Source organism: Allobosea sp. (assembly GCF_036675845.1).
Classification (GTDB): Bacteria; Pseudomonadota; Alphaproteobacteria; order Rhizobiales; family Beijerinckiaceae; genus Allobosea.
This window is the reverse complement of record NZ_JAKFED010000196.1, coordinates 1-49882: the sequence shown is the minus strand read 5'-3', so window position 1 is coordinate 49882 and position 49882 is coordinate 1. Positions and strand designations below refer to the sequence as shown.

Annotated in this window: 55 protein-coding genes and 2 tRNA genes; 24 read left to right on the top strand and 33 right to left on the bottom strand. The window is 68.5% G+C overall.

Features of this window, described 5'->3' with window-relative positions:
• Positions 1–71 precede the first annotated feature (71 nt).
• From V6M56_RS21030 to V6M56_RS21020, 3 genes are all read left to right on the top strand, one after another.
• Positions 72–148 (top strand) — tRNA-Arg (locus V6M56_RS21030).
• Positions 149–398: 250 nt separating this feature from the next.
• A complete protein-coding gene (locus tag V6M56_RS21025; protein ID WP_332686665.1) occupies positions 399–689 on the top strand; it encodes a hypothetical protein in 291 nt (96 codons plus the stop codon).
• Positions 690–1089: 400 nt separating this feature from the next.
• A complete protein-coding gene (locus V6M56_RS21020) occupies positions 1090–1380 on the top strand; it encodes a peptidoglycan L,D-endopeptidase MepK (RefSeq protein WP_332686663.1) in 291 nt (96 codons plus the stop codon).
• A gap of 28 nt (positions 1381–1408) precedes the next feature.
• Here V6M56_RS21020 and V6M56_RS21015 read toward each other — a convergent pair whose 3' ends face one another.
• Both V6M56_RS21015 and V6M56_RS21010 read right to left on the bottom strand, forming a co-directional pair.
• Complete coding sequence (locus V6M56_RS21015) at positions 1409–2662, bottom strand: MFS transporter (protein WP_332686661.1); 1254 nt, start codon at positions 2660–2662, stop codon at positions 1409–1411.
• Positions 2663–3068: 406 nt separating this feature from the next.
• Entirely contained in the window at positions 3069–3944 is an 876-nt protein-coding gene (locus tag V6M56_RS21010; RefSeq protein ID WP_332686659.1) for a hypothetical protein, read from the bottom strand.
• Positions 3945–4296: 352 nt separating this feature from the next.
• Between V6M56_RS21010 and V6M56_RS21005 the strand changes: the two genes are divergently transcribed.
• Complete coding sequence (locus tag V6M56_RS21005) at positions 4297–5481, top strand: MFS transporter (protein ID WP_332686657.1); 1185 nt, start codon at positions 4297–4299, stop codon at positions 5479–5481.
• Between the two features lie 17 nt (positions 5482–5498).
• On the opposite strand, the gene V6M56_RS21000 is transcribed toward V6M56_RS21005, so the two are convergent.
• Positions 5499–5687 (bottom strand): DUF3008 family protein, encoded by a 189-nt coding sequence (locus V6M56_RS21000; protein ID WP_332686655.1) that lies wholly within the window; start codon positions 5685–5687, stop codon positions 5499–5501.
• 151 nt (positions 5688–5838) lie between these two features.
• Between V6M56_RS21000 and V6M56_RS20995 the strand changes: the two genes are divergently transcribed.
• A complete protein-coding gene (locus V6M56_RS20995; protein ID WP_332686653.1) occupies positions 5839–6582 on the top strand; it encodes an aspartate/glutamate racemase family protein in 744 nt (247 codons plus the stop codon).
• Between the two features lie 152 nt (positions 6583–6734).
• On the opposite strand, the gene V6M56_RS20990 is transcribed toward V6M56_RS20995, so the two are convergent.
• Genes V6M56_RS20990 through V6M56_RS20980 form a run of 3 tightly spaced genes read right to left on the bottom strand, consistent with a single transcriptional unit; the run spans position 6735 to position 9259 of the window.
• Entirely contained in the window at positions 6735–7484 is a 750-nt protein-coding gene (locus V6M56_RS20990; protein WP_332686651.1) for a hypothetical protein, read from the bottom strand.
• A 5-nt stretch (positions 7485–7489) separates the two neighbouring features.
• On the bottom strand, positions 7490–8725 hold the full coding sequence (locus V6M56_RS20985) for a metal-dependent hydrolase family protein (RefSeq protein WP_332686649.1): 1236 nt from the start codon (positions 8723–8725) through the stop codon (positions 7490–7492).
• 54 nt (positions 8726–8779) lie between these two features.
• Positions 8780–9259 carry a DUF2938 domain-containing protein gene (locus V6M56_RS20980; RefSeq protein WP_332686647.1) on the bottom strand — a complete coding sequence of 160 codons (480 nt, stop codon included), beginning with the start codon at positions 9257–9259 and terminating at the stop codon, positions 8780–8782.
• A gap of 208 nt (positions 9260–9467) precedes the next feature.
• Between V6M56_RS20980 and V6M56_RS20975 the strand changes: the two genes are divergently transcribed.
• Complete coding sequence (locus tag V6M56_RS20975; protein WP_332686645.1) at positions 9468–10646, top strand: ROK family protein; 1179 nt, start codon at positions 9468–9470, stop codon at positions 10644–10646.
• 151 nt (positions 10647–10797) lie between these two features.
• Here the strand turns inward: V6M56_RS20975 and V6M56_RS20970 are convergent, their stop codons facing one another.
• The 7 genes from V6M56_RS20970 to V6M56_RS20940 all read right to left on the bottom strand — a co-directional run bounded on the left by V6M56_RS20970 (position 10798) and on the right by V6M56_RS20940 (position 16832).
• Positions 10798–11733 (bottom strand): alpha/beta hydrolase, encoded by a 936-nt coding sequence (locus V6M56_RS20970; protein ID WP_332686643.1) that lies wholly within the window; start codon positions 11731–11733, stop codon positions 10798–10800.
• A gap of 201 nt (positions 11734–11934) precedes the next feature.
• On the bottom strand, positions 11935–12693 hold the full coding sequence (soxA, locus tag V6M56_RS20965) for a sulfur oxidation c-type cytochrome SoxA (protein WP_332686641.1): 759 nt from the start codon (positions 12691–12693) through the stop codon (positions 11935–11937).
• Positions 12690–13016: a thiosulfate oxidation carrier complex protein SoxZ gene (gene soxZ / locus V6M56_RS20960; protein ID WP_332686639.1), complete on the bottom strand. Its 327-nt coding sequence runs from the start codon at positions 13014–13016 to the stop codon at positions 12690–12692. The genes soxA and soxZ overlap by 4 nt, the downstream gene beginning before the upstream one ends.
• Before the next feature lie 5 nt (positions 13017–13021).
• Positions 13022–13516 carry a thiosulfate oxidation carrier protein SoxY gene (locus tag V6M56_RS20955; RefSeq protein WP_332686637.1) on the bottom strand — a complete coding sequence of 165 codons (495 nt, stop codon included), beginning with the start codon at positions 13514–13516 and terminating at the stop codon, positions 13022–13024.
• Positions 13479–13886: a sulfur oxidation c-type cytochrome SoxX gene (gene soxX / locus V6M56_RS20950; RefSeq protein WP_332686634.1), complete on the bottom strand. Its 408-nt coding sequence runs from the start codon at positions 13884–13886 to the stop codon at positions 13479–13481. Before soxX ends, V6M56_RS20955 begins: the two co-directional genes overlap by 38 nt.
• Positions 13887–14080: 194 nt before the next feature.
• On the bottom strand, positions 14081–16270 hold the full coding sequence (locus V6M56_RS20945; protein WP_332686632.1) for a xanthine dehydrogenase family protein molybdopterin-binding subunit: 2190 nt from the start codon (positions 16268–16270) through the stop codon (positions 14081–14083).
• 94 nt (positions 16271–16364) lie between these two features.
• Complete coding sequence (locus V6M56_RS20940) at positions 16365–16832, bottom strand: (2Fe-2S)-binding protein (protein WP_332686630.1); 468 nt, start codon at positions 16830–16832, stop codon at positions 16365–16367.
• 453 nt (positions 16833–17285) lie between these two features.
• Between V6M56_RS20940 and V6M56_RS20935 the strand changes: the two genes are divergently transcribed.
• A complete protein-coding gene (locus tag V6M56_RS20935; RefSeq protein ID WP_332686628.1) occupies positions 17286–19889 on the top strand; it encodes a DUF3772 domain-containing protein in 2604 nt (867 codons plus the stop codon).
• 4 nt (positions 19890–19893) lie between these two features.
• On the top strand, positions 19894–20415 hold the full coding sequence (locus V6M56_RS20930) for a CAP domain-containing protein (RefSeq protein WP_332686626.1): 522 nt from the start codon (positions 19894–19896) through the stop codon (positions 20413–20415).
• A 28-nt stretch (positions 20416–20443) separates the two neighbouring features.
• Here the strand turns inward: V6M56_RS20930 and V6M56_RS20925 are convergent, their stop codons facing one another.
• Complete coding sequence (locus tag V6M56_RS20925; protein WP_332686624.1) at positions 20444–21268, bottom strand: flagellar motor protein MotB; 825 nt, start codon at positions 21266–21268, stop codon at positions 20444–20446.
• Between the two features lie 14 nt (positions 21269–21282).
• Positions 21283–22053 (bottom strand): motility protein A, encoded by a 771-nt coding sequence (locus V6M56_RS20920; RefSeq protein WP_332686622.1) that lies wholly within the window; start codon positions 22051–22053, stop codon positions 21283–21285.
• A gap of 367 nt (positions 22054–22420) precedes the next feature.
• Between V6M56_RS20920 and V6M56_RS20915 the strand changes: the two genes are divergently transcribed.
• Entirely contained in the window at positions 22421–24238 is a 1818-nt protein-coding gene (locus tag V6M56_RS20915) for a glucan ABC transporter ATP-binding protein/ permease (protein WP_332686620.1), read from the top strand.
• 22 nt (positions 24239–24260) lie between these two features.
• Here V6M56_RS20915 and V6M56_RS20910 read toward each other — a convergent pair whose 3' ends face one another.
• On the bottom strand, positions 24261–24644 hold the full coding sequence (locus V6M56_RS20910; RefSeq protein WP_332686618.1) for a hypothetical protein: 384 nt from the start codon (positions 24642–24644) through the stop codon (positions 24261–24263).
• Positions 24645–24796: 152 nt separating this feature from the next.
• Here V6M56_RS20910 and V6M56_RS20905 point away from each other — a divergent pair, with 152 nt between their 5' ends.
• Positions 24797–25132: a DUF1330 domain-containing protein gene (locus V6M56_RS20905; RefSeq protein WP_332686616.1), complete on the top strand. Its 336-nt coding sequence runs from the start codon at positions 24797–24799 to the stop codon at positions 25130–25132.
• Positions 25133–25202: 70 nt separating this feature from the next.
• On the opposite strand, the gene V6M56_RS20900 is transcribed toward V6M56_RS20905, so the two are convergent.
• Genes V6M56_RS20900 through V6M56_RS20890 form a run of 3 tightly spaced genes read right to left on the bottom strand, consistent with a single transcriptional unit; the run spans position 25203 to position 28242 of the window.
• Complete coding sequence (locus tag V6M56_RS20900) at positions 25203–26507, bottom strand: HlyC/CorC family transporter (RefSeq protein ID WP_332686614.1); 1305 nt, start codon at positions 26505–26507, stop codon at positions 25203–25205.
• Between the two features lie 11 nt (positions 26508–26518).
• Positions 26519–27664, bottom strand: a complete 1146-nt coding sequence (aroB, locus tag V6M56_RS20895) for a 3-dehydroquinate synthase (RefSeq protein WP_332686613.1) — start codon at positions 27662–27664, stop codon at positions 26519–26521.
• A complete protein-coding gene (locus V6M56_RS20890) occupies positions 27661–28242 on the bottom strand; it encodes a shikimate kinase (protein ID WP_332686611.1) in 582 nt (193 codons plus the stop codon). The genes aroB and V6M56_RS20890 overlap by 4 nt, the downstream gene beginning before the upstream one ends.
• Before the next feature lie 145 nt (positions 28243–28387).
• Between V6M56_RS20890 and V6M56_RS20885 the strand changes: the two genes are divergently transcribed.
• From V6M56_RS20885 to xerD, 3 genes are read left to right on the top strand one after another with little or no spacing between them, the layout of a single operon-like run.
• A complete protein-coding gene (locus tag V6M56_RS20885) occupies positions 28388–30235 on the top strand; it encodes an aminodeoxychorismate synthase component I (RefSeq protein ID WP_332686609.1) in 1848 nt (615 codons plus the stop codon).
• Positions 30236–30264: 29 nt separating this feature from the next.
• The gene (locus tag V6M56_RS20880) at positions 30265–30408 is read left to right on the top strand and encodes a histidine kinase (protein WP_332686607.1); all 144 of its coding nucleotides are present in this window, start codon (positions 30265–30267) and stop codon (positions 30406–30408) included.
• A 10-nt stretch (positions 30409–30418) separates the two neighbouring features.
• Positions 30419–31354: a site-specific tyrosine recombinase XerD gene (xerD, locus tag V6M56_RS20875; protein ID WP_332686605.1), complete on the top strand. Its 936-nt coding sequence runs from the start codon at positions 30419–30421 to the stop codon at positions 31352–31354.
• Between the two features lie 6 nt (positions 31355–31360).
• On the opposite strand, the gene V6M56_RS20870 is transcribed toward xerD, so the two are convergent.
• The 3 genes from V6M56_RS20870 to V6M56_RS20860 form a co-directional block, all read right to left on the bottom strand.
• Positions 31361–31687, bottom strand: coding sequence for a polyhydroxyalkanoic acid system family protein (locus V6M56_RS20870; protein ID WP_332686603.1), 327 nt, complete (start codon positions 31685–31687; stop codon positions 31361–31363).
• Positions 31688–31848: 161 nt separating this feature from the next.
• On the bottom strand, positions 31849–32058 hold the full coding sequence (locus V6M56_RS20865; protein ID WP_332686601.1) for a hypothetical protein: 210 nt from the start codon (positions 32056–32058) through the stop codon (positions 31849–31851).
• 122 nt (positions 32059–32180) lie between these two features.
• Positions 32181–32966: an IclR family transcriptional regulator gene (locus V6M56_RS20860; RefSeq protein WP_332686599.1), complete on the bottom strand. Its 786-nt coding sequence runs from the start codon at positions 32964–32966 to the stop codon at positions 32181–32183.
• Positions 32967–33128: 162 nt separating this feature from the next.
• On the opposite strand from V6M56_RS20860, the gene V6M56_RS20855 reads away from it, so the two are divergent.
• The 6 genes from V6M56_RS20855 to V6M56_RS20830 all read left to right on the top strand — a co-directional run bounded on the left by V6M56_RS20855 (position 33129) and on the right by V6M56_RS20830 (position 38267).
• Positions 33129–33791, top strand: coding sequence for an amino acid ABC transporter permease (locus V6M56_RS20855; RefSeq protein WP_332686598.1), 663 nt, complete (start codon positions 33129–33131; stop codon positions 33789–33791).
• Positions 33788–34438 carry an amino acid ABC transporter permease gene (locus tag V6M56_RS20850; protein WP_332686596.1) on the top strand — a complete coding sequence of 217 codons (651 nt, stop codon included), beginning with the start codon at positions 33788–33790 and terminating at the stop codon, positions 34436–34438. The genes V6M56_RS20855 and V6M56_RS20850 overlap by 4 nt, the downstream gene beginning before the upstream one ends.
• Positions 34425–35156, top strand: a complete 732-nt coding sequence (locus V6M56_RS20845) for an amino acid ABC transporter ATP-binding protein (protein WP_332686594.1) — start codon at positions 34425–34427, stop codon at positions 35154–35156. Before V6M56_RS20850 ends, V6M56_RS20845 begins: the two co-directional genes overlap by 14 nt.
• A gap of 54 nt (positions 35157–35210) precedes the next feature.
• On the top strand, positions 35211–35999 hold the full coding sequence (locus V6M56_RS20840) for a transporter substrate-binding domain-containing protein (RefSeq protein WP_332686593.1): 789 nt from the start codon (positions 35211–35213) through the stop codon (positions 35997–35999).
• Positions 36000–36285: 286 nt separating this feature from the next.
• Positions 36286–37326, top strand: coding sequence for a succinylglutamate desuccinylase/aspartoacylase family protein (locus V6M56_RS20835; protein WP_332686591.1), 1041 nt, complete (start codon positions 36286–36288; stop codon positions 37324–37326).
• Positions 37323–38267: a threonine ammonia-lyase gene (locus V6M56_RS20830; RefSeq protein WP_332686589.1), complete on the top strand. Its 945-nt coding sequence runs from the start codon at positions 37323–37325 to the stop codon at positions 38265–38267. The genes V6M56_RS20835 and V6M56_RS20830 overlap by 4 nt, the downstream gene beginning before the upstream one ends.
• Positions 38268–38387: 120 nt before the next feature.
• On the opposite strand, the gene V6M56_RS20825 is transcribed toward V6M56_RS20830, so the two are convergent.
• Positions 38388–39134, bottom strand: a complete 747-nt coding sequence (locus V6M56_RS20825; RefSeq protein ID WP_332686587.1) for a transporter substrate-binding domain-containing protein — start codon at positions 39132–39134, stop codon at positions 38388–38390.
• A 249-nt stretch (positions 39135–39383) separates the two neighbouring features.
• Between V6M56_RS20825 and V6M56_RS20820 the strand changes: the two genes are divergently transcribed.
• Complete coding sequence (locus V6M56_RS20820; RefSeq protein WP_332686585.1) at positions 39384–39656, top strand: hypothetical protein; 273 nt, start codon at positions 39384–39386, stop codon at positions 39654–39656.
• A gap of 39 nt (positions 39657–39695) precedes the next feature.
• Here V6M56_RS20820 and V6M56_RS20815 read toward each other — a convergent pair whose 3' ends face one another.
• Both V6M56_RS20815 and V6M56_RS20810 read right to left on the bottom strand, forming a co-directional pair.
• Positions 39696–40343, bottom strand: coding sequence for a hypothetical protein (locus V6M56_RS20815; protein ID WP_332686583.1), 648 nt, complete (start codon positions 40341–40343; stop codon positions 39696–39698).
• 140 nt (positions 40344–40483) lie between these two features.
• Positions 40484–40693 carry a hypothetical protein gene (locus V6M56_RS20810; protein ID WP_332686580.1) on the bottom strand — a complete coding sequence of 70 codons (210 nt, stop codon included), beginning with the start codon at positions 40691–40693 and terminating at the stop codon, positions 40484–40486.
• Positions 40694–40829: 136 nt separating this feature from the next.
• Between V6M56_RS20810 and V6M56_RS20805 the strand changes: the two genes are divergently transcribed.
• Entirely contained in the window at positions 40830–41291 is a 462-nt protein-coding gene (locus tag V6M56_RS20805; protein WP_332686579.1) for a hypothetical protein, read from the top strand.
• A 282-nt stretch (positions 41292–41573) separates the two neighbouring features.
• Here V6M56_RS20805 and V6M56_RS20800 read toward each other — a convergent pair whose 3' ends face one another.
• From V6M56_RS20800 to V6M56_RS20765, 8 genes are all read right to left on the bottom strand, one after another.
• Complete coding sequence (locus tag V6M56_RS20800) at positions 41574–42479, bottom strand: TIGR01459 family HAD-type hydrolase (RefSeq protein ID WP_332686577.1); 906 nt, start codon at positions 42477–42479, stop codon at positions 41574–41576.
• A complete protein-coding gene (gene phnE / locus V6M56_RS20795) occupies positions 42457–43257 on the bottom strand; it encodes a phosphonate ABC transporter, permease protein PhnE (RefSeq protein WP_332686575.1) in 801 nt (266 codons plus the stop codon). The genes V6M56_RS20800 and phnE (V6M56_RS20795) overlap by 23 nt, the downstream gene beginning before the upstream one ends.
• A 32-nt stretch (positions 43258–43289) precedes the next feature.
• Complete coding sequence (gene phnE / locus V6M56_RS20790; RefSeq protein WP_332686573.1) at positions 43290–44096, bottom strand: phosphonate ABC transporter, permease protein PhnE; 807 nt, start codon at positions 44094–44096, stop codon at positions 43290–43292.
• The gene (gene phnC / locus V6M56_RS20785; protein ID WP_332686571.1) at positions 44093–44932 is read right to left on the bottom strand and encodes a phosphonate ABC transporter ATP-binding protein; all 840 of its coding nucleotides are present in this window, start codon (positions 44930–44932) and stop codon (positions 44093–44095) included. The genes phnE (V6M56_RS20790) and phnC overlap by 4 nt, the downstream gene beginning before the upstream one ends.
• A complete protein-coding gene (gene phnD / locus V6M56_RS20780) occupies positions 44932–45921 on the bottom strand; it encodes a phosphate/phosphite/phosphonate ABC transporter substrate-binding protein (protein WP_332686569.1) in 990 nt (329 codons plus the stop codon). Before phnD ends, phnC begins: the two co-directional genes overlap by 1 nt.
• Positions 45922–46011: 90 nt before the next feature.
• Complete coding sequence (locus V6M56_RS20775) at positions 46012–46797, bottom strand: DeoR/GlpR family DNA-binding transcription regulator (protein WP_332686567.1); 786 nt, start codon at positions 46795–46797, stop codon at positions 46012–46014.
• Between the two features lie 37 nt (positions 46798–46834).
• Entirely contained in the window at positions 46835–48217 is a 1383-nt protein-coding gene (locus V6M56_RS20770; RefSeq protein WP_332686565.1) for an amidohydrolase family protein, read from the bottom strand.
• A gap of 231 nt (positions 48218–48448) precedes the next feature.
• Positions 48449–48524 (bottom strand) — tRNA-Ala (locus V6M56_RS20765).
• Positions 48525–48633: 109 nt separating this feature from the next.
• On the opposite strand from V6M56_RS20765, the gene V6M56_RS20760 reads away from it, so the two are divergent.
• The 3 genes from V6M56_RS20760 to V6M56_RS20750 form a co-directional block, all read left to right on the top strand.
• A complete protein-coding gene (locus V6M56_RS20760) occupies positions 48634–48924 on the top strand; it encodes a YggT family protein (RefSeq protein ID WP_332686563.1) in 291 nt (96 codons plus the stop codon).
• A gap of 3 nt (positions 48925–48927) precedes the next feature.
• Positions 48928–49242: a DUF167 family protein gene (locus V6M56_RS20755; RefSeq protein ID WP_332686561.1), complete on the top strand. Its 315-nt coding sequence runs from the start codon at positions 48928–48930 to the stop codon at positions 49240–49242.
• Positions 49243–49312: 70 nt separating this feature from the next.
• Positions 49313–49882 (top strand): carbonic anhydrase (locus V6M56_RS20750; RefSeq protein WP_332686560.1); only part of this gene is annotated, 570 nt, incomplete at its 3' end.

Below are 49882 nucleotides of genomic sequence, written 5' to 3'. Positions count from 1 at the left end.
CGGCGAGCGCCAGAAACGCGATAAAGGAAGGCTTCACCCGCATGCGCTTTATGCTAAACGCAATCGCGTGCGTCCCGGTAGCTCAGCAGGATAGAGCAACGGTTTCCTAAACCGTAGGTCAGGGGTTCGAATCCCTTCCGGGACGCCATTTCTACCGCGTAATAGACGGAGATTTCCGCGTTTTTTGCGACGCTCGGTCTCGGCCCAGTTTTTCACCCCAGCGGCTCGCGCACTTGATCCGATCTGAAGCGGGCTCTTTCTCGCGCCTGCGGAAGGCTCGATACTCGGGCGATTCCGATCGCCCGGCGCATTCGGGCATCCCCCTGAATTGACATTGGGCAATCGTGGGGGAGGGGGGCATTCTCTCGCCGCTGGTGGGGCGGAAAGGGAGACCGGCCATGCACGCGGTCGTCAGAGCCTATTCCGGCAAGGGAGCGAAAGAGCTTTTCGACCTGCTCGAGAAGCGCAAGGCGGAGGTCGAGAGCCTCATTCGGGGGGTGAACGGGTTTGTGAGCTACTCACTCATCCGCACCGCGGATGGCGGCGTTTCCGTCACGGTCTGCAACACCAAGGTCGGTGCGGATGAGAGCGTCCAGAAGGCGCGAGACTGGATCAGGGAAAATGCGGCGAGCGTCGGCGTCGCGGCCCCGGCAGTCTCCGAGGGCGCAGTCCTCCTGCAGTTGAAGTAAAGCAGTCCGCCGCGTGACCGGCGAGGTCGCCTCGGCCGGCGGCCTCCTCGGTCCATGGACGGCGTTGCGACCGTCCCCATTCCAATCGCTGTCGCCAGGGCGTCCGCACGTCTTCGTCATGCCTTGAGCCGTGGACGGCAGTGCCGGCACGTCGATCTCAATCGCAATCCATTTGCATCCTTTGAGCTCCAGGCGGCCCCCCGCTTCGCTTTAGCCAGCTCAGTTCTGGCGATCTTGCCTACCCCTCATCAGAGTGGAGTAGATCATGCGTTGTGTTGTCTTGGCTGCATTTTTCGCAGCATTCGCCCCTGCCTATTCTCTCGCTGATAGCCAATTCACAAAGCTGTCATTTCAACCTCAGGTCAGAGGATTATCCTGCCTCAGGCCTGAAACGCTGGCGATGATCAAGGATCTTGTCGCCAGGATCGGCCCGATCCAGATCACCTCGACCTGCGGCGGGCGCCATGCCCGGCGCTCGCAGCACTATCGCGGCAAGGCGATCGACTTCCGGCCGCGGGCGACGTCCACCCGCGCTGCCGTCGCCGCCGCCAAGGCCCTGCGCAATACGGGAGGCGTCGGCTCCTATTCGAACGGAATCGTCCACGCCGATGTCGGCGAACACCGGTTTTCCTGGTTCGGCTACAAGCGGGCCGGCCGCCGGCTCGCCTATGCTGCCCGGCGCAGCCGCTAGAGCCGGAGAGCACGTGTCGACTGGCGCTTCAGGGCTGGTCCTGCCGTGGGCGGGGTCCCAGATCGGGCAGCGAGGTCGTAGCGGGTTCGCGCACGGCCGCGGCCTCCGCCGCGATCGGGCTCTTCAGGATCCGCATGCCGAAATAGGCTGCCACGGTCGCCGAGAGCGCGCCGGTATAGATCAGCAGCCCCTGCGGCCCGACGATCTGCATGACCGCGGTCGCGACCAGCGGGCCGATCGTGGCTCCAACGCTCCAGAGGAACAGCAGCCCGGCGGAAAGGCCGACGGCCTGCTCCCGGCCGAGCCGGAAATAGGCATGCGTCACCGCCACCGTATAGAGCGGGACGCTGCCGCCGCCGATCAAAGCGAACAGTCCGTAGAGCCACCAGCCGCGCTGCGGCGTGCCCGACAAAAAGAGCGCGCCGAGCACGGCGGAGGTGAGGGCGGTTCCCGCGGCGGCGGCGAGCAGCACGCGGCGGCTGTCGACCCGGTCGGCGAGCCAGCCCATCGGCCATTGCAGCAGCAGCGCGCCGACCTGGATCGCCGCGGTCAGCAGGATCGCCGGCTGCTGGCCGAGCCCGATCAGGATGCCGTAGGCCGGCGCGACATTGGTCAAAGGCCCGCTCATCAGGCCGACATAGAGGCAGCCGACCACCGCCGCCGGCGCCTGCAGCCAGAGCGTGTTGAGCTTGACCGAAACCAACTCGGCCGAGGCCGGACCCGAGGCTCGGGTCAGGCTGACCGGGATCAGGGCGATCGAGAAGGCGGCGCTGGCGATCAGGAAGACGTCCTGGGTCTGGATCGCGACATAGCCGATGCCGACCTGCGAGCCGATCAGCGCCAGCCGGTTCAGGATCTGGTAGAGCCCGAAGATGCGGCCGCGATGGCTGGAACTGGCCTGCCCGCTGATCCAGCTCTCGATGCAGATGCTGTGGCCGGCGGCGGCGGCTCCCATCACGAAGCGCGACAGGCTCCACCATTCCACCGGCACCAGCGGAAAGCTCAGGGTCAGGGCCGCCTGGAGCGAGGCGAAGACGGCAAAGCCGCGGATATGCCCGACGCGCCGGATCAGCCGCGGAATCGCGAAGCAGCCGAGCAGGAATCCGACCGAATAGGCCGAGCCGACCAGGCCGATCAGCAGAAGCGGCTGGCTCTCCAGCGCCATGCGCAACGGCACGACGGTATGCATGATCGTGCTGGCGACCTGCAGGACCAGCGCGCCGGTGACGATGGCGCCGAGCGCCGCGACCGAGCCCGATTCGGCCTTGGTTTTGCCGGTCATGACGGAAACGGTCGCCTCCGTGCCGGCGAAGCCGGTCCTGGAAGCGCGAAAGGTCCCGGCGGCCGCGCGGGCATCAGCCGAGCCCGCTTGCCTGGTCGCAAACGGCGGACCCGGTTCCGGTCGATTTCGTGCCTGTCCAGGCAGGGTTGCAGCGGCGGCGGCGAAGACAAGACATCCAAGAACGATATCCTCATCGACTGCGCTTTCGCGAGGCTGATGGCCGGTCGCTGCCGGGGCTCGCGAAGGAATAGCATGCCGGCCGCCATCTGCGCGCGAAATCCGGCGCGCCTTGCCGACACTGCCCGGCGGCCTTCCCGGCCGCAAGAGAGCCGCAAGAGAATAGCCGGCATCCACAGGGATGCCGGCCATGCAGATATCGCCGTCTCAAGTGCCCGGCGGTGCGATCTCAGCGGCCGAAGAATGCGCTGAGATCCATTTCCTCGTCGCGATGCGTGCCGCCGAGCTGGGCTGCGAACCACGCCGCCGCGGCGCCGACCAAGAGCACGGCGGCGGCGACGAAGGCGGCGATCACCGATGCCTTGCGCGCCCGCTCCGCTGCCTGCTTCGCGGTTTCCTTGGCCTGGTTGAGCTTGGCGAAAGCGTCGTCGAGACGCTTTTCCGCCTCGGGCTGCGGGATGTTGAGGCGCGTCGCCATCCGCGAGGCGATATAGGTGCGGTCGGCGGCATCGAGCGTGCCGGTGCTCAGGCCGGCGATCAGGATGCGCGAGGCCTCCTCGCGTTCGGCCGGGGTCGCCGGCGTCGTGCCGGCCGAGCGCATCAGCGCATCAAGGGACGAGCCGAGCGGGTCGGCCTGCTGGCCGATCAGCGCGCCGGCTCCGGCGGTGGCCGCCGCAGCGCCGGCCGCGACCGTGCGGGCGGCGCCGGTGATCGCCGAGGTCGCCAGCGCGGCGACGAGGAGCGCCCCCGCCGCCCAGACCACGAGGCCATGGGCGCCGTCGCGGACGCTGCGCTCATGGGCGCTGGCGTCGAATGCGGGCCGGCGCATCCGGCCGGCGAGATAGCCGCCCGCCGCGGACGCCGTCACGGTGACCCACAAGGCCCAGAGACCGGCCGCGATCGCCAGGGCGGTCAGACCGGAGGAGCGGGCGGTGTCCACCGACACCATCGACAGGCCGACCGCCGAGCCGAAGGCGGTCAGAAGCGTCGAGATCGCGGCGCCCAGCACGGCTCCGCCCAGGATGGCGCTCCATTCGAGATAGGAGCCGGAATGGTGCTTCTCCGGCGATGAGACGGCTAGGATTTCGGTGGTTTCCATGGACATGGCGTTGGCTCCCTACCGCAAGCCGAGAAAGGAAAGAATCGCCAGGACGACGACCACGAGACCGATGAGATAGATGATGCCGTTCATACTGCCCTCCCAAGCTGCTTCCGGAATTCGAGCCGCCGCCGAGGGAACGCGAGCTTGGCCGGGAAAGTTCCGCCTGCGGCCAGCCAGCCGCCCGGCTCCTGCCGCAAGGGTGCCCGGTCGGCAGCGCCTCTTGTCGAAACCCGCAATCGGCTGCTTCATCGCAGCGCAGGGCGAAGCGGCGAGCAAGGCACGGGAGCGGCGGGTTGTCCGAGTCGATCAGGAAGTCCGGTCCCGGAGCCGCTTTTGCCGTGCAGCGCAACCTCTGATGGCTCGCCGCCGCTCGACCACCGCGATCGTGCTGGCGCTCGGCACGGCCCAGACCGTGGCCTGGGCCTCGAGCTATTACCTGCCAGCCGTGCTGGCGACCCCGATGGCGCGCGATCTCGGGACAAGTCCGGTCGAGATCTTCGCCGCCTTCTCGGCGGCGCTGGTGGTCTCGGCGATCGTCGGGCCCTGGGCCGGTGCGGTGATCGACCGGCAGGGCGGCCGCGGCGTGCTGATCGGCTCGAACCTGATCTTCGCCGCCGGGCTCGGCTGCCTTGCCATGGCGCAGGGCCAGGTCCTGCTCTGGGCGGGCTGGCTCGCCATGGGGCTCGGCATGGGCATCGGCCTCTACGAGGCGGCCTTTGCGGCGCTCGCCGGCATCTATGGCCGGCAGGCGCGTTCGCCGATCACCGGCATCACCCTGCTCGCCGGCTTCGCCAGCACGGTCGGCTGGCCGCTCTCGGCATTGATGGACGCCGAGATCGGCTGGCGCGGCGCCTGCCTCGGTTGGGCCGCCCTCCATCTGGCGCTGGCGCTGCCGCTCAACTGGTCCCTGCCGTCGGGCAACGTCGCCGTGCCGGTCGCGGCAGTTGCGGCCGCCGATGGCATGGTCAGGCCGGAAGCCCGCAAGGCGCGGCTGACCATGGTCCTGCTCGCTTTGGTCTTCGCCATCACCTGGTTCAACAGCACTGCGATGGCGGCGCATCTGCCAAGGCTGCTGGAGGCGGCGGGCGCGACGACGGCGGTCGCGGTCGCGGCCGGGGCGCTGATCGGGCCGGCGCAGGTCGCCGCCCGCATCCTCGAATTCACGCTGATGCGGCGGATGCATCCGCTGATCTCGGCAAGGCTGGCGACCCTGACGCATCCGCTCGGAGCCGGCGTGCTGCTGGCACTCGGCGCGCCCGGCGCCTATGCCTTTGCCTTCCTGCATGGCGCCGGCAACGGCATCCTGACCATCGCCAAGGGCACCTTGCCGCTCGCCCTGTTCGGGCCGGTGGGCTACGGCCTGACGCAAGGGTTGATCGGCGGGCCGGGCCGGGCGCTGCAGGCAGCCTCGCCTTTGCTTTTCGGGCTGGCGCTCGACCGCTGGGGCGTGCAGGCGATCTGGCTGACGAGCGGGCTCGCACTGATCGCCTTCCTGCTGCTGCTCGCGGTACGGGCGCCGCGCAGCGAACAGCACGCCTGAGGCTGGCGTGCTGCGGCTCAGCTCTTGTCGGCGTGCTCGGGCTTGCCCTTGCGGCTGGTCGCGGCGAGGTCGTGCAATTCCTTCTCGGTCATCGACTTCGCCATCGATTTCGAGGCGCCCTTGAGTTCGCTCTTCGGCATGTCGCCGCGCTTGGCGGCAAGTGCGGCGCCGGCGGCCTTCTGCTGCGCCTTGGACTTTGCGGGCATGGCGAGCCTCCTGGTCTGGACTCGGGATGGCCGATCAACCGCGGGCAGGCCCGATGGTTCCGGCTTGGGCGGCGCCGTCGGGCTGGCGGAAGCGGCGTCGCCTCCGGCATAGTCATAGCCATTGCCCGCCCGTCCAGCCTGCGAGGCCCGCTTGCGCATTCTCGTCCTCAATCCGAACAGCAGCGCCGAGATGACCGCGCTGGTCATGCGAGTCCTGGCGCCACTGACGCCGCAAGGCGTGACGCTGGTGCCTGCGACCGGGCGCTTCGGGGCGCGCTACATCTCGAGTCGCAGCGCCGGCGCGATCGCCGCCCATGCGGCGCTTGACGCCTATGCCGAGCATGGCCCGGGCTGCGACGCGGTCTATCTCGCCTGTTTCGGCGATCCCGGGCTGATGGCGCTGAAGGAGATCGCCAGCGTGCCGGTCATCGGCATGGCGGAGGCTTCCTGTCTTGAAGCGTCCCGGCGCGGCGGCCGCTTCTCGATCGTCACCGGCGGCGAGCGCTGGGGGCCGATCCTGCGCGAATTCGCGGCGCTGCTGGGACTGGATGGCGCGCTCGCGGCGGTCGAAACCGTGGTGCCGACCGGCGGCGACATCGCCCGAGATCCGGATGGCGCGATCGCGCTCTTGGCCGAGGCCTGCCGGCGCACCGTCCAGCGCGACGGCGCCGGTGCGGTCGTTCTCGGCGGGGCAGGGCTCGCGGGGCTGGCGGCAAGGGTGCAGCCCCATGTCGAGGTGCCGGTGCTGTGCGCGACCGAAGTCGGCTTCGTGGCGGTGCTCGCAGCGGCCGGCGATCCGCTGCCGAAATCCGCGACCGGTGACCTCGCCTTGCCGGCGGCTGTCGAAAGCGTGGGGCTTTCCGCTCCGCTCGCCGGCTTGCTCGGCGGCGGTTAGAGCATTTTTCGATCACCCTGCACCGTCATCCCGGCTGGAGCGAAGCGGAATGCCGGGATCCATCGTAGAGCGCAGTGCCCTTCGATGGATTCCGGAGCGGCGCCGCTTTGCGGCTTGTCCGGAATGACGATCCGGTCAGATCGAAATTTGCTCTAGCGGCGGGTTTTACGGCTTCCGGCGGCGCGGCCCGGTTGTTCTCCGGTATGGCGTCGCGGTTCCGGCCGCGCCGCTTCGGCGCTCGCCAGCCAGATGACATGCCGCGCTCCGCCGCCCGAGGCGTTGGCGCGGACCTTCCTCTCCTCGACGTCGAAGCCACTCATGCGCAGGCGCTGGGTGAAGGAGCGGTCCGGCCCGGCCGACCAGATGGCGAGCACGCCGCCCTTGCGGAGCGCGGCCCTGGCCGCGGCCAGGCCGGCGAAATCGTAGAGACGGTCATTGGCCGCGACCATCAGCCCGTCCGGACCGTTGTCGACGTCGAGCAGGATCGCGTCATAGGTCGAGCGGCCGGCGCGGATCAGGCCGGTGACATCGGCCTCGCGGATCGTGACGCGCGGATCGTCGAGGCAGCCGGCGAAGATCGGCGCCAGCGGCCCGCGCGCCCAGGCGATCACAGCCGGGATCAGTTCGGCGACGGTGATCTCGGCATCGGCCGGCAGCGCGGCGAGCGCGGCGCGCAAGGTGAAGCCCATGCCGAGCCCGCCGATCAGGAAACGCGGCCGGGCGCGCTGGCCGAGACGGGCGGCAGTCAGCGTCGCCAGCGCTTCCTCGGAACCGCGCAGGCGCGAGTTCATCAGCTCGTTATGGCCGAGCGTGATCGAGAATTCGCTGTCGCCGCGTTGCAGCAGCTTCAGCGTGCCGCCGCCGGGGATCGGGCTTGAGTCGATCTGCGTCCAATGTGCCACCGCTTCTAGTCCAGCCGCGCGCGCTTGACGAAGGCGCCGGCCTTCATGATCAGCGGCATGTGCCGCCCCTGGCGAGTCAGCAGCGCGAGATCCTGGAGCGGGTCGCCGTCGACCACGATCAGGTCGGCATAAGCTCCGGGCGCCACCGTTCCGACCTTGCCTTCGAGCTTCAGCAGCTTGGCCGCGACATGGGTCGCGGCGGCGATCACCTCATGTGCCGGCAAGGCGCGGCCGCGGATGACGAACTCCTCGGACTGGTGGCGGTGCATCTCGCCGAGCAGGTCGCTGCCATAAGCCATGGCGAGCCCGGCCTTCCTCATGATCGCCAGCGATTCCATGCCGGCGGCGCGGACGTTCTCGACCTTGGCGATCGAATCCGGCGGGAAGCCGAGGCGGCCGCCCTCGCTGGCGAGCTTGTCATAGGTGACGAGCGTCGGCACCGCGACGGCGCCGTTCTTCGCCGCGAGCTTCGCCGTCTCGGCCTGGATCAGGTTGCAATGCTCGAGCGAATGGACGCCGGCCTCGACGCAGCGGCGGATCGCCTCGTCGGTATAGACATGGGCGGAGACGTAGGTTCCGGCCATGCGCGCTTCCTCGACCACCGCCGCGAGCTCGCCCTTCGAGAAGCCGAGGAAATGGATCGGGTCGGTCGGCGAGGCGCAGCCGCCATTGGCCATGATCTTGATGAAGTCCGCGCCGCCCTTGAGCTCCTCGCGGGCGGCGCGGCGGACTTCCGCCTCGCCATCGCAGATGCGCCCGAGCGCGCCGAGGCGGTGGCGGGTGCCCGGTGCCAGCCGGTCGTCATAGCGGCCGCGGAAATCGGCATGGCCGCCGGTCTGGCTCAGCGCCTTGCCCGAGATGACGAGGCGCGGGGTCGGGAAATCGCCCTCCTCAGTCGCGGTCTTCAGGCCGAAATCGGCGCCGCCGACATCGCGCACCGTGGTGAAGCCGCGCAGCAGCATCTCGCGCATGATCGTGAGCGAGCGCACCGTGACCAGCGAATCCGGCAGCGCGGCATTGCGGCCGAGATCGGCCAGGCCCGCAATGACATGGACATGGGCGTCGATCAGGCCGGGCATCAGGGTGCGGCCCTTGAGGTCGATCGCCTTGGCCTTGTCGGCGCGCAGATTCTTGCCGACTTCGCGGATCAGGCCGCCTTCGACCAGCACCGAAACCGGATCGCTGCGCTCGGGGGCGGTTCCATCGACGATGCGGGCATTCTGGAACAGGGTCGCGGCCATGGGATCGGTCCTCGGTGGGGTTGCCGGAGCGGTAACGAAGCCTGGCTTGCCGGATCAGCGCGTCAGCAGCGCGGTGAGGTAGAGGCCGAGGCCGAAGACGACGTGGTTGACGAGGCTGACCAGCCGGATCTGGCTGGGGTTGGGCCGCTTGCTGGCGGCGAGGCCGAAGCCCATGCCGGGCTGCAGGACGAACCAACCGCAGCCGACGGTGACGATGCCGACGATCAGGGCCGGCCAGAGCGTCGGCATCCGGGCCCAGCCGACACCCCAGATCATCAGCACGATGGCGGCGAAGAAGATGCCGATGAGATAGTGCATGATCCAGCCGATGGCGAGCTCGCCGGAGACCGGCTCGGAAGCCGAGATCGGGTCATGCGCGAAGCGCCCGCGCGGCAGATGGGCGAACCAGCGCCCGACCATCGCCCAGTTGCTGAGCGGAATGCCGAGGGTCCGGTTGAGCAGCACGGCCCAGAGGTCGAGGATGGCGGTGGCGCCGACGCCGATCACGATCGAGCGGCCGAGAAATTCGAGCATGCTGGTCCCCTCCGGCGCGGTCCTGCCGACCGCTGCGCCTGTGCTGCCCGTTATGGAGGGTAAAGCCGGGCGCGAGGTCAACGGCAAGCGCGTGCCTTGTGCCCATTGCCGGCGCAGGGGCGGCATGCGCCGAGGGCGGCCATGCGGCTGCGGCCGGAACCTGAAGCGATGCGGATCGTTTCCCAAGAACGGCAGGGGGAGCGAGCGAATGGCAGTGGCGACGGCGGCGAAGACCGGGACGAATGGCGGGCATGGCGCGGAGGAACTGCCTTCGGTCACCGTCACCAGCTATAATCTCGAAATCCGCGATGGCGACGGCTTCATCGGCGACAAGGCGAGCCGCGGCGCCTTCATGGACCATCTCGCCGAGTTGCGCGGCCATCTCGCCGAGGCCGGCGAAGATCCCCTCGCCGGCAGTGACGCGACGCCGAGCAAATCCGAACTCGATGAACTGATCAGCAAGGGCGAGGCGCGCGAGGCGGCCCTGGTGCTGAGCGCGGTCGAGCGCTTCGCCCAGTCGCTGTCCTTCGTGATCCGCCGCTTCCTCAGGCAGAAGGCGTGGAGCCCGGTCGAGCGCATCGTCGTCGGCGGCGGCTTCCGCCAGAGCCGGGTCGGCGAACTCGCCATCGCGCGTGCCGGCATCATCCTGCAGACCGAGGGGCACGCGATCGAGCTGCTGCCGGTGCGCCATCATCCGGACGAGGCCGGGCTGGTCGGCTGCGCCCATCTCGCGCCGAAATGGATCTTCGAGGCCTATGACAGCCTGGTGGCGATCGATATCGGCGGTTCGAACATCCGCGCCGGCATCGTCGAGCTGCGCCAGGACAAGGCGCCCGATCTGAGCAAGGCCCGCGTCTGGCAAACGGAGCTCTGGCGCCATGCCGACGAGGAACCGAGCCGCGAGGAGGCGGTGAAGCGGCTCGGCAAGATGCTGCGCGAGCAGATCAAGGAGGCGGGGAAGGCGGGCCTGCGGGTCGCGCCCTTCATCGGCGTCGGTTGCCCCGGCCTGATCGAGGCCGATGGCGCCATCGATCGCGGCGCGCAGAACCTGCCGGGCAACTGGTCGAGCAGCCGCTTCAACCTGGTCGAGAGCATCCGCGAGATGGCGCCCGAGATCGGCGAGCACGAGACGGTGGTCGCCATGCACAACGACGCCGTGGTCCAGGGGCTGAGCGATATGCCGTTCATGCAGGATGTCGAGAACTGGGCCGTGCTGACCATCGGCACCGGGCTCGGCAATGCGAGCTACCGCAACCGGGTGAAACCGAAGAACGGCGGCAAGGGTAAGGACGGCAAGGGCCAGGACGGCAAGGGCCAGGACGACAAGGGCAAGGACGACAAGGGCAAGGACGACAAGGGCAAGGATGACAAGGGCAAGAAGGACTGAGCTCGTCCATCCCTGCCTATCCCTGCCGTCATTCCGGCCGCAGCGAAGCGGAGCGCCGGAATCCATCGTAGGATTCGGCGCCCTTCGATGGATTCCGGAGCTGCGCCGCTGCGCGGCTTGTCCGGAATGACGGCGCGCTTGCGTCCAAAATTCAGCCCCGCCTTGCCGGCAGCGCCCACATCAGCCCGCGGGTGATGATGGCGGGGAAGACGGTGAGGTGGTCCTCGCCGGGGATGATCTCGCTGGTCAGCGACAGTCCGGGGTAATTGCGCGAGCGCAGCGCCTTCTCGAATTCCTGCAGGTCGGCGATCATGTCGACGTTGCGGCTGTAGCGCGGGTCGTTCGAGGCCTTGTTGATCGTCTCATAGGAGGCGATCGCCATCAGGACATCGGCCTTCAGCTCCTTGTTCGCATCGGCATAGGCCTTCTCGCGCGAAAACATCACCTTCTGGTCGAACCAGAGCGAGGGGCTGCCGAGAATGTAGTGCGAGAACATCGTCGGCTCGCTCAGCAGGATGTGGAGGCCGAGCAGCCCGCCATAGGAGTGGCCGGCATAGATGCTGCGACTGGTGTCGGTGCGATAGGTCGCGGCGACGAAGGGCATCAGCTCCTCGGCGAGGAAGCGGCGATAGCCCTCCGCCTCGCCGAAGACCGGCGGCCGGCCCGACTCGTCCCTGGTCTTCTCGCCATTGGGCGTCGGCGTGTAGTCGCGCCGGCGGCTGAATTGCGGGCTGTCGCCGACCGCATAGGAAAGGCCGACGAGGATGAATTCCTCCAGCCCCTGGGCGCGGTTGCCGACGCGCTTGGCGATGCTGCGCACCAGCGGGAAGGCGTAGTCGGCATCGGTGACGAACAGCACCGGGAAGCGCCGGCGCGGCGCGGAATGATAGGAGGCCGGCAGGCTGACATAGATCTCGTAGTCGCGCTGCAACGCCTTGGCGCGGATCGTCCGAACCTCGGTGTCCTTCAGGACGAAAGGGGCCGGGTTCGCGACGGCTGCGGCCGAGGCCGGCGGCTCGGCGGCGGGCTCGGCGAAAGCAGCGGTGGCGAGGCCGAGAGCGACGAGCAGGGCTGGCAGGCGTAGCATCCGCCGCATCTCCGTCAGGATTGTGCCGCCATCGTGACGGCTTGCGCCTTCTTCGCCAAGACCGATCGACCCGACATTCATCGGTGGTCCCGGGCGAACGCAGTTCGACCCGGGACCCATGCCGGAACGGTTCAGGCATGGGTCCCGGATCGGCGCCGCTTCGCGGCTTGTCCGGGACGACCAAAGCGGAGCGGTCATGCCTTATCGCCGCAAGCCCGGTGCCTCGATCGCAAGGCCCTTGGCGCGCGCCGCGAGATAGAGCTCGAGCGCCAGATATTCCGGCGCGCCATAGTCGAACTGCGTCGCCCGGACGCCGAGCGAGCAAGCCCGCAGGCGCCGGTGCAGCGAGCCGACGCCGTTCCATTCCAGCCGATAGGCCGGATAGCCGGTGCCGACGCCGTGGCTGATGGTGTCGCCGCGCAGCCGGGCGCCGACGAGATCGTCATGGCATTGCGCGCAGGAGAGGTTGAGTTGGCCCTGGCGGCGCTCATAGAACGCCTTGCCGGCTTCCAGATAAGGCTTCGCCGCGCCCTCCGTCGCGACCGCGAGCCGCAGGCCACGCGAAAGCGAGGCGACATAGGCGGTGAGGCCGAGGAGTTCGGGACTCTCATAGCCGAAGGCCGGCTGCTTCTGGCGCTCGCTCCGGCACTGCTCGATGCGGCCTTCGAGGTTGAGCAGCTTGCCACTGGCGGCGTCGACCATCGGATAATGCGTCGCGGCACCGCGCAGGCTCTGCTTCGGCTCGGCATGGCAGGACAGGCAGGCCGGCGCATCGCCGCTGCGGCGGCTGAACAGCTCCTCGCCCTGCAGGGTCCAGAGGAAGCCGGGATTGCGCGCCTCGTCGTCCTGCTGGCGGTGCATCTCCGGCGAGAGGAAGTCGCTGCCGGATTTGACCTGCGCGAGGGCGGCAGGCGCTGCGACCAGCAGCAGGGCGAAGATGGAGAGGCCGCTCAGCCTCATGTCACCACGAGGCGGGCGGTGCGGGTGAAGGTCGCGCCGCCATCCTCGCGCCATTCGAAGACGAGGTCGCCGGTTTCGACGGCGCGCGTGGTGAAGCTGACGAAGGGGTTGGCGGCGACGCCGGTATGCATGTCGTAGCGGAACACCGGCTCGCCGGCATAGGTCACGGTGAGGCGGTTGAGGATCTTGCGCGGCACGATCCGGCCTTCGGCATCGACCTGGCCGCCGCGGTCCATCGGATGGCGGGCGAGCACCCGGACCTCGACGATCTCGCCGGCCTTCGCCTCGGCAGGCATGGTGATGCGGGCATTGAACGTTGCCATGGCCTTCAGCCTCCGTCGATGCAGGCGCTGAGCGTCACCACGATGTCGGCATCGCTCATGGCGTAGCCGCCGCGGCTCAGGGCGGCGACGACCGCGACCTTCTGCGAGGTGGCGAAGCGCAAGGTGGCCGCGACCTCTGCGCGGCCATTGCGCGGCCAGAGATGGAAGCGCGCCACGTCGGGGAACGGGTTCTTCTCGGCGATGACATGGATCCAGCGGACATGGTCGCCCGCCGTCATCGGGCTCTCGACCCGGATCGCGACATCGACCGAGTTGCCGTTCTCGACCAGCTGGGGGATGTCGAATTCGATGCCGCCGCGGGCCGGGGTCGCGCCCTCGGTGACGCGGGCGATCAGCTCGGACAGAGGCGTCGGCGTGGCGGCGCGCAGCCCGCCCGGCAGGGTGGCGAGCGCCAGGCCGGCCGTGCCGGCCGCGATCAGCTCGCGGCGCGAGAACGCCGGTTCAGAGCGTCCGGAGGCTGGCGAGATAAGCGACGACATCCTCGATCTCCTGGGCGGTCAGCGCCGGCCGATCGCGATATTGCAGGGCAACGTCTCGCAATCCTTCGGTGCGAAAATAGGGCGGCATCACCGTTTCGGGGTTGAGCCGGCTGGCATCGACGAGGCGCAGGCGCAGCTGCCCGGCCGAGAGCCTGGCGCCGACGCCGGCCAGCGGCGGGCCGATCGTGCCCTGGAAGGGCTCGTCAGGTTCCGGCACCCGATGGCAGATCAGGCAGTTGCCGCGCGTCCGGTCGAGCACGAGGGACCGGCCGCGCGTGGCGTTTCCGATCAGACCGCCGAGCGGTGCGGGGATCGCATCGTCGGCGACCAGATAGGGTTCGAGCGCATGCGCGGGCGGGATCGCGACCATTGCGAGGAATGCCAGTTCCAAACCCGATCGCATGATCCCCGAAAAGCGACGTCGTCCCGGGCGACCGGAGGGCGACCCGGGACCCATGCCGGAACGGTTCAGGCATGGGTCCCGGCTCTCCGCTGCGCTTCGGCCGGGATGACCCGGTGTTTCCACGACGGCAACTTGCTCCAGTCGGTTCCGCGGGTCTGCGCTCACGCCTTGCGCAGATCGGCGTTCTTGATCGGCAGGGTGCGGACGCGCTTGCCGGTGGCGGCGAAGATCGCGTTCAGCACCGCCGGCGCCGCGACCGCGATGGTCGGTTCGCCGACGCCGCCCCAGAAGCCGCCCGAGGGCACGATCACCGTCTCGACCGCCGGCATGTCCTCCAGGCGCATGACCGGATAGGTGTCGAAATTCTCCTCGACGATGCGGCCGTCCTTGACCGTGCATTCGCCGAACAGCGCCGCCGAGAGCCCGTAGACGAAGGAGCCCTCGACCTGGCGCTCGATCTGCGCCGGGTTGACGGCATGGCCGGGGTCGGTCGCGGCGACGATGCGGTGGATCTTGAGCTTGCCCTCGGCGTCGACCGAGACCTCGGCGACGGCGGCGACATAGGAGCCGAAGCCCATGGTCTGGCAGATGCCGCGATAGATGCCGTCCGGCGCCTTGGTGCCCCAGCCCGCCTTCTCGGCTACGGCATTGAGCACGGCGAGATGCTTGGGATGGTTCTTCATCAAGGCGCGCCGGAATTCGAGCGGGTCCTTGCCGGCGGCATGGGCGAGCTCGTCGAGGAAGCACTCGAGATAGATCGTGTTCTGGTTCAGGTTGACGCCGCGCCAGAAGCCCGGCGGGACATGCGGGTTGCGCATGGCATGGTCGATCAAGAGGTTCGGGATGGTGTAGCCGATCGAGGCCTCCGGCCCCGGCGGGTTGAGCCCCTGGAAGACGACCGGGTCGCGGCCGTTCTGGATGTTCTGCGGGAAGATGCCGGCGACGATCGACTGGCCGGAGATTCGCATATGCAGGCCGGTCAGGTTGCCGTCCTTGTCGAGCGCGCCGGTGAGCTTGCACTGGGTGACCGGGTGGAAGCGGCCATGCAGCATGTCCTCCTCGCGCGACCAGATCAGCTTGATCGGCGTGCCGGGCACCTGCTTGGCGATGGCGACGACCTGGCGCACCCAGTCATGCACGGCGCCGCGCCGGCCGAAGCCGCCGCCGAGGTCGATCTTGTAGGCCTCGCATTTGGCGAGCGGCAGGCCCGAGGCCTCCGCCGTCGCCGCCAGCGCCGCCTCGCCGTTCTGCGTCGGCGTCCAGACCTCGCAGCGCTCCGGGGTGTAGAGCGCGGTCGCGTTCATCACCTCCATGCAGGCATGGTTCTGGAAGGGATAGGAATAGACGTTCTCGATGACGCGGGCGGCGCCCGCGATCGCCGCCTTGACGTCGCCGGCCTGGTTGCCGAGCGCCGCCTGCGGCGCATCGAGCCCTTCCTTCAGCCAGGCGGCGATGCTCTCGCTCGAGACCTTGGCATGCTCGCCCTCGTCCCAGGTGATCGGCAATGCGTCGAGCGCGGTCTTGGCCTGCCACCAGGTGTCGGCGACGACCGAGACGGCGCTGTCGCCGACCGGCAGGACATGCTTCACGCCCGGCATCGCCTTGATCTTGGCGGCGTCGAAGCTCTTCACCTTGCCGCCGAAGACCGGGCAATCCTTGATCGCGGCGTTGAGCATCCCCGGCAGCTTGAAATCCATGCCGTAGATCTTCTTGCCGGTGGTCTTGTCGGCCGTGTCGAGCCGCTTCAGCGGCTGGCCGGCGATGGTCCAGTCCTTCGGATCCTTCAGCGGCACCTCGGTCGGCGCCGAGAGCTTGGCGGCGGCCGCCGCGACCTCGCCATAGCGCAGCGAACGGCCGGAAGCCTTGTGGCTGATCACGCCCTTGGCGGCGCTGCATTCGGCGGCGGGCACCTTCCACTCCCCCGCTGCGGCCTGGACCAGCATCATCCGGGCGGCGGCGCCGCCCTTGCGGACATATTCATGCGATTCGCGGATGCCGCGGCTGCCGCCGGTCGAGAAATTGCCCCAGACCCGGTTGCGCGCGATGTTCTGCCCCGGCGTCGGATATTCGGTCGTCACCTTCGCCCAGTCGCAGTCGAGCTCCTCGGCGACGAGCTGGGCGAGGCCGGTCAGCGTGCCCTGGCCCATCTCGGAGCGGGCGATGCGGATCACCACCTTGTCGTCGGGATGGACCACGACCCAGGCATTGATCTCAGGGTTCGCGCCCTGGGCCAGGGCCTCGCCGGCGAAGGGCACGGCGAAGCCGAAGGAAAAGGCGCCGGCAGCGGCGGCCGAGCCGGCCAGCATATTGCGGCGGGAGAGCTTCATCTCGGCGAGAGAGACGGATGTCATGGCGTCCTCCGGAGTCTGGTTGGCGCGCGGGCGAGGCGAGTTTCCGTTTCGTGGATCGCGGTCGAGCCCGGCGCTGCGGAAAGGGAAGGGGCGCTCAGCCGCGGCCGAGCTCGCCGCCGGCGGCCACCTGCTTGATCGCGGCCTTGACGCGGTTATAGGTGCCGCAGCGGCAGATATTGGTCATTTCCGCCGCGATATCGGCATCGGTCGGCTTCGGATTGGCCTGGAGCATGGCGGCGGCGGCCATCAGCATGCCGCTCTGGCAGAAGCCGCATTGCGGCACGTCGTGCTCGATCCAGGCCTTCTGCAGCGGGTGGTTGCCGTCGGGGGAGAGCCCCTCGATGGTGACGATCTTCTGCTCGGCGGTCACCGCGCTGACGGGAAGCGCGCAGGAGCGGGTGGCGACGCCGTCGATATGCACCGTGCAGGCGCCGCATTGGGCAATGCCGCAGCCATATTTGGTGCCGGTCAGGCCGATCTGCTCGCGGATCACCCAGAGCAGCGGCGTCTCGCCGTCGACCTCCACCTCGATCGCTTTTCCGTTGATGTCGAGCTTAGCCATCGCGAACCTCCCGGTCTCGATTCCAGAGCAGGCGAGAGAGCCAGCGCGCCTCGCCGATCGATCCTGCCGGCCGATCTCCGGCCGAAGGTGTTCATTGGTCGAAATTGAAACTCAAAAAGGGGGGAGAGCACCAGAGGCCGCCAGCCCGGCGCCGATCACGGTTACGCTGGGTCGGAAAGCCGTCCCTCAGTGGGGCGGAGCAGCCCAAATCGCGGCAGCCGGCCACTTCCGCCATGATGCTGTCCGGTTTCTTGCCGAAGAAGCCTGCCTTCACCGTCGCCACCCGGCGCCGTTTCACAGGAATGTGATGCCCTTGCCCGCTCCCTGCCATCCGGCGCGGCCCTGCCGCGAAGCCGGCCTGCCAGCTCTTTCCGTCAGGGCGCTTGATTTCGCCGCGCGCCGGTGGCGAGGCTGCGAAAGGATGCGAATCAGCCCGGCAGGATCGCGATGCCAGTGACGTCCAGAGCCCGGCGCAGCTTCGGCCCGCTAGCGGGCCGGCTCGGCGCATTCCTGTTCGCGCTTTTCCTGCTGCTGCCGCTGTCGGCGCTGGCGCAGCCGGCCGATCCGGCGGCGGCGCGCGCCCGCGTCGATTCCATCCGGGGCGAGCTGACCCAGATCGAGACCGTGCTCGCCAATCCGGGCGCCTCGGATGCCGAGCTGGCCCGGCAGAGGGGGCGCCTGCAGCCGCTGCTGGACCAGCTTCGTATCGTGACCGAGGAGCAGGCGCCGCGCTTCGAGCAGGCGAAGCTGCGCCTCGAACAGCTCGGACCGAAGCCGGACGCCAAGGCGCCACCCGAGACGGCCGATGTCGCCCGCGAGCGCGAGGCGCGCGAAAAAGGCTTCTCGGAGGCCGACGAGACGCTGAAGCTGGCCCGGGCGACCCTGCTGCAGGCGGAGCAGCTCCAGACCTCGATCGGCGATCTGCGGCGCGAGCGCTTCGCCCGGACGCTGTTCGCGCCGGGGCCCTCGATTCTGAGCCCCGATGTCTGGGGCACGACGCTTGCGGCGCTGCCCTCCGACCTGCGCGCTTCGCAGCTGATCTTCGGCGACTGGCTTTCGGTCTTCAGCACGGCGCTGTGGAGCGGGCGCGGGCTTCTGGTGGCGCTCGGCTTCCTCGGGGCGGTCGGCCTCTACATCGCCCGGGCGCGCTATCTGCCGCGCCTGACCGGCCGCCTCGCGGCGACGGAGGATTCCAGCGGCGTCTATTGCCTGCACAGCGCGCTGCTGCGCCTGCTCGCGCGCGCCGCGCCGCCGGCCCTGGCGAGCTGGCTGATCTACGCCGCGCTGAACGCCGCCGGCCTGCTGCCGCCGCGCATCCAGCCGGTGATCCTCGCCATCGTCTTCGGGCTCGCCCTCTTCGCCTTCGTCCAGGCGCTGGCGGACGCGCTGTTCGCGCCGGGCGAGCCGCAGCACCGACTCGTCAGCGTGATGGAATCGACAGCGCGCACGGTGGTCTGGATGGCCGGCTCGCTGGCGATCGTCATGGGCATCGGCAAGGTGCTGGAGGCCTGGCTGCAGGCGATCGCCGCCGGCCTGAGCCTGTCGATCATCGTGCGCGGCGTCGTCGCGACCGTCTTCGCGCTGACGCTGGTCGCCGGGCTCTACCGGCTGCGCGACAATGACGAGATCGAGCAGGAGGCCTGCCTCGGCCCCTATGTCCCGGTGGACGGCGCCAGCCTCGGCCCGGTGCGCATCCTCGCCTGGATCGTCGGCATCGCCATCATCCTGGCGGTGCTGCTCGGCTATGTCGTGCTGGCGACCTTCCTGACCGAACAGGTGCTCTGGCTCGGCATCCTCGCCGGCGCCTTCGTCCTGATGATGCAACTGATCGAGCTCGAGATCGGCAGCCTGCTCACCGGCGAGGGCCGTTTCGCGCTGACGCTGCGGGCCGGCATCGGCCTGCGGGCGGCGACCCTGCAGAAGATCGCCGTCGTCCTGACCGGCGCGCTCAAGATCGTCCTGATCGTGGTGGCGATCATGCTGACGCTGGCGCCTTGGGGGCTCGAATCCGCCGATTTCCTGACCTCGCTGCGCGCCGCCTTCTTCGGCGTCCAGATCGGCGGCGTCACGATCTCGCTGTCCTCGATCATCGTCGCCGGCTTCCTGTTCGCGCTCGGCCTCGCCGCGACCCGCTCGCTTCAGGGCTGGCTCGACGGCAAGTTCCTGCCGACCACCACGCTCGATCCCGGGCTGCGCAACTCGATCACCACCGCGGCGGGCTATCTCGGCTATGCCGCGGCGGTCGCGCTCGCCGTCTCCTCGCTGGGCTTCAGCCTCGAGCGGCTGACGCTGGTCGCTTCGGCGCTTTCGGTCGGTATCGGTTTCGGCCTGCAATCGGTGGTGTCGAACTTCGTCTCGGGGCTGATCCTGCTCTGGGAGCGGCCGATCCGGGTCGGCGACCAGGTGCTGGTCGGCGACGCCGAGGGCATCGTCAAGCGCATCAATGTCCGCTCGACCGAGATCGAGACCTTCGACCGTTCCTCGGTGATCGTGCCGAACTCGAACCTGGTCTCCGGCGTGGTGCGCAACCGCGTCCGCTCGGACCGCACCGGGCGGGTCCTGATCTCGATCAGCGTGCCGCGCTCCTTCGATCCGAGCGCCGTGCGGGCGGCCCTGCACGATGCCGGCGAGGCGCATGGCGACGTGCTGAAGAAGCCGCCGCCGAACGTGCTGTTCCGCAAGATCGGCACCACGACGATGGATTTCGACCTGGTCTGCGTCGTCGGAGAGGTCGACATCGTCGGGCGGGTCACCAGCGACCTCAACTATGTCATCCACAAGCGCCTGGCCGAGCTCGAAGTGCCGGCCGCCGCCGCCCAGCTCACGGTCAAGGGCCTCGAGGGCATCGAGCAGTCGCTCGGCGACATTGCGGGCGCCGTCGCCCGCGAGACCAAGGCGCGCCGCGCCACCGGCAGCAAGGTCTCGGTGAAGCGCTCCCGGCCGGCCGATGGCGAGGCTGAGGCCGCGTCGGACGCGCCGGAGCCGGCGCCGGAGACCGGCAAGGACGAGAACGCCGGCAAGGGCGACAGTGCCGGCAAGGACGAGAACAAGGAATGATGCGATGGCCGACCTTTCCTCTCGTCCCGCCAGGGCGCGACCGATGAGCTGCCCTGCGGCACTGGCCGGCGCGCTTGCGCTCTTCAACATCGCCGGCTGCACCGAGCCGGTGCGGACGCAACCGGCCTTCTATCGCGATCTCGGCTCGCCCTCGGCGCGCGTCGACGCCGAAGCCGCGCGCGCGACGATCTCGGCCTATCGCCTGAACGCCGGGCTGGCGACGCTGCGGCTCGATCCGGCGCTGATGCAGGCGGCGGAGCAGGAAGCGGCCGCGATGGCCGCCGCCGACAAGCCGGCGCAGGCCGACGCGGTCAAGGCCCGGCTCGCGCGCGACGGCCAGCCCGATGCCGACGCCAATCTCTCGGCCGGCTACCGGCGGCTGGCGGAAGCCTTTTCGGGCTGGCGCGACTCGCCCCAGCACGACCGGGTCATGAGGGCGCCGAAGGCGACCCGCATGGGCATCGCCTCGGCCTATGCGCCGGGCTCGAAATACCAGGTCTACTGGGCGCTGATCATGGCGCCCTGAGCCGGCGGGGCGGCGCTTGGGGAGGGAGCTAGGGCCTGGCGCCATTCGGCAGCGGCGGCGCGTCGGCCTTCAGCACGATGCCGACACGACGGTTGAAGGGCAGATAGGGGTTGTCCTTGATCAGCGGCTCGGTGTCGGCCTTGCCGGTGACGGAGGCGAAGCGCTCGTCGGGCACGCCGGCATTGCCGAGGATCTCGCGCACCGCCGCGGCCCGGCCGACCGAGAGCGCCCAGGGGTTGCCCGGTGCCAGCGTGCCCGGCCGCAGCGCGGCGGTGTGGCCGGTGATGGCGATCTTGTTGGGCATGCGGCGCAGCGTCGGGGCGATGGCCGCGAGCAGCTTGCGCATGCGCTCGTTCGGCTGGGTCGAGGCTTCGGCGAACATGGCGCGGCCGTCCTGGTCGACGAGCTGGATGTCGATGCCGGTTTCCGAGACCTCGACGAGGATGTTGCGCGACAGTTCGGCGATCTCCGGCATCTCGCGCAGGGCCTGGCGCAGCGAGGCGGCCGCCAGCGCGAAGCCGCGGTCATGCGTCGCCGCGATCAGCCCGTCCTCCTTCTGATGGTTGTGGTTGGGCGCGGTGTTGTCGGAGGCGTCCTCGATCGGGCGGACATAGGCGTTCTTGATATGCGTCTTGGTCGGGATGCCGTCGACCTCGACGATGCCGGCGAGGCGCACGTCCTTCTGCGTGCCGAAGGCGTCGCGCATCGAGCCGGCGACGATCTGGAGCTTCTGCTTGTCCTGGCTCGAATAGGCCGCGACCATGACGAAGAACGCCATCAGCAGCGCCATCAGGTCGGCGAAGGTCACGAACCAGCCGTGACCGCCATGGCCGCCCCGCTTCTTCTTGGCCATCGTTCAGCCGCCCTTCAGCTGGCTTCCGCCATTTCTGCCCGATGATGATCGGGCAGATAGGCCAGCAGCATCTCGCGCACCAGGGTCGGGCTCTTGGCGTCGCGCATCTGCAGCACGCCGTCGATGATCAGCGTGCGCGAGATCTCCTCCTCCTCCAGCTTGATGTGCAGCTTGTCGGCGATCGGCAGGGTGAACATGTTGGCGACCATGGCGCCGTAGAGCGTCGCCAGCAGGGCGGTGGCCATGGCCGGGCCGAGCTTGGAGGGGTCGGACATGTTGGCGAACATGGTGACCATGCCGAGGATCGTGCCGATCATGCCCCAGGCCGGGGCGCAGTCGCCGATGGCGCGGTAGACCTTGGAGCCTTCGTCGAGCCGCTGCAGGAAGTTGTCGCGGTCGCGCTCCATCGTGTCGCGGATGAAGTCCTTGTCGTAGCCGTCGGCGATGTAGCGCAGGCCCTGGGCCAGGAATGGGTCCGAGACCTCGACGTTTTCCAGCGCGACCGGGCCGCTCTTGCGGTTGATCTCGGCGACGCGGGTGATCTCGTCGATCAGCTCGCGCGGATGGACCGAGCGCATGGTGAAGGCGAAGCGGATGCCCATCGGCAGGCCATGGGCGATGACCGAGAAGGGAAAGCGCAGCATGGTCGCGGCCGAGGCGCCGCCGAAGATGATGATCGCGGCGTGCTTGTCCCAATAGGCGGCAAAATTGCCGCCATCGATCATGATCAGCGCGACGATCGTCGCGATGCCACCGATGATGCCTGCGCCGGTCGCGATATCCATGAAACGAGCATCCTGATGCGCGCCGCCGCCGACGCTGCTCGCCCGGCCTCTCGCATGGTCGAAACGATAGGGTGCGCCGATTAAAGGAAGCGTTAAGGTTGAGAAATTGCTCACATCGGCCGTCGCCTTGCCGAGCCGGAGGCGGTCCTGTCGCCGCCGGCATGCCGCAGGGGTTTGGTTTCGCACCGGCCTTTCACCGGGACCGCTGTCGATTCCGCCTGCCGACGCACGAGAACCGGATGCTCTCGGACGGGCTTGCGAAGCGCTTCCGTGCAGAGGCCGAATCCGTCTCCGATCAAGGCGTTGGCGCGGGATGACCGCGAAAAACCGGTTCCCAGCGCTTTCCCTCCTGCTCTAAGGTCAGGCGATGTCCCTGTTTGCGATCTATGCCCGCGTGCTCGGCGAGCTCGGCCCGGAAAGGCGCCTGGGCCTGATCCTGGCGCTCGCCAATATCGCGCTGGCGGCGGCGGCCTTCGCCGAGCCGATGCTGTTCGGCGCGCTGATCGACAAGCTGACCAGCGTCCAGAACGCCGGTCAGCGGCCGGGCTGGAGCGACATCAACCTCCTGATCGCCGCCTGGGTCGGCTTCGGCCTGTTCAATATCGCCGCCGGCGTCTTCGTCGCCCTGTTCGCCGACCGGCTGGCGCATCGCCGGCGCCTGGCGGTGATGGCGGACTATTTCGAGCACGCGCTGACGCTGCCGCTGGCCTATCACACGCAGACCCATTCCGGCCGGGTGCTGAAGGTGATGCTGGAAGGCACCAGCGGGATGTGGGCGCTGTGGCTCTCCTTCTTCCGCGAGCATTGCGCCAGCTTCGTCGCGCTCTTCATCCTCTTGCCGTTCACGCTGTGGAAGAACTGGCAGCTCGGCCTGCTGCTGATCTTCCTGGTCGTGCTGTTCGGCTCGCTGACGGCGCTGGTGCTGCGCAAGACCGACAAGCTGCAGAGCAATGTCGAGGGCTACCACTCCAATCTCGCCGAGCGGGCCTCCGACGCCCTCGGCAACGTGCCGGTGATCCAGAGCTTCACCCGGATCGAGGCGGAGGTACGCGGCCTGCGCTCGACCATCGCCAATCTGCTCGAGGCGCAGCTGCCGGTCCTGACCTGGTGGGCGATCGCGACGGTGGCGACGCGGGCTTCGGCGACGCTGACCGTGCTCTCGATCTTCGTCGTCGGCGCCTGGCTGCTGATGCAGGGGCTGACCACGGTCGGCGAGATCGTCACCTTCATGGGCTTCGCCACCATGCTGGTCGGGCGGCTCGAGCAGATCGTCGCCTTCGTCAACTTCATCTTCATGCAGGCGCCGAAGATGCGCGAGTTCTTCGAGGTGCTCGACACCATGCCGGCGGTGCGCGACCTGCCCGGCGCGGCTGATGCCGGCCGCCTCGAAGGCGCCGTCGCCTTCGACAATGTCTCCTTCTCCTATGATGGCAAGCGCGCCGCCGTCACCGACGTCTCCTTCGAGGTCAGGCCCGGCGAGACCATCGCCATCGTCGGCTCGACCGGCTCGGGCAAGTCGACGACGCTCGGCCTGCTGCATCGCGCCTTCGACCCGCAATCGGGCCGGATCCTCGTCGACGGGCGTGACATCCGCGAGATCTCGCTGCTCTCGCTGCGCCGGAACATCGGCGTCGTCTTCCAGGAGCCGATGCTGTTCGCCCGTTCGATCCGCGAGAACCTCACCGTCGGCAAGCCGGATGCGACCGATGCCGAGATGATGGAGGCGCTCGACCGCGCCCAGGCCACCGAGGTGATGGCGCGCCAGAGCGATGGGCTCGACACGCTCGTCGGCGAGCGCGGCCGCACGCTTTCCGGCGGCGAGCGCCAGCGCCTCTCGATCGCCCGCGCGCTCCTGAAGAACCCGCCGATCCTGATTCTCGACGAGGCGACCTCGGCCCTCGACGCCGCCACTGAAGTGAAACTGCAAAAAGCCCTCGACGAGGTGATGAAGGACCGCACCACCTTCGTCATCGCCCACCGCCTCGCCACCATCCGCAATGCCGACCGCATCCTCGTCTTCGAGCAGGGAAGGGTGATCGAGATGGGCTCCTTCGAGGAACTCGTCGCCAAGGGCGGGCGCTTCGCGGCGCTGGCACGGGCGCAGTATCTCGTCACCGACAAGCCGGCCGAGACGCTGCCGGAGAGCGCGGCGAGCCCACTTTCCCAGAAGATCGCGATCGATTGAGCGGCGTTGCCGCGAGCCCGCGCTATTCCGGCGGGTGATGCAGGCAGGGGTCGAGCTTCACATGGTCGGGGCCGACCTGCTCCCAGGCTCCGGCGACGATGACGCTCTCACCGGGCTTGCGGCCATTGGTGTCATAGGTGACGCAGAGCACGCGCGGGGCCGGCGCCTGGCACAGGCCGAGATAGGTCAGCCCTTCGCCGACGCGCACCATGCTCAGCGGCCCTTCGACCTCGATGGTGATCAGCTCGCCCTCCCTGCCCTGCAAGGTCTTCAGGGCAGAGCGCAACTCGGCGCAGCTGGCGCGGAAAGTCGGGGCGGGCTGGGCCTGCAGTGCGCCGACGCCGGAAAGAAGCCCGATGGCGAGTGCGGCGGCAGGCAAGGCGAGGCGGTCGATGTGCTGGATCATCCTGCCGGTCTCCATCGGCAATATGGCGGCTTTGCGGAGCGCGGCCGAAAGCGCGCTGTCATTACCTGTTGGGTAATCGATCCCCGGCCGCGCGTGGCCTATCCCTCGGATTGCCGGTGGCGACCGCCACCCGAAGCCGAAAGGAGCCAAACATGACCGCCTATGCCGTTGGCCATCTCCGCCAGGTCGATCTCGGGCCGGACATCATCGCCTATCTCGAGGGGATCGACACCACGCTGAAGCCCTTCGACGGGCATTTCATCATCCATGGCGGGGTGCCGGAGAAACTCGAAGGCAACTGGCAGGGCGACCTCATCGTCATCGCCTTTCCGGATCTCGCCGCCGCCCGCGCCTGGTATGCCTCGGCCGCCTATCAGGCGATCGTGAAGCTGCGCACCGACCATGCGGTCGGCGACGTCTTCCTGGTCGATGGCGTCTCGCGAGAGCACAAGGCGATCGAGGTTCTTCCCGAAGCGCTGCGCGGTTGAGCGGATATCGCGTGGCAATCGCACTGCCATCCGGCTGTGGCCTCAAGGCCAGAGTCGACGCCGAGATCGCTCACGATGTCGGCTGTTCGGTCTCGATTTTCCCGACGGGCGCGATCTTCAGCGCCGTGACGCGGTTGCGGCTCTTGCGCATCACCTCGAAGCGGAAGCCGTGGAAGGTGAAGGCCTGGCCGGCATCGGGAATCGCCTGCGCCTCGTGGATGACGAGCCCGGCAATGGTCGTGGCCGCCTCGTCCGGCAGGTTCCAGTCCATGGCCCTATTGAGGTCGCGGATCGGCGCGCTGCCGTCGACGATGACCGAACCGTCGGCCTGCTGGCGCAGGCCGGGCAGGGCGATGTCGTGCTCGTCGCGGATGTCGCCGACGATCTCCTCGAGGATGTCCTCCAGCGTCACCAGGCCCATGACCTCGCCATATTCGTCGACGGCAAGGGCGAAATGGGTCTTGCGGGAGAGGAAGGCCTTCAGCTGCTCGGGCAGCGAGATCGTCACCGGCACGAACCAGGGCGAAAGCGCGATCTCGCCGACATCGAGCCTGCCGGCCTCGCCGCCGGCGGCGTCGAGGGCACGCAGCAGGTCCTTGGCGTGCAGGATGCCGACGATGTTCTCCGGCTTCTCGCGCCAGAGCGGCAGGCGCGTATAGGGCGAGGCGAGCACCTCGCGGACGATCGCCTCCGGGCCGAGATCGAGATTGATCGTGCGCATCTTAGTGCGGTGGATCATCACATCGGCGACCTCGAGGTCCTTGAGGTCGAGCAAGCCGCTGACCATGTCGCCATCGGCCTTCTCGACTGTGCCCTGCTGGCGCATCAGGTCGACCTGGTCGCGCAGAACCTCGTCCGTCGCCAGGACGGGGCGCTGGGAATCGATCCGCAATCCGAAAAGGCCGATGCAGCGCCGCGCCAGCCATTGCAGCAGGCGCACGGGCGGCCCCAGGACGGCGAGCAGGCGCGCCACCGGCCGGATCAGGAAGAGCGCCGTGCGGTCGGGCTTTGCGACCGCCACCATGCGCGGCGCCAGCTCGCCGAGGATGACGACGAGCAGGGCGACGCCGGCGGCAGCGCCGAGCGCGGCGCCGGTTCCGAAGGACGCCGCTGCCGCATAGGTCGCGAACGCGGCCGTGGCGGTCTTGGTCAGGGTGCGCCCGAGCAGGAGCACGCCGCTCAGGCGCTCGCGGTTCGAAAGCACGCGCAGCACGATCGCGGCGCGCCGGCTGCCGGCCTTCTCCTGGGCGGAGAGCCGCACGCGCGAGGTCGCGTTGAGCGCCGCCTCGCTGGCGGAGAGGAAGCCGGTCAGCAGCAGGCCGAGAACGACGACCGCGACCGCGAGCCAGGGATCTATGGGGATCAGCGCGGCCATTGGGGGTGCGATCAGGCTCCCGCGAGTTCGCTTTCGATGAAGCTGCGCACCTCGTCGGCGGGAACGCCCGGTGCGATGAAACTCCGGCCGATGCCATGGGCCAGGATGAAGGTCAGCGCGCCGCGCTTCACCTTCTTGTCCTGGGTCATCGCCTCGACGATCTCGGCGGCGCTGCCGGTGCCGCCGGCTACGTCCTGCAGCTGCGTCGGCAGGCCGACCGAGGCAAGATGCGCGGCGACGCGGCCGGCATCCTGGCCGGGGCAGAGCCCGAGCCGCTGCGAAAAGCGGAAGGCCAGCGCCAGCCCGATCGCGACCGCCTCGCCATGGACGAGCCGCTTCGAATCATAGGCCGTCAGCCGCTCCAGCGCATGGGCGAAGGTGTGACCGAGATTGAGCAGGGCGCGATCGCCCTCCTCGCGCTCGTCGCGGGCGACGATCGCCGCCTTCGCCCGGCAGGCGGTGGCGACGGCATGGTCGCGCTCCGGCCCGCCGGCGATGACGCGCCGCCAGTTCGCCTCGCACCAGTCGAAGAAGCCGGCGTCGTCGATCAACCCGTATTTCACCACCTCGGCATAGCCGGCCTTGAACTCGCGCTCGCTCAGCGTGTCGAGCAAGGCGGTGTCGCAGATCACCAGCGCCGGCTGGTGGAAGGCGCCGATCAGGTTCTTGCCATGGCCGGAATTGATGCCGGTCTTGCCGCCGACGGAAGAATCGACCTGCGCCAGCAGGCTGGTCGGGATCTGGACGAGGCGCACGCCCCGCCGCAGCACGGAAGCCGCGAAGCCGGAAAGATCGCCGACGACGCCGCCGCCCAGCGCGATCACGAGGTCGTTGCGCTCGATCTTCGCTGCCAGCAGTTCGTCGCAGAGCTCGACGAAGCAGGCATAGGATTTCGAGGCCTCGCCGGGCCGGATCGTCAGGCGCGTCGTGGTGACGCCGGCCTGGTGCAGGCAGGTTTCGAGCGCCGGCGCATGCAGCGCGGCGAGGTTGTCGTCGGTGACGATGGCGGCGCGCGCGCCGGGGGCGAGGGCGGCGATGACATCCGCCGCCTCGCAGAGCTGGTGACGGCCGATCAGGATGTCATAGGAGCGCTCGCCCAAAGCGACGGGGACGAGGATGCGCTCGGCAGGCGCGGCAACGGCGGCTTTGTCGATCATCGGATGCTCGTCACGCGCTCGAGCTCGGCCAGCGCGGCTTCGACGACGATCTCATGGGGGTCGTCGCTCGAGATTACAGTGATGTCGGCCTGGCCATAGACCGGTTCGCGCTCGGCGAGGAGCCGGCGCATCGTGCCTTCCGGATCGGCGGTGCGCAGCAGCGGCCGGTTGCTGCGCTTGCGCACGCGGCGCATCAGCACGTCGAAATCCGCCTTGAGCCAGATCGAGACGCCGAGCTCGGCGATGCGGGCGCGGGTGTCGGCGTTCATATAGGCGCCGCCGCCGGTCGCCAGCACCAGGGGCGCGCGCGTCGTCAGGATGCGGGCGATGACGCGGCGCTCGCCATCGCGGAACTCGGTTTCGCCGCGCTGGGCGAAGATGTCGGGAATCGACATGCCGGCCGCGGTTTCGATCTCGGTATCGGCATCGACGAAGGCCAGGCCGAGGCGCGCGCCGAGCCGCTTGCCGACCGAGCTCTTGCCCGATCCCATCATCCCGACCAGCACCACGGCGCGCTCGCCGAGGGCGGCGCGCAGAGCGGCGACGTCAAGCGTTTCGACAGTGTCTGCCATCATCATCGCAACGTTTCCTCGTTGCCGCTCTAGCATGTGCGATGCTTTGCCGCCACGCCCTCCTGAGACGCCGCTGCGGCCCTGCGTCGGCTTGACCGGCCGGAGCGAGTCAGGCTGCTACGGGCCGATGCAGCGGCGAGGAGAGGGCGTGATGCCGAGCCCCGGACAGGACGGCGAGATCGCCGCATTGCGCCCGCCTTTCGTGCTGCTCGAGGACCGCAGCGCCGGCGCGGGGCCGGCGCTGCTCTTCGCCGAGCCGGTCGCACTGGTGCAAGCGCAAAGCCTCGCCGAGGTTCCCGCCGCGCTGGCCCGCATCGAGGCCGGGCTGGCGGCGGGGCTGCACGCGGCCGGTTTCCTTTCCTATGAGCTCGGCTATGCCTTCGAGCCGCGGCTGCAGGCGCTGATGCCGGAAGGCCGGAGCCTGCCGCTGCTCTGGATCGGGCTCTTCGGCGCGCCGCGCGCGCTGGATCCGACCGTGCTCGACCGGCAGTTCGCCGGCCTCGCCGCGCCGCCGCCGCTCGAATCCCTGGCGCTCGGGCTGGACGAGGAGCGCCATGCCGCCGCTGTCGGAAGGGTGCTCGATTATCTGCAAGCCGGCGACGCCTACCAGGTCAACCTGACCTTCCCGATCCGCTTCCGCTATGATGGCGACCCGCTGGCGCTCTATGGCGCGCTGCGGGCGAGCCAGCCGGTCGCCCATGGCGGGATCGTCGCGACCGGTGCGGCGACGATCCTCTCGGTCTCGCCCGAGCTCTTCGTCGAGGCCGAAGCCGGCCAGGCGACGACGCGGCCGATGAAGGGCACCGTCGCCCGCGGCAAGGATGCGGCGGGCGATGCCGCGGCGATGGCGGCGTTGCGCACCGATCCGAAGCAGCGCGCCGAGAACCTGATGATCGTCGACCTCTTGCGCAACGATCTTAGCCGGGTCAGCGAGATCGGCTCCGTCGCGGTGCCCAAGCTGTTCAGCGTGGAAACCTATCCGACCCTGCACACGCTGACCTCCGAGGTGACGGGGCGGCTGCGGCCGGGCCTGTCGGCGGGCGAGCTGATCGCGGCGATGTTCCCCTGCGGTTCGGTCACCGGCGCGCCGAAGCTCCGGGCGATGGAGATCATCCGCGAGCTCGAGGCGCAGCCGCGCGATGCCTATACCGGGTCGATCGGCCGGATCGCGCCGAATGGCGATCTGCGCTTCAACGTCGCCATCAGGACCGCGACGATCCTGCCCAACGGGGAGGGCGTCTACGGCGTCGGCGGCGGCATCGTCGTCGATTCGCAGGCCGAGGCGGAATATGCCGAGTGCCGGCTCAAGGCCCGCGTCCTGACCGATCTTGCCGAGGATTACGGGCTGTTCGAGACGCTGCTCTGGTCGCCGGATGGCGGCTATCGCCGGCTGAAGCTGCATCTCGAGCGGATCGGCGCTTCCGCCGCGACGCTCGGCTTCCGTTTCGAGCGGGAGGCGCTGGCGGCGCGGCTGGCCGAACTCGCGGCCGGCTTCCCCGCCGAGGTCGACCAGCGCGTGCGCTTCGAGCTCCGGCGCGACGGGGAGGTGGCGATCAGGCATGTGCCGCTGCCGCCCGAGGAGAGCCGGATGTTGACCATCTGCGTCGCGGCCGAGCGCAGCGATGCCGGCGACCCGTTCGCGCGGCACAAGACGACCCGCCGGAGCCGCTATGAGCGTGCCTTCGCCGCGGCGGCCGCGCAGGGCTGCGACGAGGCGCTGTTGCTGAACCGGGAAGGCTTCGTCACGGAGACCAGCCGGGCCAATCTCTTCCTCGAACGCGACGGGCTGTTGCTGACGCCGCCTGCCGACCACGGCCTGCTGCCGGGCGTGCTGCGCCGGGAACTGCTGGAGGCCGGGACGGCGCGGGAAGCGCCGCTGCGGCTGGATGACTTTCTGAAGGCACCGCGCTGGTTCGTCGGCAGCAGCCTGCGCGGCTTGCGACCGGCGCGTCTGACCGACGATGCGGCGCTTGCGTCCAGGGTCGCGGATCGGGAATAACCGACAGGTTCGAAAAGGAATCGCCGGCCGTGCCGACGCTGTTCAAGTTCCTGACCTTCCTCGCCGTGGTCGGCGGGCTGGTGTTCGGCGGCATGGTCGCGCTCGTCACCTTCGTCAAGCCCGAGCCGCGCGAGATGGTCGAGATCGTGCCGCCCTCGAAGCTGCAGAAATGAGCCGGCGAGAATGACCCGGCAAGCGCGCGCCTGGCTGAACGCCTTCCTCGACATGCTCGCAGCCGAGCGCGGCGCGGCGAAGAATACGATCGACGCCTATCAGCGCGATCTCGACGACTATCTCGAATTCGCCGCGGGCCATGGCGGCCCGGCGGCGGTCGCGGCCGCGGATGTGCGGGCCTTCCTGGTCGAATTGTCGGAGCGCGGGCTGAAGGCCTCGTCGGCGGCGCGACGGCTTTCGGCGGTCAGGCAGTTCCACCGCTTCCTCTATACCGAAGGGCTAGTCGGCACCGACCCGACGGCGGCGATCGAAGGGCCGCGCCTTGGGCGACCCTTGCCGAAAGTGCTCTCGGTCGCCGAGGTCGACCGGCTGATCGCGACGGCGCAGCAGGCGACCGAGCGCGAGGGGCAGTCGCCAGCGGTGCAGGCGCGCGCGCTTCGGATGCGCTGCCTGATCGAGATGCTCTATGCCACCGGCATGCGCGTCTCGGAGCTGATCGCGCTGCCGCTCTCGGCGGCGACGACGCGCGAGCGCTTTCTGGTGGTGCGCGGCAAGGGCGACAAGGACCGGCTGGTGCCGCTCAACGAGGCGGCGCGGCTGGCGGCGGCGGCGCATCTTGCCTTGCTGCGCCAGCAGGGCGGCGCCGGCGGGCGCTGGCTTTTTCCTTCCGATGGCGAGAGCGGGCACCTGACGCGGCAGGCCTTCGGGCGCGATCTGAAGACGCTCGCCGCCGAGGCCGGGCTGTCGCCGGCCAAGGTCAGCCCGCATGTGCTGCGCCACGCCTTCGCCAGCCATCTGCTGCAGAACGGCGCCGATCTGCGCGTCGTGCAGGAGCTGCTCGGCCATGCCGACATCGCGACGACGCAGATCTACACTCACATCCTCGACGAGCGGCTGAAGAGCATGGTGCGCGACCTGCACCCGCTGATGGATGGCGAAAGCTAGCCCGCTTCAGGCCTTGGCCGGCTTGTGCTCCAGCAGGATCTGGCCCTGCTTCTCGACGCCGAGGCGCAGCTTCTCGGCGAAGATCGCGAGCATCCAGGGCAGCATCACCTCGAGACGAACCAGTGCGTCCTCGACCTCGAGCTTGCCGTTCACGGTCTGGCCGAGGGCCGCGACGCCGAAATGCAGGGTATCACCTTGCCAGTCCTCCTCGACCAGCTGCATGCGGAAGTCGCCGAGCCGGCTGCGGATCCTGTCGACACCGCCCTGGAGGCGGGCGCGGGCGGCCTCGCGCCCGAGCGCATGGGAGATCGTGATGGTGACGGGGCGTTTCATCGGCGGCTCCGGCTCTTCCGTGCGGGCTTGTCGCTGCCGCAGAGATGCGCATCGCCGCGGCGGGTTGCAACCGTCGGGGCGCAAACCGCCGGCCGGATCATGCCGGTCTCGCTTCGCTTGAGCGATGTTCCGGGCAAGATTCCGGGCAAGCCGGAGTGGCCTCAGTTGCTACGGGCTTCCAGCGCGTCCTGACCTTCCGGCGTGACGTTCCAGCGCTCGTCGCCGGGCTCGGCCAGGCCGCGTCCCTGGAGCAGGCGCAGCATCGCCTCGCCGAAGATGAAGCGGCGCGTTTCCTCATTGATGCTTTCGAGCGCGATCCATTCCGGATCGGTCATCACGGGGGCATGCGTGCTCGTCGCGGTCTCGGCCATCGATCGTCCTCCTCCGTGCCGTTTGCTTCGGTCAGAGGGAAAATCGCGGCCAATCTTGGAGAGCTTGTGGCGGTGGAAGGGTATCCCTGCGGCAAATGCTGAAGTTTTTCCGGATTTTCGATTCAACCATAGGGCAGGCGCAGGCCGGCTTCGGAGGCGCAGGCCTTCAGCGCCAGCAGGATCGCGCCCTCGTCGGTGACGAAGTCATGGCGCTGCAGGCAGGGCACCAGGATCGCGGCCTCGGCATAGCCGGAAGGCCCGACCACCGGACAGGCGATGTCGGTGATGGCGAGGATGTCGCGGCTCGGCGCGATGCGATGGCCGTGGCTGCGGATCTCGGCGAAGATCGCCTCCGTCTCCGGCAGGTCGAGCCGCTTGCGGGTTTCCGGCTCGGCCTCGCGCATCAGCGCGCGCCGGCGCGCCTCGGATTGGAAGGCGAGGATGAGGAGGCCGGAATTGGCTTCGAGTGCCGGCCGGCCATAGCCGGGGCGCACGATGACGCTGGCGTCGAGATGACCCGAGGTCGTCGCCAGCACCACGGTCTGCGCCCGGCTGAGGACGACGAGATGGGCCGCCTGGCCGCTTTCCTCGCTGAAGCGCTCCATCAGCGGCAGCACCACCGAGGTCAGCTGCTTGCCGCCCGGCGTCCTGATGCCGAGGTCGAACAGGCGGCGCGACAGGCCGAGCCGGTCGGTGCCAGGCTCGCGCTCGAGATAGCCGCGCTGCTGCAGCACGAAGACCATCCGGAAGATCTCGCTCTTCGAGCGCCGCAGCCTCTCGGCGATCGTGCGGGTCGAAAGCGGCTCGCCGACCTCGGCGAGGAGTTCGAGAATGTCGAGCCCCTTCTCCAGCGCCGGTGCGGCGTAGGAGGCTTTGTCGTCGTTTTCGGCTTCAGGAAGAAGGCTCATGACGCCCATGCCGTTTCGGTTTCATATGTGAAGCTTGACATCAAATAAGAAGCCAACCTAGCCTCCGCGTAAAGAGGGAGCGAAATGACGTCATTGCCGCAGCACGCGTTGAAAGTCTTCAGGCAGCGGGCCGCGTGTCCGCAGGCCGGACGGGGCTGAGCGATGAAGTACGGCCTCCAGTTTCGCGACGTCTTCGCGGCCTGGGAGTCGATCCTCGACGGCGTCTGGACGACGCTGCTGCTCTCCGGCGTCGCGATGGTGGGCGGTCTGGCGATCGGCGTGCTCTGCGCGGCCGCCCGCGTCTACGGGCCGACCTGGCTGCGCACCGTCGTCGGCACCTATGTCGAGGTGATCCGCAACACGCCGCTGCTGGTGCAGCTCTTCCTGATCTTCTTCGGCCTGCCGAGCTTTGGCCTGCGCCTCGACGGCCTGACTGCGGCGATGATCGCGCTGGTGGTCAATCTCGGCGCCTACACCACCGAGATCGTCCGCGCGGGCCTGGAAGCGGTGCCGAAGGCGCAGATCGAGGCGGGGCACTCGCTCGGGCTCTCCGGCCTGCAGGTCTTCCGCTACATCGTCATCTTTCCGGCGCTGAAGGCGATGTTTCCGGCGCTGGCCAGCCAGTTCGTGCTGCTGATGCTGGCGACCAGCATCGTCTCGCAGATCTCGGTGCAGGACCTGTTCCACGCCGCCTCGATCGTGCAGTCGCGCACCTTCCGCGATTTCGAGGTCTATACCGTCATCGGCGTGCTCTATCTCGGGCTCGCCTTCGCCTTCCGGGGCCTCTTCGCGGCGATCTACCGCCTGGCTTTCGTGCAGCGATGATCAGGGAATTCGGCCTCATCGACGTGATGTACCTGGTCGGCGCGGCGCGCTGGACCCTGGTGCTGACCGCGACCGCCTTCGCCGGGGCCTCGGTCATCGGCCTCGCCATCGCGATCGCGCGCATCCTGCCCCTGGCGCCGGTGCGCTGGCTCGCCGCCGCCTATATCCACATCGTCCAGGGCACGCCGCTGCTGGTCTGGCTCTTCCTGATCTTCTTCGGGCTGCCGCTGATCGGCATCTCGGTCAATCCCTGGCTCGCCGCCGCGGTCGCCTTCTCGGTCTATGGCAGCGCCTTCCTCGGCGAGATCTGGCGCGGCGCCCTGGTCTCGATCGCCAGGACGCAATGGGAGGCGGGCGCCTCGCTCGGTCTCTCGCTGGGCGAGCAACTGCGCTATGTCATCATCCCGCAATCGGTGCGGGTCGCGATCCCGCCGACCGTCGGCTTCCTGGTCCAGTTGATCAAGAACACCTCGCTGGCGGCGGTGATCGGGCTGGTCGAGCTCACCCGCGAGGGTCAGCTTACCGCAGCCGGCACCTACAAGCCCTTCGCCGTCTACATCACGGTCGCCTGCATCTACTTCCTGATGTGTTTCCCTCTGACCCAATGGAGCCGCTCGCTCGAGCGGAAGCTCGATGTCGCTCGTTGAAATCCGGGACGTCAGCAAGAGCTACGGTACCAACGCGGTGCTGAAGAACGTCTCGCTCGATGTCGCCAAGGGCGAGGTCGTCGCCGTGATTGGCCGCTCGGGCTCGGGCAAGAGCACCTTGCTGCGCTGCGTCAACGGGCTGGAGCCGATCCAGGCCGGCACGATCCGCGTCGACGGCGTCCAGGTCAACGACCCGGCGACCGATCTGCGCAAGCTGCGCCAGCAGGTCGGCATCGTCTTCCAGAGCTTCAACCTGTTCCCGCATCTCTCGGTCTGCGACAACATCACGCTGGCACCGCGGGTGGTGAAGAAGCAGGCGCCGGAGGCGGCCCGCGAGATCGCTCGCGAGGTGCTGCACCGTGTCGGGCTGGAAGAGAAGCTCGACGCCTATCCCTCGCAGCTTTCCGGCGGCCAGCAGCAGCGCGTCGCCATCGCCCGCTCGCTCGCCATGCAGCCCAAGCTGATGCTGTTCGACGAGGTCACCTCGGCGCTCGATCCGGAGCTGACCGGGGAGGTGCTCAAGGTGCTGGAATCGGTGGCGCAGGAGGGCATGACCATGATCCTCGTCACCCACGAGATGGGGTTCGCCCGCCGGTTCGGCTCGCGTGTCGTGTTCATGCACGAGGGCCGCATCCACGAAGAAGGCCAGGCCGCGGCGGTGCTCGCCGAGCCGACGACGCCCGAGCTCAAGACCTTCCTCAGCGCGGTGCTGCACTGAGGGACGACCAGTTCCGGTCACGGTAACGAGGGGAGAAGAAATATGGGTTCGTTCTTGAAAGGCCGTTCTTTCCTGGCAGGTCTGGCCGCCCTGGCCGTTGCCGCGCTGGGCACGGCGGAAGCCCGCGCCGACAAGCTCCAGGACATCCTGTCCAAGGGCACGGTGCGCATCGGCGTGCCGCTCGACGCGCCGCCCTTCGGCGCGCAGGACGCCAGCCGCAAGCCGGTCGGCTTCGACATCGAGCTCGCCGAGATGGTCGCCAAGGGCCTCGGCGTGAAGCTCGAGATGCAGCAGATCACCGGCGCCAACCGCATCCCCTTCCTGCTCACCGACAAGGTCGACATCGTCATCTCGGTGATGGGGCTTTCGCCCGAGCGGGCGCGCCAGATCATGTTTACGGCGCCCTATGCCAACACCTTCCTGGCCGTCTACGGGGCGAAGTCTTCGAGCGTCAGCAGCGCCGAGACGCTGGGCTCGGCCCGCATCGCCGCCGCCAAGGGCACGACGCAGGAACTCGCCATCACCGAAGCCGCGCCGAAGGCGAATGTGATGCGCACCGAGGACGACGCCACGGCGGCGGCGGCCTACATCACCGGCCAGGCCGACCTGCTCGCGACCAACTCGATCGTCGCCCAGGCGCTCGCCAAGCAGAATCCGAACAAGGAATTCGAGCGCAAGTTCACCATTCGCCGCAGCCCGGCGCATATGGGCGTGCAGATGGACCAGCATAACCTGGTGCGCTGGCTCGACGGCTTCATCTTCTTCAACAGCCTGAACGGCGAGCTCGACCGGCTGCACAAGAAGTATCTCGACATGCCGATGGACCCGCTGCCGACGCTGTGAGGCGGCACGCTTCCCCGCCAGGCGCGGGGAACCCCTCTCCTGGAAGGAGAGGGGCAGGGGTGAGGTGTTCGGACTGGAAACATTAGCCTGAGTCCGACTGCGCGGTCGGCGCTCACGGCGCTGGTCCAACGGCCTACCCCTCACCCTGCCCTCTCCCCATCGAAGTCGGCTGTTGCCGACTTCGACACTTGGAGTGCTGATCTCGGGCAAGCCCGAGATCAGTCGGAGAGGGTTCCCCGCGCTCGTGCCTGATATCCCGAGCTCAGTTCTCTTCCAGAGCCCCGCCATGACCAGCCCCCGCCAGAAGCCGACGCCCCGGCCGTCCTCCGCCTTCCTCACCGTCGATCCGGAAAAGAACGGCAAGCAGGTCGGCTTCCTGATGATCCCGCATTCGCCGCATGACGACGCCTGGGGCGCGACGCGCATCCCGGTGGCGGTGATCAAGAACGGCGAGGGTCCGACGGCGATCCTCGAAGGCGGCAATCATGGCGACGAATACGAAGGGCCGATCGCGATCTGCGAGCTGATCCGCGATCTCGATCCCGGCCGCGTCCAGGGCCGGCTGATCCTGATGCCGGCCAACAATGTCCACGCCGTGATCGCCGGCCAGCGCACCTCGCCGGTCGACGGGCTGAACTTCAACCGCAGCTTCCCGGGCGATCCGCGCGGCACCATCACCCAGCAGATCGCCGCCTTCCTCAGCGATCAGATCATGCCGCTCGGCGACGCCTTCCTCGACCTGCACTCCGGCGGCTCCTCGCTCGACATCATCCCGAGCGCCATCGTCGAGCCGACCGACGATGCGGCCCTGCACAAGCGCAATGTCGCGGCCGTGCAGGCTTTCGATGCGCCGATGACGGTGGTGATCTCCAATCTCGGCGAGCCGCGCACCGCGACCGCCACCGCCTGCCGCAACGGCCTCGTCACCGTCGGCACGGAGATGGCCGGCGCCGGTACGGTCTCGCTGGAAGCGCTGAAGGTCTGCCGGCGCGGCGTCGCCAATGTGCTCGACCATCTCGGCATCGTCGCGCGCGACAAGCCCGAGCCGCGTCGCGGCGAGGGCCAGGTGCTCGAGCTGCCCGGCATAGCGGCCTATGTCTATGCCACTGCCGACGGTGTCTTCGAGCCGTTCCACGCCAATGGCGAAAAGGTCAGCGCCGGCCAGCCCGCCGGCAGGATCCATTGCACCTGGGACCCGACGCGCCCGCCCGAGACGCTGCATTACGCGGCGGACGGCATCCTCTACGGCCGGCGCCAGCCGGGCCGGGTCAGGCCGGGCAATTGCTGCCTGATCGTGGCGGCGCCTTACCAGGGGACGCTGTCGTGATCGGTCTCGAAGAGATCCAGGATGCGCGCTGGCGGATCGCCCCGCATATCCGCAAGACGCCGCTGCTGCCCTATGCCCAGACCAGCACGGGGGAGGATTTCGGCGGCGGCGTGACGCTGAAGCTCGAACTGCTGCAAGCGGCGGGATCGTTCAAGGGGCGCGGGGCGATGAACCGCCTGCTGACGCTCTCGCCCGAGCAGTTGCAGCGCGGCGTCGTCACCGCGTCCGGCGGCAATCATGGCCTAGCCATCGCCCGCTCGGCCCATGTGCTCGGCGCCAAGGCCAAGATCTTCCTGCCGTCCAATGTCGTCGCCGACAAGGTCGCCAAGCTGAAGAAATGGGGCGCCGATGTCGAGATCGTCGGCGCGGTCTGGGACGATGCCAATGCGGCGGCGCTCGCCCATGCCGAAAAGACCGGCGCGACCTATGCCCATCCGTTCAGCGATCCGGTCGTGGTCGCAGGGCAGGGCACGCTCGGGCTCGATATCCTCGACGAGATGCCCGAGGTCGACGTGATCCTCGTCGCCATCGGCGGCGGCGGGCTGATCACCGGCCTGTCGACGGCGGTCAAGGCGCTGCGGCCGCAGACGCGTATCGTCGGCATCGAGCCCTACGGCTCGCCGACGCTGCATGCCTGCCTCGAAGCCGGCAAGCTGGTGACACTCGACCGGCTGGAGACCCGGGTCGCGACGATGTCCTGCCGGCGTACCGACCAGGCGATCTACGAGGCGGTCGCGAAGAATGTCGACGAGATCGTGCTGGTCAGCGACGAGGAGATGGAGCAGGCGGCGCGCTCGCTCTGGTTCGAGTTCGGCCTCGCTGCGGATCTCTCCGGCGCGGCCGCGGTCGCAGCGCTGCAGGCGAAGCGTTTCGTGCCGGCATCCGGCAGCAAGGTCTGCGCGCTGGTGTGCGGCGCTGGCACGGATGGTACGGCGGCGTAACCCGCCGTCATGCTCGGGCTTGACCCGAGCATCTCATGCCGATGAGGCGCCGGTCAGCGCCTTCTGGTCCTGAGATTCTCGGGTCTGCGCTTCGCTTCGCCCGAGAATGACGCCTGAGGGTTACGGGGCGACGCTCAATCCCTGCACGCCATGCCTGGCGATCAGCGCGGCGACGAAGCCCGAGGCCTTCGCCGCGGCGACGAAGCGGGTCAGGTACTCCGCCGCCTCGCCCTTGGGCCTGGGGACGCCGATCGCCTGCTGCACGGTCATGAAACAGCCGTCGAGCAGGCGGGTGCCGGGGATCGCGGTGCGGTCGGAGAGCAGGCGCGGACGCAGGCCGGCCAGCGCATCGAGGTTCTGCTGGGCGAAATCCACGGCGGCCTCGTCGAGCGTGCCCGAGCGGACGAGCACGGCCTTGCGGATATGCCGGTCGAGCCAGAGCCCATAGGCGGCGCGGCCGGTCACTGCGATGCGCACGCCCTCGGCGTCGACATCGGCGATCCTGCGCAGCGGCGATGCCTCCCGGACGAGATAGGTCGCCTCGATCTCGGCATAGGCCGGCGTGAAGCTGATCGTCTCCGCCCGCTGCGGCTCGGCGCCGATCAGGCCGATATCCCATTCGTCGCGCAGCGCCGCATCGGCGAGCAGGCCGGGATTGGCATAGGGGACATAGCGCAGGGCGGTACCGAGATGGTCGGCGAGGGCGCGCGCAAGGTCGGGCGAGACGCCCTGCGGCTCGCCTTCGGGCGAGCGGCTCGAGACCAGCAGGAAATTCGACAGGTTGATGCCGGCGCGCAGCACGTTGCCGGGCGCCAGATGCTCGCGAACCGTCAGGGAGAGCGGGCCGATATCGGGGCGAAACTGCATGGCGCCGTCCTGAACGATTAAGGAGAGGCCGTTATGCGCCGGGCGTTGCGGCCGGGGCAAGCTGCCGGCAGGTTGCGCCGGCAGGGGTTGCCTTGCGCGCGATTGGCCTCTACCTCGCTGGGCGATCGCTCGCTTGTCCCGCCGACCGTCCGCAGTCGCGGCTCCGCGCCTTGCGCGTGGAGGAAGTCTTGGCGCGGAGATTTTTGCCCGCCGAGCCTGCCGAGCGCCCAACGACGAACAGGAACTGGTATGTCCCGCAAGAAATCGAAGCCGCTCGACGCAGAATTCGTCATGTTCGACGTGTTCTACGAGGACGGCTCGCGCACCTCGAACCGCCGCGTGCCGAGCTCCCTGCTCGGCGGGCTCGACGGCGACGAGCCGGCGCGCGAGGCGATCATGGAGCAGGATCGCCTGATCTCCGAGAGATCCGGCAGGCCGAGCCTGGCGATCCAATCGCTGGTGCGCTCGGGCAAGCCCGTGGTCGAGAAGACCGGCAAGGAAAAATCCGGGCGCAAGGGTTGATGGCCCCGCGCCCGTCTCCCGCCGGCCGACACTCGCCGGTCAGCGCTTGGCGCGGCGCCGTGCCGGCTGCGGTTCGCTGCTGCTGCCGCTGAGGAGCGAGCCCAGAACATAGAGCGCGATGCCGACGCCGAGCACCGCCGCGAGCGGCTCACGCTCGGATCGGTGCATCAGCATGCGCCCACCCTCGCGGGCATAGTCGCGCCCGGTATCGACATAGTCGCGGCCGCGGGCGAGATAGTCGCTGCTCTGGTCGAGTTGCTGGCGGCCGCTGCCGACCAGTTCGCGCCCGGCGCGCAGCGCCTCGTCGCCATAGTCGCGCAAGGTTCGCGTCCAGCCGCTGGTATCAGGCTGCCAACTCGTCGAGCGGCGACCGGTGAACGCCCAGGCGAGCAGGCCGACACTGGCGGCGCCGAGCGCGAAGGCGACGAGCGGGTGACGCTCGACGGTCTCGACGGCGGCCTCGCCGGTTTCCTGGACGTAGCGCCCGGCATCGCGGAGGGTTTCGCGCGGATCGATCTCCGCGACCTTCTCGCGCGCCCGCCCGTAACCGCCCCTGACGCTGTCGACCGTGCGGCCGGCAAGCTCGCTCGCCCGCTCGGCGACGCTGCCTGCGGCGCGCTCGATCTCGTCCTGGGTTTCGCTACGGTCGCGCGGCACGTCCGGGGGCATCCGCTTGTCGCTGTCCATCGTTGAAACTCCATCTCTCGCGTGAGGGCTCCCTGTCGAAACGAGATACTGACGGCAGGGTTCCGTTCGGGCGGCAGAAAGCCGAGGCCAGGGCGCCGTGGCTTGCGGCCGCGGCATCGGTCTTTCGTCTGTGGGCCGGTTCAGCGCGTGGCGCGCCGCGTGGTGCGCACCACCGTGGGAGCAGTGACGGCGCCGGCGGCGCCGCCGACCACTGCTCCGACAGGGCCGCCGACGGCAGCGCCGGTGCCGGCGCCGACAGCAGCGCCGCCGACGCGTTGCTCAACGGTGTTGCAGGCGGCCAAGGCGAGCGCGAGGCTCACAGCGACGACGAAGAAGGCGGGCTGATTCATGACGTGCTCCCAAAGGATTGCGGCGGAGGGAACGCATCGGACAGCAAGGAAGTTCCTGCATGGCGATGACAGGATGGCGCATCGCTGCTTAATCTCGCGATGGTGAGTGCGACTCATCGCCCGAAGGAGACCTCTCATGAGAAACCTCGTCTTTTCGACCGCGCTCGCCTGCCTGGCCGCAGGCTTCATGGCCACGCCGGCTTCGGCGCTGACGATGAAGGAATGCAGCGCGAAGTATCAGGACGCGAAGAAGGCGAACACGCTGAAGGGCCAGAAGTGGAACGACTTCCGCAAGGCGCAATGCGGCGATGACGATGCGGCCGAGGCCGAGGCCGCCGCCGCCGTAGCCGATACGCCGGCTGCCACCCCGGCGGCTGCCCCCGCGGCCAAGCCGGCGACCGCGACCCGTGCCAAGGCTGCGGTGTTCCCGAAGGCGGTTGCACCGAAATACTCCGACGAGACGGCCGGCCGGGCCCGCCTCAAGACCTGTGCCGACCAGTACAACGCCAACAAGGCGGCGAACGCCAACGGCGCCCTGAAATGGATCGAGAAGGGCGGCGGCTACTGGAGCCAGTGCAACGCCAAGCTGAAGAGCTGAGCCTCATCGCCGAGGCCCGCCCTCGGCCCGGTCTCAGTCGCACCCCCGGCGCCTCGCGCCGGGGGTGGATGGTTCTGCCGGTCGAGCATGCGCCGCTGCTTCCGCAGGAGCGGCTCTAGGGTCTGCTGTTTTCTCGCGGAACCACTGCCGTCATCCTGGGCGAGCGAAGCTCGGCCCGGGATCCATCATAAGGCTCCGGCGCCCTAGGATGGATCCCGGATCTACGCCGCTTCGCGGCTTGTCCAGGATGACGGCGGCGGTTCCGCGCAAAAGTAGCGTGCGCTACTCCCACCGGAACCAGGGCAGCGCGAATTGCGGGGCGCAGCGCTCGCGCGCGAACAGGCGCAGGCAGCTCTCGCTCTCGACTTCCCCCGCCGGCGACCAGAGCAACTCGGATCTGTGAATGCCGCCGGCGATGAAGGCCGAGTCGATCCCCGCCTGCGCCGCGCCGGCGACGTCGTGCTCGAGCGAGTCGCCGATCGCCAGCAGGCGGGTGGCGGGGAGCCCCAGCAATCGCAGGCAGGTCCGGTAGATCCGCGCATGCGGCTTGCCATGGTAGTGGACCGTGCCGCCGATTTCCTCATAGGCCCGCGCGACCAGGCCAGGGGCCTCGTAGAGGGTGCCGTCGGCATGGACGCGGTAGCGGTCGGGATTGCCGCAGACCATCGGCAGGCGCCGCGCCGCGGCGGGCTCGAGCAGGGCGCGCCAGCCGGCGACGGACTGGCTCGGCGCATCCATGCTCATCGCGAAGACGAAATCGGCCTCGGCCGGGTCTTCGGTCGGGGTCAGCCCGAGGCCGGCGGCGAGATGTTCCTCGCCCGGGCGCGCCAGCAGCAGGCAGCGCTTGCCGAGTTCGCGATAGGCCGGCTCGTCGCGGCTCGCCAGGGCTTCGCGTGCGTCGTCACCGGCCGAGACCAGATGGTCGTAGAGTTCGCGCGGGAAGCCCATCCGCGCCAGCGCCACCTCGTTCTCGCTGCCGCGGCGGCCGGAATTCGAGAGGATGATCACCGCCTTGCCGGCCTGTCGCATCCGCTCGAGGCAGGCGAGCGCCTTGGGGTAGGGCTTGCTGCCATCGTGCAGCACGCCCCATTGATCGAGCAGGAAACCGTCATAGCGTGCGACGAGAGCCGCGATCCCGCTTGGGAACAGGGTGAGGCCGCGCCGTTCAGACGATGCGGGAACGGACATAGGCCGAGAGCGCTTCGCTGAGGATGACGATGCCGAGGATCGCGATCAGGATGACGATGGCCTGCGACCAGGCGAACTGGTTGATCGAGGCATAGAGCAGCAGGCCGATGCCGCCGGCGCCGACGAAGCCGAGCACGCTGGATTCCCGCACATTGATGTCCCAGCGATAGATCGTGGTGCCGATCAGCACCGGCAGGATCTGCGGCAGGATCGCGACGGCGTAGACCTGCAGGGTGCGGGCGCCGGTGGCTTCCACCGCCTCGATCTGCCCGGCGTCGACCTCCTCGATCGCTTCGGCGACGAGCTTGGCGATGAAGCCGATCGAGCGCGCCGCGACGGCGCAGATGCCGGCGACGGGCCCCGGCCCGAAGATGGCGACGAAGACCAGGCCCCAGATCACCGTGTTGATGGAGCGCGAGAGCACCAGCATGGCGCGGCCGAGCAGCCAGGTGCCCTGGTTCAGCGTGGTGTTGCGGGCCGCGAGGAAAGCGACGGGCAAGGCGAAGACCACGGCGATCATGGTGCCGAGCGTGGCGATGTGCAGGGTCTCGATCAGCGGATCGACGATGCGCGGGAAATAGGACCAGCGCGGCGGCCACATGCGCTGGATCAGGTCGATCGCCTGTTCATGGGCATCGGCGAAGAAGGCCCATTCGATGTCGAGCGCCGAGACCGACCAGGCGGCGGCGAACGCGATGCCGCCGAGCCAGAGCCAGTGGACCAGGCGCTCCTTCAGCGAATAGCGCTCCCAGGCGTCGGGATAGCTGCGGGTTGGCATCGGTGCGCCGGGAGGCTGAGGCTGATGCGCCGTCATCTCAGCCTCCGCCTTGCCCAGTCGCTGAACCATTCGCCGAAGGCGACCATGGCGGCGATGGTCAGGAGGATGGCGCTGGCGAAATCGAAATCATAGCGCGAGAACGAGGCCGACAGCGTCTGGCCGATGCCGCCGGCGCCGACGATGCCGATCACGGTGGAATGGCGCAGATTGGAATCGAGCCGGTAGATCAGCACGCCAAGCGTCTTGACCAGGACCTGCGGCACCACGGCATAGCCGAAGATCTGGCCGAAGCTGGCGCCGGTGGCGCGGATCGCCTCGACCGGTCCCGGCTTCATGTTCTCGATATCCTCGGCCAGCATCTTGCCGAGGAAGATCGCCGAGGAGAAGGCTAGCGTCAGCAGCCCGGCGACGGGGCCGAAGCCGAACAGCTTGACGAAGAAGATCGCGATGATGACCTCGTGGAAGGTCCGTCCGACCACGATCAGGCCGCGGGCCGCGAAGTAGAGCGGGCGGGGCGAGAGATTGGCCGCGGCGGCGATGCCGAGCGGGATCGAGAGCACCGCGCCGATGATCGTCGCGGCGATGGCGATCTGCACGCTCTCGACCATGCCGGTGAGCAGGAGCTGCCAGCGGCTGAAATCGGGCGGCACCATCCGCTCCAGGATGGTCCAGGCGCGCGGCAGGCCGGCGAGCATGCGGGCGGTGTCGACGTTGAGCGTCGAGAGCGACCAGACGAGATAGGCCGCGACCGCGAGCCAGAAGGCGAGGCGGCGCCCGGGGCTGCCGAAGATGCTCGGCGCGCGCCATTGCGCCGGATAGCGCGAAGCCGGAGCGCTCACGGCAATGTGCCGATCAGCGCGGGCTCGTCGTCGTCCTCGTTTTGCGCGGGCGCCCAGTCCTCGGCGCCGTAGATCTCGGTCAGCGCCGTCTCGGTCAGCGCCGCGGCCTCGGCATCGAAGACGACGATGCCGTCGCGCAGGCCGATGATGCGGTCGGCATAGGCGCGGGCGAGCGCAACGTCATGGATGTTGATGATCGCCGGCGTCTGGCGCTCGGCAACGAGCTCGCGCACCAGCCGCATGATCTGCCGCGAGGTCTTCGGATCGAGGCTTGCGGTCGGCTCGTCGAGCAGGAGGAGATCGGGCCGCTGCATCAGCGCGCGGGCGATGCCGACGCGCTGGCGCTGGCCGCCGGACAGGGCATCGGCGCGCTGGTTGTGGTAGCCCTCGAGCCCGACGCGGTCGAGCAGCGCGAAGGCCGCCTGGATGTCCTGCGGCGGGAAGCGGTAGCGCAGCGAGGCGAAGAGCCCGACATAGCCGAGCCGTCCGGAAAGGACGTTCTGCATCACGCTCAACCGCTCGACCAAGTTGTACTCCTGGAAGATCATGCCGATGCGGCGGCGCGCGGCGCGCAGGCCCTTGCGATCGAGCGCGACGATGTCCTCGCCGTTCAGCAGGATGCGCCCGGCCGTCGGTTCGACGAGCCGGTTGATGCAGCGGATGAAGGTGCTCTTGCCGGCGCCGGAGGAGCCGATCACCGCGACGAGCTGCGGCTGGTCGATGACGACGTCGATGCCGCCGAGCGCCTTCTTGCCGGTCGGGTAGACCTTGGTCAGCCCTTCGACGGCGAGGAGCGGCGGCGTGCCGCCCGTCGCCGCATGGAAGCTGCCGGACATCAGTCGCCCTTCAGCTTCGACAGGCCGTCCTGGGTGTAGGTGATGCCGCTGTCGCGCTGGATGACGATGATGTCGGACCAGGCGGCCTTGTAGCTCAGCTGCTTGAAGCCCTTGGTGTCCTTGAATTCCTTGGCCAAGGCTGAGTTGAGGAAGTCGAAGCCGAGGAAGGCCTGCTTGATCTTGGCCTGGAGTTCCGGCGTCAGGTCGTGGGCGACGCCGAAGGCCGTGCGCGGGAAGGGGCTCGATTCATAGACGATGCGGATGTCGTCGCGCTTGAACATGCCGCGGTCGGCCATGCGCTCGACCACGCTGGAGGCGACGGGCGCGGCGTCGTAGTCCTTGTTGACCACGCCCATGATCGAGTTGTCGTGCTTGCCGGAATAGAGGACCTCATAGTCCTTGCCGGGCACGACGCCCTTCTCCTTGAAGAGGATGCGCGGGGCGGTGTCGCCGGAGTTCGAGGAGGGTGCGACATGGGCGACCCGCTTGCCCTTGAGATCCTCGATCGACTTGATCGGGCTGTCCTTGGGGACGATCAGCTGCAGCGTATAGCCGATCGAGTTGTCGCGCTTTTCCATCGCCACGATCGGGACGAAGCCGGCGAGATTGACGGCGAACGGCGTCGGCCCGCTGGCCACGCCGGCGATATGCAGCCGGCCGGAGCGCATCGCCTCGACCTGGGCGGCATAGGATTCCGCTCCGAACCATTTGATCTTCTTGCCGGTGGTCTTGGCGAGATGGGTCAGGAAGTCGGCGAAGACGTTCTCGTAGACGGAAGGGTCCTCGACCGGCGTGTAGGAGAAGATCAGGGTGTCGGGGTCCTTCTGCTTCGCCTTGTCCGCCGGCGTGTCGGCGAGCAGGTCGCCATCGGCGTCGCAATAGCGCGCATCGAGCGTGCCGCGGCTGGGGCAGTTCTGCGCCTGCGCCGGGTTGGACAGCCCGAAGCCGAGCGCGATCAGGCAAAGCGACGCGATCTTGGCATGCAGCATGGCAACCTCCCTGGAAGCGGCGCTCCGTTGGCCGGACGCTCATGTAAGATTTCTTACATTCTGGTCAAAAGCGACCGGCGACGCAAGCGGTCAGGCGACGTGCCAGGCGGTTCCGGCGCGTTGCCAGCCCTCGCGCAGGCGCGCCGGCGGCTCGGCGTCGGTGACGATCAGGCCGAAGGCTTCGGGCGCCGCGATCCGGGCCGTGCCGGACTGATCGAATTTCGAGCTGTCGGCCAGAGCGAGGACATTGCGGGCGCGGCTGATCGCCGCCTGTCGCACCGCGATCTTCTCGAGGTCGAAATCCATCGGCGCGCCGTCGTCGTCGAAACCGCCGAGCCCCAGGATGGCATGGTCGAAGCGGAAGCCCATGATGCTGGCGATCGTCGCCTGCCCGACCAGCGAGCCGTTCGCGCCGCGGGTGATGCCGCCGGTGACGACGACGTCGAAGATGCCGTGATGGCAGAAGATCTGCGCGACCGAGACGCTGGCGGTCACCACGCGCAAGCCGGGCTTGTGAAGCAGGGCGCGCGCCGCCGCCTCGACCGTCGTGCCGACATCGAGGAAGATCGAGGCGCCGGCCGGCACGATCTGCGCGACGGCGGCGCCGATGCGTTGCTTGCCCTCCGGCGAGATCGTCAGTTTCTGGGCATAGGCCGAGCGGATGCCGCCGGAGGCGAGGCCGGCGCCGCCATGGAAGCGCTGCAGGAAATTGCTCGCCTGCAGCTGGATGATGTCCCGGCGCACGGTCTGGGCGGAGACGCCGAAGCGTTCCGCGAGGGTCTCGATGGTGGTGAAGCCGACCTGCTGGACGATCGCCAGGATCTGCTGCTGGCGCGGCGTCAGCTTCTCGGCAGGGAGGGCGTCTTCACTGGTCATGGGGCCGGCGGCGATCCGTTCGCTATGATGTTCCCGATCAGCCGCAGCACGGGCAGCCGGGGCCGAAGACGGCCTTGCTGCCGAGCGCGCCGAGCTTGCCGCGCCAATTCGCGACCCGGCCTGCCATGGCAGCAAGGGCGCCGGCCTGATCCAGCCGCGTCGGCCGGCCGTCAGCCAGCACGACCTCGCCGTCGATGATGCTCGTCACCACGTCGCTGGACTTCGCATAATAGACCAGCGCCGAGTAGCCGCCATAATAGGGCTGGAGATGCGGGCGATCGAGATCGACCATGATCAGGTCCGCCTTCTTGCCCGGTTCGAGCGAACCGATCTCCGAATCGAGCGCGAGGACACGCGCCGCGCCCATGGTGTGGAACCAGAGCGCCTGCTCGCAGGAGAGGGCATTGGGGTCGCCGGTGCGCAGGCGCATCGCGTTGAGCGCATTGCGCATGCCCTCGAACGGGTCGTTCATCATCCAGTCGGTGGCAAAACCCGTCGCGATCTGTCGTGCCAGGATGTCCTCGAGCCGGGGATAGCGCCCGCGGCGCGGGTAGATCGTCGGGCAATGGGCATAGCGGGCGCCGCTGTCGCGCACGGCATCGAGGTCCGCATCGGTGGTGACGGAGAGATGGGCGAGGACGACGTCCTCGGCGAGCATGCCGACATCGCGGAGATATTCGAGCGGGCCGCAGCCATGGGCGGCCAGGATATGCTCGGTCTCGCCGAGGCTCTGCGCCGCGTGGATGTGCATGCCGACGCCGAGGCGGGTCGCCTCGGCGCGGGCTTCGCGCAGCAGTTCGGGGCTGCAGGTGTCGGTCGCATGGGTGCCGATGCGGGCCGATATCCTGCCGCCGGCCGCGCCATGCCATTGCTCGACGAAGGCGACGCCGTCGCGCAGGCGCTTTTCGCCCTGTGCGGGATAGCGCGTGTAGTCGCCGAGGCGCAGCTCCTCGAGATGGACGTCGAAGACCTTGTTGGCGATCTGGGCCCGCAGGCCGGAGCGCTCGACCGTTTCGGCCAGGTGCTGCGGGCTGTACCAGATGTCGTTGATCGTCGTGATGCCGGCCCTGAGCATGTCGGCGCAGCCGACCTCGCCGAGCAGCTGCCATTCCGCCTCGCCGACATCCTTCTCCATGCGGAAGGCGACATCGAACAGTGCCGATTTGGCGGCGTGGTCGTCGGTCTGGCTGCGGAAGATGATCGAGGCCGTGTGGCAATGGCAGTTGACGAAGCCGGGCAGGACGGCTTTTCCCGCGCCGTCGATGGTACGCGTCGCACGCCAGCTTCCGGCCGGCTTCTCCGGGCCGGCATAGACGATGCGGTCCTTCAGGATGGCGATTTCGCCGCCCGGTATGACGGGCATTCCGTCGGTGATCGGATAGAGGAACTCAGCCCGGACCAGCAGATCGACGTCCTGCATCTTCGGCTCCCAACCCGCGAATCATCCTTCAGCGAAACAGGAGCTTCGCAGAAAATCGAGCAGGTGGGGCGAGGCGGGCTGCGCCGGCACCGGCGCGAAAGCCCGCCGCGCCTGTCGGCAGGCCCTTGCGGTCAAGGCGTCACGGTCGACCGATGCCCGCTCGCGGCCCAGACCGGCATGACGATATCGAGATTGATGAATTTCCCGGGGCACCAGCCACTCGAAAGTGCCTGGTGGAGCTGAGGGGATTCGAACCCCTGACCTCTGCAGTGCGATTGCAGCGCTCTCCCAACTGAGCTACAGCCCCGGAGCGCTGGCCTTCTAGGCCCTGCGTCGCGTTCCTGTCAATCGCTTGCGACAGGAACATTCCGTGGGCGACGATCCGCTCCCCAGCGGTCTTCAGAAGAGGTCCTTAGATGCGTTCCGTTCTCGACGTCGTGATGCTGGCGCTGAACCTCTATGTCTGGATCCTGATCGCCTCGGCCGTGCTCAGCTGGCTCATCGCCTTCAACGTCGTCAACACGCGCAACCAGTTCGTCTCCTCGGTCTGGGATTTCCTCTACCGCATCACCGAGCCGGCGCTGCGGCCGATCCGCAATATGCTGCCCAATCTCGGCGGCATCGACATCTCGCCGATCATCCTGCTGCTGATCATCTTCTTCATCCAGAGCGTGATCACCCGCTACATCTATCCCAACGTCTTCTGAGGCGTGACGGCCTGGTCGGTCACGCCGGACGGGCTCCAGCTCTTCATCCGGCTGACGCCGCGGGGCGGGCGCGACGGCCTCGACGGCGTCGAGACGCTCTCCGATGGCCGCCAGGTGCTGAAGGCGCGGGTTCGCGCCGCGCCCAGCGAGGGCGAGGCCAATGCGGCGCTGATCGCCCTGCTCGCCCGCCTGCTCGGCACACCGCGTTCCACGATCGTCCTCAAGGCTGGCGCCAGCGCGCGGCTGAAATGCTTTCTCGCCCGTGGTGACGCCGGGGTGCTTCTGGTCAAGCTGAAGGTGCATCTGCCGGGCGTCTGATGCTGCGCTGCGACAGGGCGCGGCGACGAGGCACTTGACGAGAGGCGTTTTGTCCTGTCCCAACTGCGCCATGGACCAAGTGACGCCGTCTTTCCCCGAACGCCTGACCGAAGGCTATCGCGCATTCCTCGACGACCGCTTTTCGCGCGAGCGAAGCCGGTATGAGCAGCTTGCCGAGACAGGCCAGACGCCGAAGATCATGCTGATCGGCTGCTGCGACTCGCGCGTCTCGCCGGAAGTGATCTTCGACGCCAGTCCCGGCGAGATGTTCGTGATCCGCAATGTCGCGAACCTGATCCCGCCCTTCTCGCCGGACGATCAGCTGCACGGCACCTCGGCTGCGCTCGAATACGGGGTTCAGGCCCTCAAGGTCGAGCATATCGTGGTGCTCGGCCATGGCCGCTGCGGCGGCATCCGCGCCTTTGCCGACGATGCGCAGGGGCCGCTTTCGCCCGGCGATTTCATCGGCAAATGGATCACGCTGGTCGAGCCCGCGGCGCGGCGCTCGGGCGGGCGCGGGCGCAATGAAAACTTCGAAAGCTATGTCGAACGGCTGGCGCTGGCCTCGGTGCAGCACTCGCTCGACAATCTGCGGACCTTCCCCTGCATCAAGATTCTCGAGGAGAAGGGGCGCCTGCAG

What these genes read in the sequence shown, in the direction of transcription:
- V6M56_RS20955 (WP_332686637.1), bottom strand. Translation starts at nt 13,516, where the DNA reads ATGTCGTCGCTTATCTCGCCAGCCTCCGGACGCTCTGAACCGGCGTTC.
- V6M56_RS20870 (WP_332686603.1), bottom strand. Translation starts at nt 31,687, where the DNA reads ATGAAACGCCCCGTCACCATCACGATCTCCCATGCGCTCGGGCGCGAG.
- V6M56_RS21010 (WP_332686659.1), bottom strand. Translation starts at nt 3,944, where the DNA reads ATGTCCATGGAAACCACCGAAATCCTAGCCGTCTCATCGCCGGAGAAG.
- V6M56_RS20810 (WP_332686580.1), bottom strand. Translation starts at nt 40,693, where the DNA reads ATGAATCAGCCCGCCTTCTTCGTCGTCGCTGTGAGCCTCGCGCTCGCC.
- V6M56_RS20980 (WP_332686647.1), bottom strand. Translation starts at nt 9,259, where the DNA reads ATGCTCGAATTTCTCGGCCGCTCGATCGTGATCGGCGTCGGCGCCACC.
- V6M56_RS20945 (WP_332686632.1), bottom strand. Translation starts at nt 16,270, where the DNA reads ATGACATCCGTCTCTCTCGCCGAGATGAAGCTCTCCCGCCGCAATATG.
- V6M56_RS21015 (WP_332686661.1), bottom strand. Translation starts at nt 2,662, where the DNA reads ATGACCGGCAAAACCAAGGCCGAATCGGGCTCGGTCGCGGCGCTCGGC.
- V6M56_RS20925 (WP_332686624.1), bottom strand. Translation starts at nt 21,268, where the DNA reads ATGGCCAAGAAGAAGCGGGGCGGCCATGGCGGTCACGGCTGGTTCGTG.
- V6M56_RS20865 (WP_332686601.1), bottom strand. Translation starts at nt 32,058, where the DNA reads ATGGCCGAGACCGCGACGAGCACGCATGCCCCCGTGATGACCGATCCG.
- V6M56_RS20910 (WP_332686618.1), bottom strand. Translation starts at nt 24,644, where the DNA reads ATGATCCAGCACATCGACCGCCTCGCCTTGCCTGCCGCCGCACTCGCC.
- V6M56_RS20915 (WP_332686620.1), top strand. Translation starts at nt 22,421, where the DNA reads ATGTCCCTGTTTGCGATCTATGCCCGCGTGCTCGGCGAGCTCGGCCCG.
- V6M56_RS20970 (WP_332686643.1), bottom strand. Translation starts at nt 11,733, where the DNA reads ATGCTACGCCTGCCAGCCCTGCTCGTCGCTCTCGGCCTCGCCACCGCT.
- soxX (WP_332686634.1), bottom strand. Translation starts at nt 13,886, where the DNA reads ATGGTCGCGATCCCGCCCGCGCATGCGCTCGAACCCTATCTGGTCGCC.
- soxZ (WP_332686639.1), bottom strand. Translation starts at nt 13,016, where the DNA reads ATGGCAACGTTCAATGCCCGCATCACCATGCCTGCCGAGGCGAAGGCC.
- V6M56_RS20760 (WP_332686563.1), top strand. Translation starts at nt 48,634, where the DNA reads ATGCGTTCCGTTCTCGACGTCGTGATGCTGGCGCTGAACCTCTATGTC.
- V6M56_RS20835 (WP_332686591.1), top strand. Translation starts at nt 36,286, where the DNA reads ATGACCAGCCCCCGCCAGAAGCCGACGCCCCGGCCGTCCTCCGCCTTC.
- V6M56_RS21025 (WP_332686665.1), top strand. Translation starts at nt 399, where the DNA reads ATGCACGCGGTCGTCAGAGCCTATTCCGGCAAGGGAGCGAAAGAGCTT.
- V6M56_RS20815 (WP_332686583.1), bottom strand. Translation starts at nt 40,343, where the DNA reads ATGGACAGCGACAAGCGGATGCCCCCGGACGTGCCGCGCGACCGTAGC.
- aroB (WP_332686613.1), bottom strand. Translation starts at nt 27,664, where the DNA reads ATGATCGACAAAGCCGCCGTTGCCGCGCCTGCCGAGCGCATCCTCGTC.
- V6M56_RS21000 (WP_332686655.1), bottom strand. Translation starts at nt 5,687, where the DNA reads ATGCCCGCAAAGTCCAAGGCGCAGCAGAAGGCCGCCGGCGCCGCACTT.
- V6M56_RS20930 (WP_332686626.1), top strand. Translation starts at nt 19,894, where the DNA reads ATGGCCGACCTTTCCTCTCGTCCCGCCAGGGCGCGACCGATGAGCTGC.
- phnC (WP_332686571.1), bottom strand. Translation starts at nt 44,932, where the DNA reads ATGTCCGGCAGCTTCCATGCGGCGACGGGCGGCACGCCGCCGCTCCTC.
- V6M56_RS20860 (WP_332686599.1), bottom strand. Translation starts at nt 32,966, where the DNA reads ATGAGCCTTCTTCCTGAAGCCGAAAACGACGACAAAGCCTCCTACGCC.
- V6M56_RS20975 (WP_332686645.1), top strand. Translation starts at nt 9,468, where the DNA reads ATGGCAGTGGCGACGGCGGCGAAGACCGGGACGAATGGCGGGCATGGC.
- phnE (WP_332686575.1), bottom strand. Translation starts at nt 43,257, where the DNA reads ATGCCAACCCGCAGCTATCCCGACGCCTGGGAGCGCTATTCGCTGAAG.
- V6M56_RS20900 (WP_332686614.1), bottom strand. Translation starts at nt 26,507, where the DNA reads ATGGCCGCGCTGATCCCCATAGATCCCTGGCTCGCGGTCGCGGTCGTC.
- V6M56_RS20940 (WP_332686630.1), bottom strand. Translation starts at nt 16,832, where the DNA reads ATGGCTAAGCTCGACATCAACGGAAAAGCGATCGAGGTGGAGGTCGAC.
- V6M56_RS20845 (WP_332686594.1), top strand. Translation starts at nt 34,425, where the DNA reads ATGTCGCTCGTTGAAATCCGGGACGTCAGCAAGAGCTACGGTACCAAC.
- V6M56_RS21005 (WP_332686657.1), top strand. Translation starts at nt 4,297, where the DNA reads ATGGCTCGCCGCCGCTCGACCACCGCGATCGTGCTGGCGCTCGGCACG.
- phnD (WP_332686569.1), bottom strand. Translation starts at nt 45,921, where the DNA reads ATGCTGCATGCCAAGATCGCGTCGCTTTGCCTGATCGCGCTCGGCTTC.
- soxA (WP_332686641.1), bottom strand. Translation starts at nt 12,693, where the DNA reads ATGAGGCTGAGCGGCCTCTCCATCTTCGCCCTGCTGCTGGTCGCAGCG.
- V6M56_RS20805 (WP_332686579.1), top strand. Translation starts at nt 40,830, where the DNA reads ATGAGAAACCTCGTCTTTTCGACCGCGCTCGCCTGCCTGGCCGCAGGC.
- V6M56_RS20905 (WP_332686616.1), top strand. Translation starts at nt 24,797, where the DNA reads ATGACCGCCTATGCCGTTGGCCATCTCCGCCAGGTCGATCTCGGGCCG.
- V6M56_RS20885 (WP_332686609.1), top strand. Translation starts at nt 28,388, where the DNA reads ATGCCGAGCCCCGGACAGGACGGCGAGATCGCCGCATTGCGCCCGCCT.
- V6M56_RS20985 (WP_332686649.1), bottom strand. Translation starts at nt 8,725, where the DNA reads ATGGCCGCGACCCTGTTCCAGAATGCCCGCATCGTCGATGGAACCGCC.
- V6M56_RS20890 (WP_332686611.1), bottom strand. Translation starts at nt 28,242, where the DNA reads ATGATGATGGCAGACACTGTCGAAACGCTTGACGTCGCCGCTCTGCGC.
- V6M56_RS20850 (WP_332686596.1), top strand. Translation starts at nt 33,788, where the DNA reads ATGATCAGGGAATTCGGCCTCATCGACGTGATGTACCTGGTCGGCGCG.
- xerD (WP_332686605.1), top strand. Translation starts at nt 30,419, where the DNA reads ATGACCCGGCAAGCGCGCGCCTGGCTGAACGCCTTCCTCGACATGCTC.
- V6M56_RS20800 (WP_332686577.1), bottom strand. Translation starts at nt 42,479, where the DNA reads ATGTCCGTTCCCGCATCGTCTGAACGGCGCGGCCTCACCCTGTTCCCA.
- V6M56_RS20820 (WP_332686585.1), top strand. Translation starts at nt 39,384, where the DNA reads ATGTCCCGCAAGAAATCGAAGCCGCTCGACGCAGAATTCGTCATGTTC.
- V6M56_RS20775 (WP_332686567.1), bottom strand. Translation starts at nt 46,797, where the DNA reads ATGACCAGTGAAGACGCCCTCCCTGCCGAGAAGCTGACGCCGCGCCAG.
- V6M56_RS20920 (WP_332686622.1), bottom strand. Translation starts at nt 22,053, where the DNA reads ATGGATATCGCGACCGGCGCAGGCATCATCGGTGGCATCGCGACGATC.
- V6M56_RS20825 (WP_332686587.1), bottom strand. Translation starts at nt 39,134, where the DNA reads ATGCAGTTTCGCCCCGATATCGGCCCGCTCTCCCTGACGGTTCGCGAG.
- V6M56_RS20855 (WP_332686598.1), top strand. Translation starts at nt 33,129, where the DNA reads ATGAAGTACGGCCTCCAGTTTCGCGACGTCTTCGCGGCCTGGGAGTCG.
- V6M56_RS20770 (WP_332686565.1), bottom strand. Translation starts at nt 48,217, where the DNA reads ATGCAGGACGTCGATCTGCTGGTCCGGGCTGAGTTCCTCTATCCGATC.
- V6M56_RS21020 (WP_332686663.1), top strand. Translation starts at nt 1,090, where the DNA reads ATGATCAAGGATCTTGTCGCCAGGATCGGCCCGATCCAGATCACCTCG.